This is a genomic window from Niallia oryzisoli, from assembly GCF_043641075.1.
In the GTDB taxonomy this organism is placed as follows: domain Bacteria; phylum Bacillota; class Bacilli; order Bacillales; family Cytobacillaceae; genus Bacillus_BD; species Bacillus_BD oryzisoli_A.
The window spans coordinates 1-57,671 of the sequence record NZ_JBHZRC010000016.1; the positions used below are offsets into that span (position 1 = coordinate 1).

Annotated in this window: 47 protein-coding genes, 1 tRNA gene, 2 riboswitches and 1 other annotated feature; of the genes, 2 read left to right on the forward strand and 46 right to left on the reverse strand. The window is 39.2% G+C overall.

What is annotated here, in order from left to right; genetic code table 11:
* Positions 1–280: 280 nt before the first annotated feature.
* From ptsG to prdC, 12 genes are all read right to left on the reverse strand, one after another.
* Complete coding sequence (gene ptsG / locus ACHUFV_RS24510) at positions 281–2,338, reverse strand: glucose-specific PTS transporter subunit IIBC (protein ID WP_394238816.1); 2,058 nt, start codon at positions 2,336–2,338, stop codon at positions 281–283.
* A gap of 198 nt (positions 2,339–2,536) precedes the next feature.
* Positions 2,537–3,379 carry a glucose PTS transporter transcription antiterminator GlcT gene (gene glcT, locus ACHUFV_RS24515; RefSeq protein WP_394238818.1) on the reverse strand — a complete coding sequence of 281 codons (843 nt, stop codon included), beginning with the start codon at positions 3,377–3,379 and terminating at the stop codon, positions 2,537–2,539.
* A gap of 165 nt (positions 3,380–3,544) precedes the next feature.
* A complete protein-coding gene (locus ACHUFV_RS24520; protein WP_394238820.1) occupies positions 3,545–4,870 on the reverse strand; it encodes an NCS2 family permease in 1,326 nt (441 codons plus the stop codon).
* A gap of 174 nt (positions 4,871–5,044) precedes the next feature.
* A riboswitch (purine riboswitch) is annotated at positions 5,045–5,146 on the reverse strand.
* 132 nt (positions 5,147–5,278) lie between these two features.
* A complete protein-coding gene (gene selB / locus ACHUFV_RS24525; protein ID WP_394238822.1) occupies positions 5,279–7,156 on the reverse strand; it encodes a selenocysteine-specific translation elongation factor in 1,878 nt (625 codons plus the stop codon).
* 275 nt (positions 7,157–7,431) lie between these two features.
* Positions 7,432–8,337 (reverse strand): sulfite exporter TauE/SafE family protein, encoded by a 906-nt coding sequence (locus ACHUFV_RS24530; RefSeq protein ID WP_394238824.1) that lies wholly within the window; start codon positions 8,335–8,337, stop codon positions 7,432–7,434.
* Between the two features lie 57 nt (positions 8,338–8,394).
* Positions 8,395–9,486, reverse strand: a complete 1,092-nt coding sequence (locus ACHUFV_RS24535; RefSeq protein ID WP_394238826.1) for a proline racemase family protein — start codon at positions 9,484–9,486, stop codon at positions 8,395–8,397.
* Between the two features lie 42 nt (positions 9,487–9,528).
* Positions 9,529–10,002 carry a glycine/sarcosine/betaine reductase component B subunit gene (locus ACHUFV_RS24540; protein WP_394238828.1) on the reverse strand — a complete coding sequence of 158 codons (474 nt, stop codon included), beginning with the start codon at positions 10,000–10,002 and terminating at the stop codon, positions 9,529–9,531.
* Positions 10,003–10,060: 58 nt separating this feature from the next.
* Complete coding sequence (prdD, locus tag ACHUFV_RS24545) at positions 10,061–10,813, reverse strand: proline reductase cluster protein PrdD (RefSeq protein ID WP_394238830.1); 753 nt, start codon at positions 10,811–10,813, stop codon at positions 10,061–10,063.
* Positions 10,814–10,900: 87 nt separating this feature from the next.
* Positions 10,901–11,623, reverse strand: a complete 723-nt coding sequence (gene prdB / locus ACHUFV_RS24550) for a D-proline reductase (dithiol) protein PrdB (RefSeq protein ID WP_394238944.1) — start codon at positions 11,621–11,623, stop codon at positions 10,901–10,903.
* A gap of 16 nt (positions 11,624–11,639) precedes the next feature.
* A complete protein-coding gene (locus tag ACHUFV_RS24555; RefSeq protein ID WP_394238832.1) occupies positions 11,640–11,933 on the reverse strand; it encodes a CBO2463/CBO2479 domain-containing protein in 294 nt (97 codons plus the stop codon).
* A gap of 10 nt (positions 11,934–11,943) precedes the next feature.
* Positions 11,944–13,845 (reverse strand): D-proline reductase (dithiol) proprotein PrdA, encoded by a 1,902-nt coding sequence (gene prdA, locus ACHUFV_RS24560; RefSeq protein WP_394238833.1) that lies wholly within the window; start codon positions 13,843–13,845, stop codon positions 11,944–11,946.
* A 61-nt stretch (positions 13,846–13,906) separates the two neighbouring features.
* Positions 13,907–15,196 carry a proline reductase-associated electron transfer protein PrdC gene (gene prdC, locus ACHUFV_RS24565; RefSeq protein WP_394238835.1) on the reverse strand — a complete coding sequence of 430 codons (1,290 nt, stop codon included), beginning with the start codon at positions 15,194–15,196 and terminating at the stop codon, positions 13,907–13,909.
* A 376-nt stretch (positions 15,197–15,572) separates the two neighbouring features.
* On the opposite strand from prdC, the gene ACHUFV_RS24570 reads away from it, so the two are divergent.
* Positions 15,573–15,669: transfer RNA gene (locus ACHUFV_RS24570), tRNA-Sec, on the forward strand.
* Positions 15,670–15,880: 211 nt separating this feature from the next.
* Here ACHUFV_RS24570 and ACHUFV_RS24575 read toward each other — a convergent pair.
* From ACHUFV_RS24575 to ACHUFV_RS24740, 34 genes are all read right to left on the reverse strand, one after another.
* Positions 15,881–16,801, reverse strand: a complete 921-nt coding sequence (locus ACHUFV_RS24575) for a sulfite exporter TauE/SafE family protein (RefSeq protein WP_394238837.1) — start codon at positions 16,799–16,801, stop codon at positions 15,881–15,883.
* A 579-nt stretch (positions 16,802–17,380) separates the two neighbouring features.
* Positions 17,381–18,820: a proline--tRNA ligase gene (proS, locus tag ACHUFV_RS24580; protein ID WP_394238839.1), complete on the reverse strand. Its 1,440-nt coding sequence runs from the start codon at positions 18,818–18,820 to the stop codon at positions 17,381–17,383.
* Between the two features lie 50 nt (positions 18,821–18,870).
* Positions 18,871–19,075: a binding site (T-box leader), on the reverse strand.
* 231 nt (positions 19,076–19,306) lie between these two features.
* Positions 19,307–20,764 (reverse strand): CoA-acylating methylmalonate-semialdehyde dehydrogenase, encoded by a 1,458-nt coding sequence (locus ACHUFV_RS24585; protein WP_394238841.1) that lies wholly within the window; start codon positions 20,762–20,764, stop codon positions 19,307–19,309.
* Positions 20,765–20,828: 64 nt separating this feature from the next.
* Positions 20,829–22,019 (reverse strand): iron-containing alcohol dehydrogenase, encoded by a 1,191-nt coding sequence (locus ACHUFV_RS24590; RefSeq protein ID WP_394238843.1) that lies wholly within the window; start codon positions 22,017–22,019, stop codon positions 20,829–20,831.
* Between the two features lie 165 nt (positions 22,020–22,184).
* Positions 22,185–23,471: a histidinol dehydrogenase gene (gene hisD, locus ACHUFV_RS24595; RefSeq protein ID WP_394238845.1), complete on the reverse strand. Its 1,287-nt coding sequence runs from the start codon at positions 23,469–23,471 to the stop codon at positions 22,185–22,187.
* A gap of 230 nt (positions 23,472–23,701) precedes the next feature.
* A complete protein-coding gene (locus ACHUFV_RS24600) occupies positions 23,702–24,703 on the reverse strand; it encodes a LacI family DNA-binding transcriptional regulator (RefSeq protein WP_394238847.1) in 1,002 nt (333 codons plus the stop codon).
* A gap of 32 nt (positions 24,704–24,735) precedes the next feature.
* Positions 24,736–25,695: a 3-hydroxyacyl-CoA dehydrogenase family protein gene (locus tag ACHUFV_RS24605; protein WP_394238848.1), complete on the reverse strand. Its 960-nt coding sequence runs from the start codon at positions 25,693–25,695 to the stop codon at positions 24,736–24,738.
* Between the two features lie 38 nt (positions 25,696–25,733).
* The gene (locus ACHUFV_RS24610) at positions 25,734–26,495 is read right to left on the reverse strand and encodes an SDR family NAD(P)-dependent oxidoreductase (protein ID WP_394238850.1); all 762 of its coding nucleotides are present in this window, start codon (positions 26,493–26,495) and stop codon (positions 25,734–25,736) included.
* A 194-nt stretch (positions 26,496–26,689) separates the two neighbouring features.
* A complete protein-coding gene (locus tag ACHUFV_RS24615; RefSeq protein WP_394238852.1) occupies positions 26,690–28,129 on the reverse strand; it encodes a GntP family permease in 1,440 nt (479 codons plus the stop codon).
* 264 nt (positions 28,130–28,393) lie between these two features.
* The gene (gene hisD, locus ACHUFV_RS24620; protein WP_394238853.1) at positions 28,394–29,680 is read right to left on the reverse strand and encodes a histidinol dehydrogenase; all 1,287 of its coding nucleotides are present in this window, start codon (positions 29,678–29,680) and stop codon (positions 28,394–28,396) included.
* Positions 29,681–30,196: 516 nt separating this feature from the next.
* On the reverse strand, positions 30,197–31,777 hold the full coding sequence (gene guaA / locus ACHUFV_RS24625; RefSeq protein ID WP_394238855.1) for a glutamine-hydrolyzing GMP synthase: 1,581 nt from the start codon (positions 31,775–31,777) through the stop codon (positions 30,197–30,199).
* A 119-nt stretch (positions 31,778–31,896) separates the two neighbouring features.
* A riboswitch (purine riboswitch) is annotated at positions 31,897–31,998 on the reverse strand.
* 32 nt (positions 31,999–32,030) lie between these two features.
* On the reverse strand, positions 32,031–34,211 hold the full coding sequence (locus ACHUFV_RS24630) for a transglutaminase TgpA family protein (protein WP_394238857.1): 2,181 nt from the start codon (positions 34,209–34,211) through the stop codon (positions 32,031–32,033).
* Positions 34,208–35,422, reverse strand: a complete 1,215-nt coding sequence (locus ACHUFV_RS24635) for a DUF58 domain-containing protein (protein WP_394238859.1) — start codon at positions 35,420–35,422, stop codon at positions 34,208–34,210. The genes ACHUFV_RS24630 and ACHUFV_RS24635 overlap by 4 nt, the downstream gene beginning before the upstream one ends.
* Position 35,423: 1 nt before the next feature.
* A complete protein-coding gene (locus ACHUFV_RS24640) occupies positions 35,424–36,362 on the reverse strand; it encodes an AAA family ATPase (RefSeq protein ID WP_394238946.1) in 939 nt (312 codons plus the stop codon).
* 786 nt (positions 36,363–37,148) lie between these two features.
* Positions 37,149–38,297 carry a 3D domain-containing protein gene (locus ACHUFV_RS24645; protein WP_394238861.1) on the reverse strand — a complete coding sequence of 383 codons (1,149 nt, stop codon included), beginning with the start codon at positions 38,295–38,297 and terminating at the stop codon, positions 37,149–37,151.
* 150 nt (positions 38,298–38,447) lie between these two features.
* On the reverse strand, positions 38,448–39,119 hold the full coding sequence (locus ACHUFV_RS24650) for a TadE/TadG family type IV pilus assembly protein (RefSeq protein WP_394238863.1): 672 nt from the start codon (positions 39,117–39,119) through the stop codon (positions 38,448–38,450).
* On the reverse strand, positions 39,116–39,520 hold the full coding sequence (locus ACHUFV_RS24655; RefSeq protein WP_394238865.1) for a pilus assembly protein: 405 nt from the start codon (positions 39,518–39,520) through the stop codon (positions 39,116–39,118). Before ACHUFV_RS24655 ends, ACHUFV_RS24650 begins: the two co-directional genes overlap by 4 nt.
* On the reverse strand, positions 39,483–39,950 hold the full coding sequence (locus ACHUFV_RS24660) for a hypothetical protein (RefSeq protein ID WP_394238867.1): 468 nt from the start codon (positions 39,948–39,950) through the stop codon (positions 39,483–39,485). Before ACHUFV_RS24660 ends, ACHUFV_RS24655 begins: the two co-directional genes overlap by 38 nt.
* Positions 39,940–40,599 carry a hypothetical protein gene (locus tag ACHUFV_RS24665; RefSeq protein ID WP_394238869.1) on the reverse strand — a complete coding sequence of 220 codons (660 nt, stop codon included), beginning with the start codon at positions 40,597–40,599 and terminating at the stop codon, positions 39,940–39,942. Before ACHUFV_RS24665 ends, ACHUFV_RS24660 begins: the two co-directional genes overlap by 11 nt.
* Positions 40,592–40,969, reverse strand: a complete 378-nt coding sequence (locus ACHUFV_RS24670; RefSeq protein ID WP_394238871.1) for a hypothetical protein — start codon at positions 40,967–40,969, stop codon at positions 40,592–40,594. Before ACHUFV_RS24670 ends, ACHUFV_RS24665 begins: the two co-directional genes overlap by 8 nt.
* An 18-nt stretch (positions 40,970–40,987) precedes the next feature.
* Positions 40,988–41,581: a hypothetical protein gene (locus ACHUFV_RS24675; protein WP_394238873.1), complete on the reverse strand. Its 594-nt coding sequence runs from the start codon at positions 41,579–41,581 to the stop codon at positions 40,988–40,990.
* On the reverse strand, positions 41,565–43,106 hold the full coding sequence (locus tag ACHUFV_RS24680; protein ID WP_394238875.1) for an ICP22 family protein: 1,542 nt from the start codon (positions 43,104–43,106) through the stop codon (positions 41,565–41,567). The genes ACHUFV_RS24675 and ACHUFV_RS24680 overlap by 17 nt, the downstream gene beginning before the upstream one ends.
* 18 nt (positions 43,107–43,124) lie before the next feature.
* Positions 43,125–44,501: a vWA domain-containing protein gene (locus ACHUFV_RS24685; RefSeq protein WP_394238876.1), complete on the reverse strand. Its 1,377-nt coding sequence runs from the start codon at positions 44,499–44,501 to the stop codon at positions 43,125–43,127.
* A 41-nt stretch (positions 44,502–44,542) separates the two neighbouring features.
* Entirely contained in the window at positions 44,543–44,749 is a 207-nt protein-coding gene (locus ACHUFV_RS24690) for a hypothetical protein (protein WP_394238878.1), read from the reverse strand.
* Positions 44,750–44,771: 22 nt separating this feature from the next.
* On the reverse strand, positions 44,772–45,704 hold the full coding sequence (locus ACHUFV_RS24695; protein WP_394238879.1) for a type II secretion system F family protein: 933 nt from the start codon (positions 45,702–45,704) through the stop codon (positions 44,772–44,774).
* A 4-nt stretch (positions 45,705–45,708) separates the two neighbouring features.
* A complete protein-coding gene (locus ACHUFV_RS24700) occupies positions 45,709–46,635 on the reverse strand; it encodes a type II secretion system F family protein (protein WP_394238881.1) in 927 nt (308 codons plus the stop codon).
* Entirely contained in the window at positions 46,632–47,981 is a 1,350-nt protein-coding gene (locus tag ACHUFV_RS24705) for a CpaF family protein (protein WP_394238883.1), read from the reverse strand. The genes ACHUFV_RS24700 and ACHUFV_RS24705 overlap by 4 nt, the downstream gene beginning before the upstream one ends.
* Positions 47,982–47,993: 12 nt before the next feature.
* Positions 47,994–49,145, reverse strand: a complete 1,152-nt coding sequence (locus ACHUFV_RS24710; protein ID WP_394238884.1) for an AAA family ATPase — start codon at positions 49,143–49,145, stop codon at positions 47,994–47,996.
* A gap of 36 nt (positions 49,146–49,181) precedes the next feature.
* Positions 49,182–49,934, reverse strand: coding sequence for a Flp pilus assembly protein CpaB (gene cpaB, locus ACHUFV_RS24715; RefSeq protein ID WP_394238886.1), 753 nt, complete (start codon positions 49,932–49,934; stop codon positions 49,182–49,184).
* Positions 49,935–50,406: 472 nt separating this feature from the next.
* Complete coding sequence (locus tag ACHUFV_RS24720; RefSeq protein WP_394238888.1) at positions 50,407–51,036, reverse strand: class D sortase; 630 nt, start codon at positions 51,034–51,036, stop codon at positions 50,407–50,409.
* Positions 51,037–51,110: 74 nt separating this feature from the next.
* The gene (locus ACHUFV_RS24725) at positions 51,111–52,403 is read right to left on the reverse strand and encodes an LPXTG cell wall anchor domain-containing protein (protein WP_394238890.1); all 1,293 of its coding nucleotides are present in this window, start codon (positions 52,401–52,403) and stop codon (positions 51,111–51,113) included.
* A 32-nt stretch (positions 52,404–52,435) separates the two neighbouring features.
* The gene (locus tag ACHUFV_RS24730; RefSeq protein ID WP_394238892.1) at positions 52,436–53,572 is read right to left on the reverse strand and encodes a hypothetical protein; all 1,137 of its coding nucleotides are present in this window, start codon (positions 53,570–53,572) and stop codon (positions 52,436–52,438) included.
* A gap of 370 nt (positions 53,573–53,942) precedes the next feature.
* Positions 53,943–55,196, reverse strand: coding sequence for a DUF5068 domain-containing protein (locus tag ACHUFV_RS24735; RefSeq protein ID WP_394238894.1), 1,254 nt, complete (start codon positions 55,194–55,196; stop codon positions 53,943–53,945).
* A 619-nt stretch (positions 55,197–55,815) separates the two neighbouring features.
* Entirely contained in the window at positions 55,816–56,568 is a 753-nt protein-coding gene (locus tag ACHUFV_RS24740) for a sulfite exporter TauE/SafE family protein (RefSeq protein WP_394238896.1), read from the reverse strand.
* A 345-nt stretch (positions 56,569–56,913) separates the two neighbouring features.
* On the opposite strand from ACHUFV_RS24740, the gene deoD reads away from it, so the two are divergent.
* The gene (deoD, locus tag ACHUFV_RS24745; protein WP_394238898.1) at positions 56,914–57,612 is read left to right on the forward strand and encodes a purine-nucleoside phosphorylase; all 699 of its coding nucleotides are present in this window, start codon (positions 56,914–56,916) and stop codon (positions 57,610–57,612) included.
* Positions 57,613–57,671 lie beyond the last annotated feature (59 nt).

Consider the following 57,671-nt stretch of genomic DNA (forward strand, 5'->3'; position numbering starts at 1 on the left):
TTTAATGTCTTTTTTTCAAAAAAGACTAAAAATTAAAACGTTGACGTTTTTGTTTGTTTAGTTTTCAAAGAGCAATTAATATGTCGCTCAAGCGACTTTTAATAATATATCACATTCACAGAAGATAAGTCAATAACTTTTTTTAAAAAGAAAACTATTACCTCACGACTGCTTAAGTATAATAACACTTAGCCTTCAGGGAGTCAATAGTGAATTCTAAAATAACAACAAGAGCCGTCCTCTTTATTAGAGAACGGCCCTTTTCCTTCATTAATATAGCTTATTTTGAGATATCAATGATATTTTCTTCTTTAATATCTACATTCCCTTGCTTCTTAATAACCACTGTTTCATCCTGAGCAAGATTCGTAAATACAATTGGAGTTATAATAGAAGGAACTTGATCTTTAATAGCATCAAAATCAACCTTTAGTAGAGGCTGTCCAGCTTCAACCTGATCATTTTCAGCAACCAATGCTTCAAAGCCTTTACCTTTTAAATTAACTGTGTCGATACCAACATGAATTAAGATTTCACGTCCGCCATCAGATAGAATTCCAATTGCATGTTTTGTTGGGAACAAATTAACGATTTTCCCTTTTACAGGAGAAACAATCGTACCTTCTGAAGGAAGAATCGCAAAGCCATCTCCCATCATCTTACCGGAAAATACTGCGTCAGGTACTTCTGTTATTGACTTAATTTCCCCTTTAATTGGTGATACAAATTTTTCATCGACAATTTTGTTTTGTAAAACATTCGGAGTCACTTCTTCTATCTGTTGTTCAACACCTTTTTCAGGCGCTTTCTCTACAGCAACAGGTCTTTTACCACTCATGATATCTTTCATTTGTCCTTTGATTGTTTCTGAACGAGGACCAAAGATTGCTTGAATATTGTTTCCTACTTCAAGTACTCCAGCAGCACCTAAACGTTTTAACTCATTTTTATCTACATTCTTAATATCATTTACTGAAACACGTAAACGAGTGATACAAGCGTCTAAGTGAGCAATATTACTTTGACCACCCATTGCCTCAAGAATTTGATAAGGTAAATCGCCGCCTTTAGATTGGCCAGCTTCCGCTTCAGTCACCTCATCTTCACGTCCTGGTGTTTTAAGATTGAATTTACGGATAGCGAATCGGAAACCAAAGTAGTAAATAACCGCAAAACCTAAACCAACCGGAATGACAAGCCAAGCATTTGTCTGCGGATTGATTAATCCGAAAAGAATATAGTCAATTAAACCACCTGAGAAAGTCATACCGATTTTAACATTCAATAGATGCATGGTCATGAATGATAAACCAGCGAATATTGCATGAATACCAAACAATACCGGCGCAACAAACAAGAAAGAAAACTCAAGAGGTTCTGTGATACCTGTTAAGAATGATGTTAGTGCCGCAGAAACCATAAGTCCGCCAACAAATTTCTTTTTCTCTGGTCGAGCTTCCTGATAAATCGCTAAAGCTGCAGCAGGTAAGCCAAACATCATAAACGGGAATTTACCTGTCATAAATGTACCCGCTGTTAAGTTCTGTACATTGTCTGAAATTTGTGCCATAAAGATACGCTGATCACCACGAACAACATCTCCAGCCGCTGTCACATATTGACCGAACTCGTACCAAAATGGCGAGTAGAAAATATGATGTAATCCAAAAGGAATTAACGAACGTTCGATTACCCCAAAGATAAACGCGGATAACGTTAAGTTTGCATGAACCATGTTTTGTGAGAATGCATTTAAACCATCTTGAATTGGAGGCCAAATTACAAGCATCAATAATCCTAGAACGATTGCAGATGCAGCCGTAACGATTGGAACAAATCGTTTTCCAGCAAAGAAGCCTAAGTAAGATGGAAGTTCAATTTCAAAGAATTTATTATACATAGCCGCAGCCATAATACCAACGATAATTCCCCCGAAAACTCCTGTTTGTAGGGTAGGAACTCCAAGTACATTCGCATAGTTTAAACCGTTTACATCTTCTGCAGTAATACCTAACACTGTACCCATTGTTACATTCATAATTAAGTAGCCAATAATCGCTGCAAGTCCGGCAGTTCCTTCTCCTCCAGCAAGTCCAACAGCAACACCAACAGCAAACAGCAACGGTAAGTTACCAAAAACAATGTCTCCCGCTTTCTGCATGACAGCGGCAACCATTTGAATGGTACTATTATCTAGAAATGGCGCAATATCTAATAAAGTAGGGTTAAGTAGTGCAGCACCCAACGCAAGTAAAATACCCGCAGCCGGCAATAACGCAACTGGAAGCATTAAGGCTTTACCAACTTTTTGTAGAACACCAAAGGCTTTTTTCAACATATAGAAACCTCCAATTTTATTTTTTATAAGCTCATAAAAACGCTATCAGAAGAGTGAAAATAAAAAAGGCATGAGTAAAAGAAAAAATCGAAAGATGATTTGGAATTAGGTATACCTTTCCCCAAAATCATCAATTCAATTATCTTCTTTTACTCATGCCTGATCGAGTCAGTAACACGTATAAGAATGATAGCGTTATTAAATTTTCTTTTTTTGCAATCTTTGCAGATGCATTGTCAGATAAACTGCTTCTGCATCATAAACAGGTTGTTGAAGATACTTCTGCATAACCTTTATGAGCTTCCATGAAAGATTATAGCATATAGGATATTCCGCTTTCAAGAAGGAATTTATATTTCCTTGTTCTTCCACTGTTTCACCAGCATTAATTCTTTCAATCGCAAACCTTAAGTGCCGGACAAGTCGTAAGTAATCAATACTTTCCTTGTCTATTTTTATATCTAGTTGGTCCTCTATTAGTTCAACTAAAGATGTAATTAACTGAGAATGGCGATTTACATCAGAAAGCTCTTTATTCATAATAGCACTATGAATATGCAAGGCAATGAAACCGATTTCATCTTCCGGCAGATACACCCCTATTTTTTCCTCAATTAACGTGACTACTTCCCTTGCAGTGCTGTACTCCATTGGGTACAACGCTTTTGTTTCAAGTAAAAACGGGTTTTTCATTTCCAGACCATTAGATAGTCGTTTTATCGCAAACATTAAATGGTCCGTTAATCCAACATGGATATGCTCATTTAATTCTGCCCCGGTACTTTTTTTGATATGGTGTATCGCAGTAATGATCGTATCCAAAAGGTCTGTTTCAATAAAAGGCAATAGCTTAAGATAATTTTCTTGTTCTTTTTCATTTTTCAAAACAAAGGTCTTCTCAGCGTGGGATTGATCAATACTTTCTCCCTTTTTGCGATTGAACCCAATTCCTTTTCCGATTATCACTACTTCGCCATATGATGAATGCTCTCCAATTAATACATTATTATTTAATACCTTCTGTACAATAAGATCAGCCATAGTTTCTCCTCAGTTTATAATGACTTTCACAATTCATATCTTATAGAAATATAAGGTTTTAAGTCAAATGATTTTTATTGGCTTTTTATCGAACTTTTTATTTTTAACAGCATACTTATAAAAAAAACTGACTAAATCAATAGTCAGCTTTTTTAGCACTTACCATTATTTAAAAATAAAGTATAAAATAAATATGATAAAGAATAAATACATAATTGGATTGATTTCTTTTGCACGTCCTGACACGATCATCGTAATTGGATAGAAAATAAATCCAACTGCAATACCAGTAGCAATACTGTAAGAAAGAGGCATGATGATCATTGTTAAAAAGGCAGGTACGGCAACTTCAAATTTTGTCCAATCAATTTTTCCAAGTGACGAAACCATTAACACTCCTACGATAATGAGCGCCGGGGCAGTTACCGCCGAAGTAACAACCTGTAGTAACGGGAAAAAGAAAAGTGATAACAAGAAACACGCTGCTGTTATGAGCGAAGCAAAGCCTGTTCTCGCACCTGCGGCAACCCCTGCAGAAGATTCAACATAAGAAGTAACCGTTGATGTTCCAAGAATAGAACCTGTTACAGATGCAATAGAGTCAGCTAATAAAGCCTGTCCTGCACGTGGCAGCTTGTTATTCTTTACAAATCCCGCCTGGTTCGCAACAGCAACCAATGTACCGGCATTATCAAAGAAATCAACAAATAAAAATGTTAAAACAATTCCAAGCATAGCCGTTGTATAGAAAGACGGATCACTAAATGATGAAAATACCGCACCGAATGTAGGTTCAAGACTAGGTACCTTATCAACCACTTTAGTTGGTGTATCTATTAATCCAAAAACCATACCTACAATAATAGAAATAATCATGCCATAAAAAACGCCGCCTCTTACCCCTCTAACCATAAGGATAACAGTCACTAAAATCCCAAATATAGAAAGCAGTGTATTAGGCTCTGATAGATCTCCAATACCAACAAGTGTTGCATCATTATTGACAATAATTCCTGATGTTTGCAAACCAATAAAAGTAATAAATAAACCAATACCAGCACCAACAGCATGCTTTAGTTCAATCGGTATAGCGTTAATTAGCTTTTCACGAAGTCCTGTTAAGGTTAAAATTAAAAAGAACATACTGGAAATAAAAACCGCTCCGAGTGCATGCTGCCAAGGAGTACCACTTCCAAGTACAACTGTATATGCAAAGAATGCATTTAATCCTAAACCAGGTGCAAGCGCAAGCGGATATCTTCCAAGCAGTCCCATAATGATACTGCCAATCGCTGCTGATAAAGCAGTTGCCACAAAGACAGCTCCATAGTCCATACGCAGCGCATCAGGCAAATCAGGAATATCAGCTAGAGTCAGCGTGATGGGGTTTACTACTAGAATATAAGCCATTGCTAAAAAGGTGGTTAATCCGCCTATAATTTCGCGGCGATAATTTGTTCCAAGCGCATCAAACTGAAAATACTTCTTCATGATATTCCTCCTATATATAGTCCCTACAAAAGCGATCCTGGCAAATAATCATGCTATCACACTATTCATTCTAACCAAACAGATGTCAGTTGACACGAATTTCGCCAAAACCAAATAGCACTTCAATAACAATCGAAGTGCTTGACTACAAATAATGACAATAAAAGGAGAATATACAATTTATTATCAACTCGTAGTCAAGCTATTTACGGTAGCTTGGTAGAAACTTTTGGGCCATATCCCCAAGATTATACGATGTATTTACATAATTGCCTTACCGAAAATATTATATCAGCATAAAATAAACCCGTCAATAAATAAAACGAACATTTTTATATCTACATTTCCCAACGTTCGTGTTTATTCACATTATATATATTCACTAAGCTCAACCGATATTCATCTATGTTAATATAACAACCGGAAATTCTCTACACGCTTGGTAATTTTATTTTTATCGAGACACTCTAAAATGATCATGGAATATTTGCGGCTGGATCCTGTCATATCCCGAAATTCTGCTAGTGTCATCTTACCATTCTGTTTTATAAAGTTGATTACTTTCTGAACAGCCTCTTCATAGTAATCTTTAAACATGACGGTTTCTGAATCAAGACGAACAATCGTTTTACCTGTAAGGGAATCAATTAATTCCTTGCGTTCTTTGTTATCTCCTATGAGTTCCAATTCACTTGGAGGAGTAAAACCAGCTTTTTTCAATTTTTGCTCGATATCTTCTTTATCCTTTAGCTGATATTTGTTATACGTTACCGTAAACTCACTTAAAGAAATGGTCTCATGATTCTTTATCACTTTTTCATCGGCTAACAATTGTAACAGTTTATCAAAGTCTTTGCTCTTTACATTCGAAGCAACCCGAGATCGCAGCTCTTCTTTTGTTATTCCTGTTCTCAGTCTGAATGATTTATGATAACGATCTAGAATAGCTGTTATATCCTTTTTTAACTTTTCATATTTCAACGAAGACATATACAACTGGTGAACTTTGATCAGCTGGTTTTTCTTGACCATTTCACCCATGTACTCTATTACTTCTGTTTGAGGCATACCCAAATAACTGGCCGTTTCTTCCATTGAGGTCAGCAAATCTTCTTTTCTATTCATGAAATCGGCAATTAATTCACTTGTTGAGCCTTTTTCACGGGTCTTTAGCGTTTCGATGGTATGCTCGTTAAAACGACGATGTTTTGTTGGCAGTGTATCTAATATTACCCCGCCGCCGATCACATGCATTGGTGAATAGGAACGCAGGATATATTTATCACCTTTTTTTGCTGCAATCTCTTCTTCAAGACGCAGTTGTAAGAAGGCCTCCTCACCCGGCTCTAGCCTTTCAACACCGATTGGAACAGCACGACAAAGAACCTCTCTCGTTCCTATATAAAGACGCAGCCTATCCCAAAGATTAATAGGGTTCTCGGCATGTGGTAATAACGCTGCTTTCACATCGATCATCCACGTTTTTTGGACTGATCCAGAGCTTGCTAAAGTGTCCCCTCTTGAGAGATCATTCACATGCACGTTTGCTAAATTTAACGCTACCCGCATTCCTGCTGAAGCCTCATTAACATTTTTCTCATGAACCTGAATATTTCTTATTTTGGTCCGAAGCTCCTTTGGAAAGATGATTAATTCGTCATTAACATGTAATGTCCCTTCTATCAGCGTTCCAGTAACAATTGTGCCAAAGCCTTTTACTGAAAAAACACGGTCAATATGCATCCGCGGTGATACAAGTGAGTTGGAGCGTTCAATCTTTTGGCTTTCCTCATCGATTTTTGAGATTAGCTCATTAATTCCCGTACCTGATAGCGAATCTACTTTATAGATTGGCGCCTCTTCAAGGAGTGTTCCTTCTAATTGCTCTTGAATATCTTCAACTACTAATTCTACTAATTCCTCATCAACTGTATTTACTTTGGTCAGCACGATAATATACTTCTTGATACCCAGCATTTGCAAAATATCAATATGTTCCTTCGTTTGCGGCATAACGCCCTCTCCAGCATCAATAACAAGGAGTATTAAATGAATTCCAGAAAGACCCGCCATCATGTTTTTAATAAACTTCTCATGCCCTGGTACATCAACAATTCCGGCCCGTTTGCCACTTGGCAGATCCATATAAGCAAAGCCTAAATTAATAGAAAGCCCACGTGTTTTTTCCTCTACCGTTGTATCCGTTTCGATTCCAGTCATAACCTTAATTAAGGTTGTCTTCCCATGGTCGACGTGTCCTGCTGTTCCAATTACAATATGGTCCATTTTCACTGCTCCTTCCAGTCTTACTTTTTACTCCAGCACCAATTACCTTTTTATGGAATTTTCAGTTTGAACCAAACGATTCCCCATTCATTCATGATTAACTATACGTACATTTGCTTTATATCATAAAATTGCACTGAATAAAGTGAGATATGTCTCACAAAAATGCAATCTATTATCCTCTTATCCTATATCAATACAGAAAGAACAAGGAAGACAGCATGGCCATCTTCCCTCCTCATCTTATGAAAATTTAGTTAAATATAAGTCTGCAATTATGCACCTTTTTGATATTCAACGGAATCAGAAGAAACAGCCGGTTTAAAGCTGGATCTTAGCATTGAAACTGAAGTGTATAATACAACCGCGATAATTAACCATGTTAATATAGTTAAATCTAGGCTTGTAACAAATGTAACGGCAATCGCTACACCTAATATACCCCCGATTGTCAAACCAATAGCGCCTTTTTTGGAATAACGGCTGAATTTAACAAATTCATAGCTTGCTACAGGCATCAAGGCTGAGCAAGAAGTCATCATAATCGGAAAAGCCACAAGAGGATTTAAACCAAGCATATACACTAAGGCCATACATGGTGCATATAGACCAATTCCTGCTGTCATTAGGGCACCCAGGATAAAGTTCCCTACAACCGCAATTATAAGCGGTATACCGCTAAGTCCCATCGCTTCGTTGCCTTGACCTAGCATATCAAGTAAAGATAATTGTTTAGCAGCCATTAGGATTGCCGTAGCAGCAAGCGCAATTCCCATAAGTCTTTGGATTTTTTTCTCAGGGAATTTTGATACCGTTCTTGCACCTACCCACGAACCGACCATAGCTGCTACAACCATGGAAACAAGGGTTAACGCTTCAACCTTAACAACAGTAGTAAATATAATAGCTTCAACAATTACTGGAATTGTATGACCAACATTTAATGTTCCGGGCAGTAATTCATCATTCTTTAAAAATTTTGTTATTTTAAAACCAAGTGTTGTCGTAGCAAATGACCCAATTCCAAGGGTATCAAGGAAATCTGTCACAAGACCAACAATAAATGCCGACAAGGTTTTTTCCGGGCCAAGGTTAGCTTTGTGTTTGATTAAATCTTTCAGTAAAAAGAAGGAAAACCAAACTCCCAAACCAACGAGCAGTGTTATAATCGCTGCAACCACTTAAACCAATCCTCTCTTTTTTCGAGTACCTAATAAAAAACTTAAGAGCTACTGTGCTTATTTCAAAGTAAATCCATATTTAAGCGGGTCTTCAGGGTCAATTAAGAAAGTATTATATCCAGTAATATAGGCAGAGCCGGTTACTTCTGGGACAATAGCAGCTTGTCCGCCAATTGTTGTTTCTTCCACTACGCGTCCCTTAAATAAAGTGCCAAGGATGCTTTCATATACAAATGGTTCATCAATAGCCAACTCTCCCTTAGCATAAAGAGTCGCCAGCTTAGCACTTGTGCCTGTTCCGCAAGGGGATCTGTCCACTTGCCCTTGTCCAAACACAACAACATTCTTATAGGTCGCTTCAGGATGTGTTGGATCATCGAAAATTTCGATTAAATCGGCTGTTTTAATGTGGGCTAACGTTGGATGTTGAATTTCAATACTGTCATTTACTCTTTGTAAAATCTTCATACCAAGATCAGATAGCTTTGAAGCATTTTCTGGCATTACCTTTAGTCCTAACTCTTTTGCAGAAATAATGACGAAGAAGCTGCCGCCAAAGGAGATATCAAAGGTTACCTCTCTATCTAATTCAGGAATCCATAGTTTTTGGTCCCTCTTATATAAGAATGAAGGAACATTTTTAAAGGAAACCTCTTTTACTTTATTACCGCCTTTTATGTAAGCGGTTGCACGAACAAGTCCCGCCGCAGTGTCAAGAACTACTTGTGCTGTTCTTTGATCAGCATACGTCTCTACCATACCTGTTTCAATTGCCGCTGTAACTGCTGCAATCGTATTATGTCCACACATATTTAAATAACCGCCGCCATCCATGAAAATGATACCGAAATCCGCTTCTGGATGAACCGGTGGAGTTAAGAATGCACCAAACATGTCATTGTGACCGCGTGGTTCATGCATGATTGCTGTACGTAAATGATCTTGATAATCAATCAAATATTGTCTTTTATCAGCCATTGTTGCACCTGGGATATTAGGAAGTCCTCCTGTAACAATACGAGCAGCTTCACCTGCTGTATGCGAATCAATTGCTGTAACCATTCTTGTCATGGTGGTTCTTTTTTCTTGGGATTCTGTACTTAATTGCTCATTTTTATCAATAACTGGAATTAATTCTGAAATTGTCATGGTCTATACCTCCGATTTTCGAAAGCTCTACACAGTCGGGTCTTATAATTGTTTGTCCCGTCTGATCTTTAACTTTAACAATGCAAGTGCTTTTCGTGCATCCATTTCATCGACGTTGTTTTCACCGACAACCTCTGTCTCTATGCCTTCCTCTGATTTATTAAAATCTACCACTAAATCAGTGAATTCATTTGTAACAACAAATTTCGCCTGGGTGCCAATAAACTTTAATCCGACAATACTAATGCCGCGTTTACCTATTTCTTCCATTGTATTAGCGAAATCCACATCACTATTTCCCCAACCATCTGCTGAGATAATAGCACCATCTACACGCATTGCTTCTAACCATGCAGCTGTTCGCTTTCCAACCAGATGTTTGTTATAATTGTCCTGTGGTGTTCCGACAATAACGATACCCGCCAGGTCAACGTCTTGATCGGAACTCACTATCCGAGTCAATGGATCTCGAAAATGATGTAATGTCGTTTCTTTTGTAGAAGGTCCAATTCCCATTAAACATCACCAGCCTTTAGCGATTGTTCACTTCATCACATTTTACATGAAAAATTTTTTATGTCAGGGATCGCAGTGCACCATCGCGATATTCGTTAGGGGTAAGGACGACAGGCATATTTCCTATGTCAATGATTGAAACTCCGCCTTCTATCCCGCTTGGTTCTTTCATGTACAAAAGATTATCATACATCGCACCTTGTCCAGCCACTTGCTTAACGATCGCAATTCTTGTTTTATCTTTTTTCACCTGATCATGATACACATGTTTCTCATCTGCATCTTTTCCATTTTTCATTTTTAAAATATCTCGAATTGGATGGATGATAGAATCACAAATCTGAAACATCGAAAATGCCAGACTTCTTGTAAAAGAGAGACCTGGTTTTAGAGTAATATCGATATGAATAATATAGTCATCTTCATTTGGTGTTCCAGCTCTGCCAAGCTTTAGCTTCTCCTTCAAAATGCCTTCAGATGAACCAAACTCGTGCATTTGATTCCCTTCTTCATCTCCACCGGTCAGCATGACATAAACACCTGTTAATGTATGGGTAATTCCTTCACCTAGTTCACCTAGTACTTTAGTGGATATCGGCATGATATCCATAATCGTATTAATTTCAATATCATGTTTTTTTGGTTCAATAATGGATACTGAAAGATTTGACACATTATCAAACTTATCAGCTAGTTCATCATACATACCTGGAATTGTTAACGTTCCATTACTTAAGTTAACCTTTGAACCAAATTCCACATTCATAACATGGAAACATCGAATCGTTAAACTTCTGAGAACCTCTTCCATATCTATCACCCTATATGTTCAAATTCTAGTACTCACAAATAGATATAGCTATTTGTGAGTACTAGTTGTTGTGTAAACATATTGCGATTAAATATGAGCGATATACTCGTAAGGTAACGATACAATTGTTCCCGCTGTTTGGATGATTTCAAGCTGTGCTAGTGTATCTTTTAAAATGCCTGTTTGCATTTCAATGTTATTCGGCTCACCAGCATTAGCTCCCATTGGAATTAACGGTGCTACAGCACGAGGTGTACCATTTTGGCGCACTACCGGCGGTAATGCTGCAATAAGAATAGTTGGAATACCAGCTGCTTCAATAGCTCTCTGCACGATCACGGCAGTTCTGTGACACGTACCTCAGCCAGCTGTAAGAAGAACGGCATCTACTTCTTCTGCTAATAATTTTGCGGCAATTTCAGGACCTGTTTTTTCAGTAAATACTTCCTGATTTCCACCGCCGCCCATAAAGCCATAATGCATTGGGGCAACTTCCTTAAATATCCCTTCTGCTTGTAGCTCACGTAAGCGGTCAATCGGGAACATACAATTGATATCTTTGTTAACATCAGCGTTATCATAACCGCCATGAGATACCATTAATTGATCTGCTGGAGCATCTCCAGGAATTTCTCTAAATGTTGTATCCCCTGCTAGATTAAAACGCTTATCTGATTTTAAATGAACGCCTGCTGCTGTTGCTAAAGCAATGCGCATTTCCTTTAATGGTTTTGTTACTGGTGTAAATACTGGTTTAGGCGTAACTGGAACGTAAATCTCTGATTGTAAACCTTTCACTACGGTAACCATTTTCTCGACCCCTTTCTTATACTGTTTGTCTATTCGCTTCGATTTCTTTTCTGCGTCGTATTGATTCATTTATAGCATAGACGTACTTTTCATCTGGAGTCTCATCAAGAACCTCCGGATAACTCATCATAAAGCCAACCTCTTGACCTAATTGAATATTGTATTGTGAAATAAGCATTCTGCGTGGAATTTTCAATTGTCCAAGACGTCCTTTTAAATCAATCGTTACGCTTGCATCTGTTACTTCTACGATGATTCCTTCATACATTCTCTCAGTAGAGATATATTTTAATTCTGCTAATCTATCCATAAATTCACCCTCAGTTTAGTACTGGCTCCTGATCAGGCTCATAAATTTCCATACGCTTTTTGCTCTTAGGCAGTACTTGCTCGTTGTCGACTAGCTCAATCTTTCTGCCAGTTGCTGTTTCAATGGCCTCAACGTTATTTAATTTAACATTTGGATTCCATTTTCTTTCAGCTGGCTTTACTTTCTCTCCGCCAAGAACGGTTTTTAACATAGCAAGGGCGCGAATCGCATCTTCTTCACAAAGTGTGTTATTTGCGAGAATTTCATTTTCAATACCTTGCATAGATTTATTGTTATCAACCATGTTGTTCATATATTTATTACCAACAACAAGTGCTCCTTGGACAGCAGAATAAGTCATGCCGACCACTTCAATACCGCGTTTACCAATCTCTTCGATATGGGAAGCAAAATCAATATGGTTATTTCCGAAACCTTCAGTGGTTACGATTGCTCCATCAATATCCATTGCTTCAATCATCATGCCAAGACGCTTAGAAACATAGAACTTCTCAGAGTTAGCTTGTGGTGATCCAACAAATACTACACCCACTAAATCAATTTCTTCGTCTGCCATAGCTGCTTCAACTAATGGTTCTCTGAAATAATGGCGTGAACATTCTTTAGATGCAGGTCCAATACATGTTAATGCGTGGATTCCACCATCAAGAACTTCTGTTGGTGCTAACATAACTGGTAGATTTCCTAAATCTACGTTTGGTTTTGCACCTAAGGTACCTACTGGCTCAACTGGCATGATTAAGTTATCATGCATTGCACCTTGTCCCATGATTTCCTTCACAATTAAAACCTTCTTATTACCAGGGCGGCGGTACTGAACGATTTCTTCAGTAAATACGGCTAAGGAATCGTCTGCTTCCTTAAGTGCTTTGCGGATTTCCTCTGTAATCAAATCTGCTGCTTTATGGGCTGCTAGAGGACCACTGCGCTCCATGTTTGTACCTGCTTTAATTGTTACTTGAGCTTTAATGAATATTTCACCTTTATCAGGAGCACCTGGACGTCCCCACATAATGTTCTTATTAAGTTCACCTTCAGATGATCCAAACTCACCAATTTGTACTCCGTTTGCATCTGTACCTGTTAAGACCATAATGGCACCATCAATTACGCGAGTAATTCCATGGCCAAGTTCGCCTTCTTCTTTCGTTGCAATTGGTTGAACATCCATGATCGTTTCGCTGTACATGTCATACATATCAGGTGTAATAATTTCCAATTTCATGTCTTCTACTAGCTCTTCTAATTTAACGGAATCTTGACAGATTTCATCTGCATGGCGCAGTACTAATGTCGTGCCGTCAATTTTAGTAGTTTCTCCAAAAACTACTTTATTAATTGGGAAGTATTTCTTTTGAAGACTGCGGATTCTCTTTGCTTCCTCAGCTTTCTCTTCTATTACTTTCTCTGTAGCACTGCTGACAGAGCTAACAGCTTGTCCAACATGTTCTGTCGGAACAATACTGCTGATACCTTCTACTGTTAAAGGAATTTCAAGACTGATTCCTTTTCCTTCTGCAATCGTTAATTTAATTGTTTTAGCTTGGCTTGTTACCGGTGTTGTTACAACTGGCGCCGCTTCTACTTCTTGTACTGCTGCTTCTGCTTTTACTTCAGCAGTCTCTTCTTGTTCTACTGCTTTCACACCCTCTAATGCATCTGGTGTTAATGGGATAAGAGCATCTAATGTTTTTGTAAGTTTTGCTCCAATTGCTTGCTCAATTGTGATATAATTATCTGGCATCTTTAGTAACCCGCTATCTTCAAGATCTGGAAAAAGGGCTGGATCTTCTAGATTATCGGGTTTAATAATGGTTCCTGCTTCTGTTCTACAGCATAACACTGCAGGGTCTTTGGCATGGTCTTTAGCTGTTTCTACAGTAATTGACATAAATAAGCCTCCTAATAAATTTTTTGCTTCATGTTAATAAAGGGTAGGAAACGAATGCAAATTATTTAACGGTGGCTAATTTTCTGTATAGCTTATGACCTGCCGCACGTAATACGTGATCTGTACTGTGATAAACCGGAACTCCTAACCTAGGAGCTACACCCATGACGGTGTTAGTTCAATCCTGGCACGTTCCTGTAAGTACAACTTCTGCCCCTGCTTTTTTCATGCTTAGGACCTTTTCAGCTTGTCCCGGACATACTCCCGGCAAACTACATCTATACCTTCCGTTAACCTCTACCATTCGTTTACATCTTTCAGCTGCTACTACTTCTGCACCCATTCCGGTTGCAATTTCAGTTAATCTCTCTTCACTGCCACCGCATTCACACATAAGAATCCCTACTTTTCGGGTCTCCTGTGGGAAAGGCATTGCTACGAGAATACCACCTGAAGTTTTTGTAAGCGGTGTATCTTCTTCTCCGTGTCTGCCAGTAAATGGACCTCCTATAACGATTTCTCCATATGGATGAATATATCCGCCACATTGTTCGATATAGTATTTAACCGGCATACCAATTGGCTGGTTCAAAAAGACTGTTGTTCCATTCTGAACTCGACCAGACACTGTTAAATCCTTTTCAATAAATGGTTTACGCAATTCAATTGCTTCAACGGCATGTTTAATTGTTTCAATGTTAGAGACAATCGCATTTGCTGCAATCGGCAATTGTCCTGGCTCTAGCGTGTAACCTAACAATTCCCTTATAATGACACGTTCATCACCAGATGGATACATATCAGGCAAATATTTCAGTTCTACATCCGGCTCATCTTTACATGCTTTACCTAGAGCAATCATTGCCTTTTGATATTTTGTCTTAATCGCGATATAAGCCTTTTTTGCTTTTGTGATTTCCATTAAATATTTTAAACCGCGAACGATAAGCTCTGGCTGTTCTTCCATCAGTTTAACGTTATGGCTTAATAATGGTTCACACTCTGCTGCATTCGCAATGATGTAGCCATTTTCAACCATTGTGTTATATTTCACATGCATAGGGAAACCAGCCCCGCCTGCACCGACAATCCCTGCTTCTTTAATAGCCTCTAAATAATTATCTGTTTCTGGAATTGGAACAAAGTCCTTTGGCTGATCCGGTGCCATCTCAATAACAATTTCACTGTCAGTAATCTCTAGTACTGCTCCAGATACACTTGCATGAATATTTGCACCTAAGCCTTGAGGAACCGCAATCTTTTGTCCTCTTTTTACGATTTCACCTGCATTAACAATTGGCTGACACGGTGCGCCAACATGCTGTCTTAAAAGTATATGAATGATTGTCATTTTTTTCACCTCCTCATTTCTGCTCCATCATATCATCACGAATTGGAAAAAAATATAGTCATTTCTATGATTTTGATAGTTTTCATCAATCATTCAAATATTAGTAATTTTTTTGTCACCATAGAATTGGAAAACGTTTATAAATAAAGAGTTTAAGAGGGTTGTTTATAAAGGATTATATATTCTTTATAACGAATGTGATATTGTGCACAAACTTTCACATTTTAGTCAACCATAGGTAAAACCAATGCGTTTCTCGGTATATTATATAAACCTTTGATAAAAATTGCAGCACCTCAATTCCGCTTACTTGATTTACTTTTCTAAAATAACAATCAAATTGACCCTATCCTTTTTCTTATGCTACTATCTCTTTGGGAGTGGATAGGTTCTGGTGTTCCTTCTAGTCTTCAAAACTAGCATGAGGAGTTAATAGCTTCTTAGGTGGGTTCGATTCCCACACATTCCCGCCATAATCTTTTAAATAAGTTTAGCGAAACTGCTACTTAACGAAATGCCCTTCATTCCTTTAAATGAATGGGCATTTTTTATATGATTTTTTATCATTACTATTTGGAAGAAAGAACATGGAAGACGGCAATGCCGTCTCCGTTCCGTCCTATTCATAAAAGCTTGCCACTAAACTTCTATTGAATTGATAATGGGCTAAATTAATATGTTAGATTATGCACCTTTGTGATACTCCTGTGGTGACGGTGCTTCAGGAGTAGTAGAAGAAGCTGGTTTAGTACTTTGTAAATACATTGATACTGCAGTATAAAGTACGACTGCGATGATCAACCATGTTAAGATGGTTAGATCTAAGCTGGTAACTAATGTTACAGCTGCAATAACTCCAAGTGTGCCTCCAATCGTTAAACCAAGCGCACCCTTTTTGGAATAACGACTGAACTTAACGAATTCAAAGCTTGCTACAGGCATTAGTGCTGCACATGATGTCATCATAATTGGAAATGCAGCAAGCGGATTTAAGCCTAGCATATAAACCAACGCCATGCATGGTGCGTATAAGCCAATACCTGCCGTCATAAGCGCACCAAGGATAAAGTTACCTACGATACCAATGACAAGAGGTATACCTGTAAGTCCCATTGCTTCATTGCCTTGACCAAGCATATCAAGTAATGATAATTGTTTTAATGCCATAATGATTGCTGTAACTGCAAGGGCAATTCCCATAATTCTTTGAATTTTCCGTTCGGAAAGCTTTGATACCCATTTAGCACCTAACCATGAACCTACCATTGCTGAAATAACCATTGATACAAGTGTTAATGCTTCTACATTAACAACCGTAATAAAGATAACTGCTTCGATAATAACTGGGATTGTGTGACCGACGTTTAATGTTCCAGGCAGCAATTCATCATTTTTTAGGAATTTTGTTACTTTAAAGCCTAATGTGGTTGTAGCATATGAACCAATTCCAAGAGTATCAAGAAAATCTGTAATGACACCGACAGGATATGCAATCCATGCCTTCTCTGGTCCCAGGTTCGACTTGTGCTTAATGATGTCTCGGATAAAGAAGAATGAATACCAAAGTCCTAGACCAATGAGCAGTGTTAAAATTGCCGTAACCATTTCCTACCATTCCTTTCATATTTTAGATTGCCTTACTACCTGGTTCATTGATACGTAATTACTACTCTAGTTAAACAAATAATGTACCAAGGATGCTTTTATATACAAATGGTTCGTCAATTCCAAGCTCCCCGCTTCCAAATGACGATAGTCATTTTTCACCTCCTTAATCAGCTACATCATATCACCAGATTTATTAAAAAAATACAGAGTTTTCCAATAGATTTACGGATTTCACCAATGATTCAAAAATTTGCAATTATTTCGTCACCATTAATTTGGAAAAAGCTGATAAATCAGGGGTTTTAGAGGTTATTTATTTATACCACTATTGTTCATTATAAGGAATGTGATATTGTGCACAAACTATCACAATTTAGCCAAGCATAGTTATTATTTTCTATTTCTGTTGGAATTATATTTGTTTTTATATGATTGAGTTAACACTTTATAACGCACAAATGAATGGTGATTTGGGTTGGAGGGTAATGTCTTTTGCTTGAACTGGAAGATTCCTGTTCTTTGCCATTTTCTAAAGAACAGAAATCTCCGCTCAAATCAAGTTTTTCTTACTTGGCCCTAATATGCTCTTGCCCAGTGAACAATCTTTGTTGCTTCTTTTCCACAATGCGGGCAGACCTTTGATTCAACTGGCTCTTTATTGTTTTCAAAAGACATGCATCTTGCCGTTGCCGTTGTATCTTCTTTGACTTTTTCTTCACACGCACCATCTTCACACCATGGTGTAACAGCAAATCCGCCTTGTTTAATCCGCTGATTAAACACTTCTCTATCTTCTGTGTACTCTGTTTTTGCATCTGCACGCTTCTTAGCACTTTCAAATAGGTTGCGTTGAATTTCTTCCAGCAGCTCAGCAATTTTCACATCTAGATTTTCAAGCGATAAGGAAATTTTCTCGCCAGTATCACGGCGAACAGCGATTACTTGATTTTGACTGATATCTCTTGGTCCAACTTCGATTCGAATCGGAATACCCTTCATCTCAGACTCATTAAATTTCCAGCCTGGCTGTTTATCACTGTCATCTAATTTCACCCGGAAGTCCGCCTCTTTCAGCTGATCCTGGAGCTGGTAAGCGAAATCCAGCACACCTGGCTTATTCTGAGCGATTGGTACGATGATTAGTTGAGTAGGTGCTACTCTTGGCGGTAGTACAAGCCCCCTGTCATCGCTATGAACCATGATGAGGCCGCCGATTGTGCGGGTTGTCATCCCCCAGGAAGTTTGGTAGACGTACTGCAGTTCACCATTTCTATCAGTAAACTTAATATCAAATGCTTTTGCAAAATTATTTCCTAAGTTATGTGATGTGGCAATTTGCAATGCTTTTCCGTCATACATTAACGTCTCAAGTGTGTAGGTATTTGCCGCACCTGCAAATCGTTCATTTGCTGTTTTGACACCCCGTACAACAGGAATAGCAAGTAATTCCTCACAAGCCTCAGCGTATATTTCCAGCATGCGCAATGTTTCGGCTTCTGCATCCTCAATCGTTTCATGGCATGTATGCCCTTCCTGCCATAAGAACTCGGTTGTGCGAAGGAACGGGCGGGTTGTTTTTTCCCAACGGACAACATTGACCCATTGATTATACAGCTTTGGCAAATCACGATAGGATTGAATGATATTTTTATAATGTTCAGCAAATAAAACCTCTGATGTTGGACGAATCGCCAGCTTTTCAGCTAATTGATTTTGGCCGCCCTGTGTTACCCAGGCAACTTCCGGTGCAAAGCCTTCGACATGCTCCGCTTCTCTCATGAGTAAACTTTCTGGGATAAGCAGCGGCATACACACGTTCTCATGGCCTGTTTCTTTAAAACGTGTATCTAAAAAGCGTTGAATATTTTCCCACAGTGCATAACCTGTTGGACGGATAATCATACATCCTTTAACGCTTGAGTAATCAGCTAATTCAGCTTTTCTTACAACATCTGTATACCACTGGGCAAAATCAACTTCACGCTTTGTAATATCTTTTACAAAATCCTGACTCACTTTCTTCACCTCAATATTAGAATTTAATATACAAAAAAAGCATTACTTATAACAGGGACCATTACTGGCGGTACCACCCTGTTTTAAAGCAATGCTTTACACTTATCATGATAATGGTTTTTAACCATGCGCTATAACACGCAGAACTCGAAGGCAGGTTCAAGGGATCATTCACGTGAAAATCTTTCAGCAGCCGATTTTCTCTCTATTATGTAAAATGATTGAGCCTTTACTATTCCTCTTCAACGTCCTTATTAATATTTGAAAATAGTATATCAGCCTAATTTCATTACTGTCAACGAGCAAAAATGTGAACAAATTTTTTTATTGATTAAACTATAAATGTGTTTTTATCTATATCATAATATCTATTATTATCCCTATATAAGACAAGGCAGAAAAATAATCATTAATCATAAAAAAGCATCACCATTCCTCCAATCAAGAGAAATCCGTGATGCCTTTTATAATTCTATTTATTTAGATTTACCAACGAGCCGTTAGCATTTTACGTTTTGTATAAAACTCAACTCCGTCAGAGCCGTTTGCGTGTAAATCTCCATAGAAAGAATTTTTCCAGCCTGAGAACGGGAAGAAGGCCATTGGTGCTGGTACCCCAACGTTTACACCAAGCATTCCAGCCTGGATATTTTCTCTAAAGTTACGTACATTACTGCCATCTTGTGTGAATAGGCATGCCCCATTACCAAATTCTGATTGGCTTGCTAATTCAATTGCTTCGTCCAGACTATCAACGCGAACGACGGATAGAACTGGCGCGAAAATTTCTTCTTTCCAAATTCTCATCGATGGTTGGACGTTATCAAAAATGGTTGGTCCGACGAAATATCCATCTTTATCATAAGCTTCATCTTGACGTCCGTCACGAACAAGAGTAGCCCCTTCTTGCTCACCAATTTCAATGTATTGTACAGTTCTTTCTTTATTTTGCTGACGGATAACAGGGCCCAAGAAAACACCTTCATCCATACCATTTCCAATTTTAAGTGAGTCACTTTCCTCTTTCAGCTTCTGAATCAATTTATCCGCTACATCACCTACAGCGACAACAACGGAGCATGCCATACATCTTTCTCCGGCAGAACCATAAGCCGCACCAATGATTTCTTTTACAGTTAAATCTAAATTAGCATCAGGCATCACGATCGTATGGTTTTTTGCTCCAGCCAATGCTTGGACACGCTTACCATTTGCAGCTCCTGTTTTATATACATATTCTGCAACCGGTTGAGAACCGACAAATGAAATGGCAGGAATATCTTTGTGCTCCAATAGTCCATTTACAACATCATGTGCACCATGAACAATATTCAAGACACCATCAGGAAGACCTGCTTCCTTAAATAATTCCGCTAAGCGGTTTGAAAGTAATGGTGTTCTTTCAGATGGTTTTAATACAAATGTATTTCCGCAAGCAATGGCAAGTGGGAACATCCAGCATGGAACCATCATCGGGAAGTTGAAAGGTGTAATTCCACCAACAACACCAACAGGGTAACGATACATTCCAGACTCAATACTTGAAGCGATATCAGGAAGCTGTTTTCCCATCATTAAGGTTGGAGCGCCTGCTGCAAATTCAACACATTCAATTCCGCGCAGAACCTCTCCATATGCTTCTTTATAACTTTTTCCATTTTCAATTGTAACTAGCTTTGCTAATTCTTCCCAATTCTCAATTAATAGTTGTTGATATTTAAATAAAACTCTAGCACGCTTTGGAACTGGTGTTTTACTCCATGTTTTAAAGGCTTCCTTTGCAACGGCAACAGCATCATCAAGATCCTCACGAGTTGAGAACGGTACTTGAGCAATTTCCTCCCCAGTTGCTGGGTTATAAACAATGTCAAACTTTTCCGTTTTGGCCTCGGTCCATTTTCCATTAATAAAGTTTCTTAAGATTTGAGTAGTTGTCGTTGTCATAATGATTGATCTCTCCCTTTTTATCAAATGGTTTAAAATAAGTTATTTAAAAATGAATCTATTATTATCGAATCTCTTGAACTGCTAATTGGTAATCATAGCAAACTTGATAAAGCTCCACTAACTCCGTATGACTTGGAACTCTAGGGTTATTAGCAGGGCTTCCGCTATCGATCGCATCTGCTGCCATCTTTTCTAGAACTTCATTATAGGCCTTTTGATCAATTCCCCATCCCTTTAAGTTCGGGATATTTAACTGAAGGCAAAGCTCTTTAATAGAGGTAACAGCTAGTTCAGCTGCTTCTTCATCAGATACATTGCTTTCCGGTTTAAAGATTCTTCCAATGTCTGCAAGTCGGCTGATACAAGAAGACTTGCTAAACTCAAGCACAGCTGGAAGAAGCATTGCATTAGAGATACCGTGAGGAACATGGAAAAGAGCTCCAATTGGTCTTGACATACCGTGTACAAGACATACAGATGCATTTGAAAATGCTAATCCTGCTTGGAGGGATCCTAGTGACATTGCCTCACGAGCATCCTCATTTCCTCCATCATTGTAAGCAGTTAATAAGTTCTTTATAATCAGCTTCATAGCAGACACTGCCAGCGTATCCGTCATCGGTTGTGCTCTTTTTGAGAGATACGCCTCGATAGCATGACTAAGGGCATCTACACCTGTTGCTGATGTAACTGTTTTCGGAGATGAAATCGTTAATAATGGATCAACAATAGCTACCTCCGGCATAAACGCTGGTTGTTTTACCATCATTTTTACATCATTACTAGTATTAGTGATAACCGTTACATCAGTAGCCTCTGAACCAGTACCAGCGGTTGTTGGTATGGCAATATGCGGAATAGGGGCTTGTTCAGCTATCTTTTTTCCACCCATATAATCACCAATAAATCCACCATTTGTCGCTAAAACGGCAACAGCTTTCGCTGTATCAATGCAGCTTCCCCCGCCAATAGAAATCACAATATCACAGTTTTCTTGCTTAAAGAGTTCTAGTGATTCACTTACGTATTGATCAGTTGGCTCGGAAGCTACTCCCAAATAAGTGATGCTGCTAACAGATTCTTTAGTTAATAGATTTTGGCACTCATTTACGTATCCCAGTGAATCCATAATTTTATCACTAATAATTAGAGCCTTACTTCCCTTTAATGATGCTTCCTTTCCCACTTGTGAGAAGGCGTTTTTACCATAAAAAATATTTTTGGGCGATCTAAAATTAGAAAATGCTCGCATTATGTAATATCCTCCTTATTAACATTGTTTCTTTTGGGCTCTTGTTAAACTCAGTTGTTGATTCTCTTTCCTGGTACTTCGATTATCGCTTATCAACCGCTGAGCCTCTTTGACATTACGTGTCTGTGGAGGCTCGGCGTTTCATCTGTTACTTTGAACTTCCCCTTATTTTGCTTCTACTTTTCCATAACGGCGTACGCGCAATTTTGCCTGCTCCGCATGGGCCGCGAAGTTCTCAAGCTCGCAAAGGCGTGCACAGTATTCGCCAATCATAGCTGTTGCTTCCGGTGATACTTTTTGGTACGTACAAGTTTTGATGAACTTTCCTACCCAAAGCCCTCCGGTATAGCGTGCGGCACCTTTTGTTGGAAGTGTATGGTTCGTACCGATGACTTTATCGCCATATGCTACGTTTGTTTCTTTTCCTAAGAACAATGCACCAAAGTTGGTTAAGTTTTGACGGAAATATTCAGGATCTTCCGTTAAAATTTGAACATGCTCATATGCCAGTTTGTCGCCTTCTACTACAGCTTCCTCTAAGCTATCAACCAATATGATAATGCCATTGTCTTCCCATGCGATACGTGCAATATCTCCGGTTGGTAGAAGCTTTAATTGACGCTCGATTTCTACTAATGTTTCTTGAGCTAATGTTTCTGATGTTGTAATTAACGCACATGGAGAAGTTGGGCCGTGCTCAGCTTGTCCAAGCAAGTCTGTTGCCACCATTTCTGCATCTGCTGTTTCATCTGCAATCACAAGTGTTTCAGTTGGACCTGCTAAAAGGTCAATCCCCACTTTGCCGAATAATTGGCGTTTTGCTTCTGCAACAAAGGCATTTCCTGGTCCAACTAACATATCAACGGGTTCAATTGTCTCCGTTCCAAGGGCCATAGCTGCCATGGCTTGAACTCCGCCTAGAAGATAAATTTCATCCGCACCCGCTAAAGCCATTGCTGTTATAGTGTGGGCTGGAATTTCTCCGTTGATTGGCGGTGTGCAGGCGATAACACGCTTAACACCCGCTACTTTTGCAGTCAACACACTCATATGTGCGGAAGCAAGCATTGGATAACGTCCCCCAGGAATGTAGCAGCCAACGCTGTTTACCGGAATGTTGCGATGTCCTAAAATAACTCCAGGCAATGTTTCCACTTCAAGATCACGCAACGCTGATTTTTGTGCTTCAGCAAAGCGGCGGATGTTTGCCTGAGCAAATTTAATATCTTCAATATCCTGTTCTGGAATACTTTTGACAATTTCGTCAATTTGTTCTTGTGTCAGACGGAAACTTTCCGGTGACCATTTATCAAAATTCGCGGATAGTTCACGTACTGCCTCATCCCCGCGTTTTTCTACATCTATTAAAATATTTTGTACCGTTTCTCTTACTTGTGCATCTGCCTGTGCAAGATCTGCTTTGCTTTTACCCGTTTTTAAAAATCTAGCCATAATGGCGCCTCCTTATATATTATTGGATACGAATGCATTTTTAAGTATTATTATATTAATGGATTTATTATTTCTTATTCTTGCATACGTATTCATAACTTTCATATACCTAGATTAAAACTCTTAGCCTATTTTGTCAAGCGCTTTCAAATAGAATTTTCAAATAAATTTGAAGGTTTGTACTTAAGCAACAGACAGTAAAAAACCAGCCCTCTTTTCAGAGAACTGGTTTAACGTTGTGCGACTGAATTCCTTTCCACTAGATGCCCTTTAATGGATCTGTTTACGGACAAGCTTTCCGATTCACTCTTTTTAATATCACTTAATAGGATCTCAATGGTTGCTTTAATCATCTCATCTACAGGCTGTTTCCATGTCGTTAACGAATAAGCGGACCATGCTCCCATACTTATATCATCAAATCCAACAATGGATACATCCTCCGGTATGCGGACTCCGATTTCTTTTGCAGCATCTATGGCCCCGAGTGCCATAATGTCATTGGCACAAAAAATAGCGTCCGGTGGATTTTTACTGTTAAAAAGACGGAGAGCAGCCTGATATGCCTCTTCATATGTGTACTCGCCACTATCTGTTATCAAATTATACCCATTTTCTACCAGCGCATTCCGAAAGCCTTTTTCCCGATCAAGGCTGGTTGAAGTATTGTGAGTACCGGATATAAAAGCAAAATGTTGATGCCCCTTTTCAATCAAATACTTTCCCACTTGGTAACCGCCATCCACGTTGTCGCAGGCAACCGCACGGAAAAGGGGATCCTCAATGTATCTATTAAACAATACAATCGGGATATGATTATCATTAAAATAGTTGGCAACCGACGAGGTTAAAAGGGCATCTGTGACGACAACCCCTTCCACATTATATTCTAAAAATTGATTCACATCATCGCCGCTAAGTTGATCATTTTCTGCATTCACAAATAGAACTTGATAGCCCCTTCTACCTAACTCTTTCGAAAATTTACTTAGAACTTCAGGATAAAATGGATTTTTTATATCCCCCATTACAATGCCGATCATATTACTTTTTTTGGTGATTAAACTTCTTGCAGCAGCATTTGGGCGATAACCTAATTCTCTAGCCGCTTCAAGCACCTTTTTCTTCGTTTCTTCCGATACACTTGCCCCAGGCGTGAACACGCGGGAAACAGTTGACTGGGACATCCCTAAATACCTAGCCACATCAGAGGCCGTAATACTTCTTTGCACAGCCTTTTTCCTCCATGCATATTTTTCCATTATTATATCACAGGGGATTTCTTATGGTCTAGAAGGTCTTGTTTTAACCATCTAATCAATTCTTTTTCCCGCTGCTTATTCAATTTATTAGAGAACTCCGGTGTCCACTCATAAAAACCTCTTCCATTTTTCTGACCGTATTTCCCCTCATCGACTAACACACGCATCTTCCCAAGGGAGACCTGTGCGCTGGACAAATCTTGAAAAAGATAACTTGAGATATCATCAAATACATCCAGTCCACCCATATCGGCAGTCATAAACGGACCTGTAACCGGGAGGCGCCGGCCTATGCTGTAGCGGACGGCTGTATCAATATCTTCAGCCGTTGCGGCACCCAATTCCAATATATATTGCGCTTCTCTAAAAAGAGCATATTGCAATCGATTCACAATTGAACCGAGAATATCCCTTTTCACCTCAATCGGCTTTTTCTTCATTGCTGTTAACAAAGCCAATGCCCGATTGACCGTTATGTCCGATGTCTTCTCACCACGAACCACCTCAACCAATGGAATCAAATGGCCAGGATTCCAAAAATGCGTCACAACCATTCGTTCCGGATGAACCATCGAAGCCGCAATTTCAGTTGGACTGAGGCCGGACGTATTGCTTGCAAGGATGACATCTATCCCACATTGTTGATCAAGTTCTTTATATAAGTCTTGTTTAAGTTTTAAATTCTCAGGAACAGCTTCAATGATAAAGGTCGCATCATTGATACATTCCTCCATCGAAGTCATAAATTCGATTCTGTATTGAATTTCTTTTATTTCCGATTCACTAATGAAATCTTCTACTGCTAAAACTTCAAGTTTTCCTTGAAGATCCCTTTGTCCACGTTCAATATCCTCTATACTGGTTCCCCAAACCTTGACTTGAAACCCGGCAATAGAGGCGGAAAGTGCAATAGAATGGCCCATTGTCCCTGAACCTAATACCGATAGTTTTTCCATTGCCATGACGAATCCTCCCTTTATTTAAAAAAGATGTTTCCTCTTTAAATCGCTGTCCATCCCCCATCCACACGGATCGTTTCACCGGTAATAAAATTAGCCAAATTGGAAGACAAAAATAACACGGCCCCTGTTACATCTGATGGTTGAGCTAACTCACCAAGCGGAATCCGCGATAGAACATCCTGATAAAAGGCTTGGTCGCTAAACATCTTTTGAGTAAATTCCGTTTCGATAAAGGTAGGAGCAACCGCATTTACTTTAATACCATAAGAGGCCCATTCCACCGCTAGTGCCTTTGTTAACTGCACTGCCCCTCCTTTACTGGAGCAGTATGCGGAACGTTTGATATAACCTACAAATGCCATTTGCGAGACAATGTTGATAATCTTTCCCTTTCTTTGCGGCATCATGTATTTCCCTGCCCGCTGCGAACAAAAGAAAGTCCCTTTCAGGTTAGTATCCAGTACTTGATCCCAATCTTCCTCTGTAACCTCTAATGCAGGCTTCGGAATATTAATCCCCGCATTATTGACAAGAATATCAAGTCCACCGAGTGTTGATACTGCTTGATCAACCATATGATAGACACTTTGAACATCCTGCATATCAGCTGCAAGATACGAGCAATTCGGATTAAAGACTTTTAGTTCCGCTACTGCTGATGACAGAGATCCTTCATCACGTCCGGTAATAATGACATCTGCCCCCAGCTCTGCAAAGGCAATGGCAATATCATTTCCAATACCTTTACTACCTCCGGTCACTAATACCTTTTGGTCCTTTATTTCATTAAAGTACGTCATATGTACCCTCCCTTATATAACTTCCTTCTGACGCCTCGCGAAAACCCTTTAAGGTCAATAAAATATACGAACGGCGAGGAATCCCCCGCCGTTTTGATTACGTAATAAAAACTTTTTACATCATTTCTACTGCCTGACCTATATTTTCGTCACTAGAGTCGGGACATAAATGTTATACTTCTGTTTTTTTATAATTAGACTATTCCAGTTAAGCTGTAAACTAGGATAACGAAGAAACAAGCAAGTGTTTTAAAGATGGTAACAGCAAAAATATCCCCGTAAGATTGTTTATGTGTTAAACCTGTAATAGCAAGTATGGTAATAACAGCGCCGTTATGAGGCAGGGAGTCCATACCGCCTGACGCCATCGCAATAACACGGTGCATGACTTCAGGAGGAATATTATACTGTGTTGCGGCCTGAAGAAATTTATCTCCCATGGCACTAAGGGCAATTCCCATTCCACCTGACGCTGAACCCGTAATCCCCGCCAATACGTTCGTTGTTATAGCTCCATTAAGAAGAGGGTTTGTAAACATACTAGAAATTCCATCACGCACAACACCAAAACCAGGAAGAGAAGAGATAACTCCACCAAAACCGTATTCAGAAGCCGTATTCATTGTTGCAAGCAAAGCTCCTCCAATACTCATATTGAGTCCTGCCTGAAAACCTGTTGCAACGCGTTTCCAATCATATGCCACTGTAGCAAGAATCCCTAATACTAAGGCAATTTCAACTGACCAAATTCCTGTTACCGCTGCAAGATCAACTTTACCAAATGACTCTAATCCGATTTGAGAAAAGTCAAATCCATTTGGATACCATTTAGGAACGGAAGTAGTCAAAAATTTATTAGCTACGCCTACAAGAATAAGCGGGACAAATGCCAAGATTTGGCGCCCTACGCTTGATTCCTTCAAATTATCAGCAGCAGATGGTAAATCAACAGCCTCAGAAGCTGCAGCCGTTTCTCCGCCTGCATCACCAAAGCCAAAATACCCTTCACCTTTCGTCTGCGCTTTTTTGCGGCGGCTTTCCAAATAAAACATCCCTAAAACAAAGACAAATATAGATCCGATAATCCCTAACGTTGGAGCTGCGTAAATATCCGTCTTGAAGAAGGTTGTTGGAATTACATTTTGAATTTGCGGCGTACCTGGTAACGCATCCATTGTAAACGATAATGCCCCTAAAGCAATGGTTCCCGGAATAAGTCGTTTCGGGATATTCGCTTCCTGGAAAAGATTCGCTGCAAATGGATAAACAGCAAACGCAACAACGAATAAACTTACTCCACTGTAGGTTAAAACAGCACACATGATGACAATTGCCAGCATCGCTCTCTTTTTGCCAACTACTTGTACAATTGTTTTCGCAATTGACTCTGCTACACCTGACATTTCAACGATCTTTCCAAAAACTGCTCCCAATAAAAAGACAGGGAAATAATTCTTAATAAACCCAACCATCTTTTCCATAAAGATGTTTGAGAAAAACGGTAACGCATAGCTAGGCTCTGTCAAAATCACTGCGAGCAGTGCACAAAGCGGCGCAAATAAGATAACTGAAAAACCACGGTATGCAATAAGCATAAGAAGCCCTAAAGCCATAATAATAATGACTAAATCCATTATGGTTTCCTCCCCTGTTCAACTAAAATAAACGATGATTAGTTATGAATAAATACATTTTTATTAGAAACTTATGATAGTGAGCGTTTACATTCCTATATACTAAAAATTTGATAATAAATAAGAACTGTTCAAGGGCCTTTATACAATATCATGCCTCTTACTCGTTAATATTAAGAAGAAAGATACATCAGGCCAACCCACTAATTTACTGATAACCATGTGAAACAAGATTTTCGTGAAGTGCCTGACACCAATCAAGCCCTATTTTACTTCTACTTTTCCATAACGGCGTACGCGCAATTTTGCCTGCTCCGCATGGGCCGCAAAGTTCTCAAGCTCGCAAAGGCGTGCACAGTATTCGCCAATCATCGCTGTTGCTTCCGGTGATACTTTTTGGTACGTACAAGTTTTGATGAACTTTCCTACCCAAAGCCCTCCGGTATAGCGTGCGGCACCTTTTGTTGGAAGTGTATGGTTCGTACCAATAACTTTATCGCCATATGCTACGTTTGTTTCTTTTCCTAAGAACAATGCACCAAAGTTGGTTAAGTTTTGGCGGAAGTATTCTGGATCTTCCGTTAAGATTTGAACATGTTCATATGCCAGTTTGTCGCCTTCTACTACAGCCTCCTCCAAGCTATCAACAAAAATGATGATCCCGTTATCTTCCCATGCGATACGTGCGATATCTCCAGTTGGTAGAAGCTTTAATTGACGCTCGATTTCTACTAATGTTTCTTGAGCTAATGTTTCTGATGTTGTAATTAACGCACATGGAGAAGTTGGGCCGTGCTCAGCTTGTCCAAGCAAGTCTGTTGCCACCATTTCTGCATCTGCTGTTTCATCTGCAATCACAAGTGTTTCAGTTGGACCTGCTAAAAGGTCAATCCCCACTTTGCCGAATAATTGGCGTTTTGCTTCTGCAACAAAGGCATTTCCTGGTCCAACTAACATATCAACGGGTTCAATTGTCTCCGTTCCAAGGGCCATAGCTGCCATGGCTTGAACTCCGCCTAGAAGATAAATTTCATCCGCACCCGCTAAAGCCATGGCTGTAATGGTGTGTGCTGGGATTTCTCCATTGATCGGCGGTGTGCAAGCAATCACGCGTTTGACGCCGGCTACCTTTGCAGTCAACACACTCATGTGAGCGGAAGCAAACATTGGATAACGTCCCCCAGGAATGTAGCAGCCAACGCTGTTTACCGGAATGTTGCGGTGTCCTAAAATAACTCCAGGCAATGTTTCCACTTCAAGATCCCGCAATGCGGACTTTTGTGCTTCAGCAAAACGGCGAATGTTTGCTTGGGCAAATTTGATATCTTCAATATCCTGTTCTGGGATACTTTTGATAATTTCGTCAATTTGTACTTGTGTCAGGCGGAAACTTTCCGGAGACCATTTATCAAATGTCGCGGATAGTTCTCGCACTGCCTCATCCCCACGCTTTTCTATATCTTCTAAAATCTTTTGTACCGTTTCTCTTACTTGCGCATCTGCCTGTGCGATATCAGCTTTGCTTTTACCCGTTTTTAAAAATCTAGCCATGATGGTGCCCCCCTTTTTTTGAATGCGTATGCAATATTTTGTAAAAAAATTTTTTACCTAAACACGAAATGATTAATAGATTAATATTTTAGAAAATTGCGAGCGTATTCATTACTATAAAGACCATGATCCTTTTTGTCAAGCACAGATGTTATTTGCTTTTAGTAGGGTTTCAAAGTTTCCAATCAATATTAACAATTGTTTGACAAAGTACGTAAAAATTTGTATCATCTTATTGAAAGCGTATTCACTATATAAAAACTTAAAATAACACATTCAAATTCTTATGTTTGAGTTCTTTTGCATACGCATTCGTATAATAATTAGGTATCCAGCAGTTTCTCTAAGGTTCATATTGATTTAATTTTTAAGGAATTATAGTTATTTTCAGCGTAAAATGCATACGCATTCAATAAATTGTTTTTATGGCAGATATTTATTAAATAAAATAAACAAAAAGCATCATTGATCCCCTTTTTAGGAGGAACAATGATGCCTTTTACAAAATTTTTATACTTATTCCCACTCAATTGTTGCTGGCGGCTTACTTGTTATATCATACACGACTCTATTCACGTGGGCCACTTCGTTGACAATTCGAGTTGAAATAACCTCTAATACGTCCCAAGGAATACGAGCCCAATCCGATGTCATACCGTCAATTGAAGTGACAGCACGAATACCGATTGTATAATCATACGTACGGGCATCTCCCATTACACCAACACTTCGAATGTCCGGAAGAACCGTGAAATATTGCCAAATTTCTCGTTCCAAACCAGCTTTTCTAATCTCTTCACGTAAAATATAGTCTGATTCACGAACAATTTCCAATTTCTCGTCAGAGATGGCTCCTAATACACGAATACCAAGTCCTGGTCCAGGGAATGGCTGTCTCCAGACAATTTCATCAGGAATTCCAAGCTCTGTTCCTAAGGCACGAACTTCGTCCTTAAACAGTGTATTTAACGGCTCAATTAACTGGAACTGCATATCTTCCGGTAAACCGCCCACGTTATGATGCGATTTAATTGTTTGCGCTGTTGCTGTACCGCTCTCAATAATATCTGTATATAAAGTACCTTGCGCCAGATAATCAATCCCCGCAAGCTTTGTTGCTTCATCATCAAATACATAGATAAACTCATTTCCGATGATTTTACGTTTTTTCTCGGGATCGCTGACACCCTCTAATTTAGATAGGAAGCGTTCTTTAGCATCTACTTTAATAACATTCATATTGAAGCCTTCAGCAAAGGTTTCCATAACGCTTTCCGCTTCACCTTTACGTAAAAGACCATGATCAACAAAGATACAAGTTAATTGGTCGCCGATTGCTTTATGAATTAAAACAGCTACAACTGAAGAATCCACACCACCGCTTAACGCACATAAAACCTTTTTATCACCGACTGTCTGACGGATTTTCTCCATTTCGATCTCGATAAAGTTTTCCATAGACCAATCGCCTTTACAGCCACAGACAGAGAACACAAAGTTCTTCAGCATTTCTGAACCATAAACGGAATGCTGTACCTCTGGATGGAATTGAACAGCGTATAGATTTCTTTGCTCATCGCTCATGGAGGAGATTGGGCATGACGGGCTTGTTGCATCAATTCTAAAGCCTTCCGGAGCTTCTACGACAAGATCACCATGACTCATCCAAACAATCTGCTCTTTAGGTAGATCACCAAAAAGCTTTGATTGATTTTGGATGGAAATATTGGCCTTGCCATATTCGCGTTGTTTCGCAGGCTCAACCTTCCCATTAAAATGCTTTGTCATTAATTGCATGCCATAGCAGATACCTAAGATTGGAAGACCCAGTTCAAAAATAGCCTCATCACAGCCGAAAGCATTTGCATCATAAACACTATTTGGGCCGCCGGAGAAAATAATCCCCTTTGGATTCATTTGTTTAATTTCCTCTGCTGTAATCGTATGCGGATGTAGCTCACTGTACACCCCGAACTCCCTGATTCTTCTTGTAATTAACTGATTATATTGACTACCAAAGTCAAGTACGATAACCATTTCTTGATTTTCAAGCAACGCCTTCCCCATCAGCCTATTCACCTCATTAATTATTGTCATACTGTTATTCTTCTCTAATTACTATAAATCTCCACATCAAAAATAAAAATAATTATTTTTTTTATAGCTTAGCCAACATAAAAAGGAATTCCCCCACACAGAAGGCAGAATTCCTAAAAGATCTAGTTCCCTGTCTTCATAGTCAAATCATTTACGGTGATTTGGTAGAAACTCTCGAACCATATTATCGAATTTATATGAAGTATCGAATTATTAGTACGAATGTTATTGTACCAACAGGTTAATTTTTAGGTCAAGCTATTGTCTTTTTTATTAAATTTTCCCATAATTCTTTCATTTCGTTCCAAGTACCTTTTTGCAGTTGATTTCCATAGAGGTATTGTTCATACCTCCTCGTTAACCTAGTCATTTCCGTAGTTGAATATCGTTCATCAATCTCTTTTGCATAATCCCTTAATGTCAGCCCGGTATCTCTTTCCATACCAATCCGTTTCAGCTGCTTTAAAAGTGAAGCATATGCAGAAATAAAGAGTTCATCTTTATCGGAACCCATGTATTTCCTAATATAAAATGCCGGCAGCCACTTTTTGCGAATGCGATAAGCATAATATACCGTGAGTAAGAGCAATATGACAAGCACTATCAGCAAGAACCAGCCAGCAGAAGCTATCTTTTTCAAATTATCCCCAATGCTATTAGAAGAAACAGCCTTATTTTCCGTCTGGCTATTTTCATTCTGGTTTAGTTCATCCAATTTCTCCTTTTCTTGCTCTTCCGGCTGTACATTTGCTTCGGTGTTATCCTTTTCCTCGCCTTCTTCGGTAGTAGCAGCAGCCTCATTGGTAAATCCCGGTGTAGGCTCAAACGGAACCCACCCTACCTCCGAAAAATACACTTCAACCCATGAATGGGCATTATTATTCGTGATCTCATATTTATATAAATCACCTTCCATGCCCGTATAGCTACCTTCTGTATACCCCTTCACCCACCTTGCCGGGATATCAAGTGAACGTAATAACACAACCATTGAGGTAGAGAAGTTATCACAATACCCCTGCAGCGTCTCAAACAAGAATTGATCGACATAATCCTCATCCTCATTTGGAACCGCTACATCAGTCAATGAGTAGGAATAGCTACCGGTTTTAAAGTACTGCTCCACTGCCTTCGTTTGATCGTATCTATTCGTTTTCCCCTTTGTTATCTTTGCTGCCAGTTCTTTTACTCGTGACGGGAGTTGATCAGGCAGTTGTGTGTACCGAGACATAAAGGATACACCAGCAGAATCAGTTACATTGGTTCTTAACATATCAGCAGTATAGTAAGGAATTTCATATGTTACAGAATAGCTCTCAAGTGGTACTGATTCGCCTCCATTAAAGGAGTAGATTTTTTCTATTGATGGGTCTAATTCAAAGGAATATCCTCTATCTGATTGAATCCTTTTTATACCCAAAGGATACAAAAGATGGGGATACGCTTTTATTTGATGTACAGTACTTATTTTAAGGATTGATTGCTCATAATTACTTCCTTCAACAAACGACGTAATAGGTGTCGTACTATTGCCCCAAAATGGAATGTTCCTTTTGTCTTCCTCAGACTGAATCCATCCTTTACCTGTATAGACATCCTTTGTCTCAACCTTCCAGTAATGAGGGGATTCAACGATTGTTTGAAAAACAACTGTAGAGTCTCCGGCTATTGAACCTCCTAACTGGGTATCATCCTCACCATAGCCGACCTTTTTCGTCGATCCAAATCCAGTGAATACCTGAAGAGCCGGTACCGGATCAGGCCAAATTGGTTGGGACTTTGGAAGGATATATCCGAGAGAAGCACTGCATAAAACCATCATCGATAAAACTAACACCCATTTACGAAGCATAATGTTTTCTGTTTTCAGCTTTTCATTATTGAAATGACGCAGAAACGTAAGGATACCGACAATCAAAAATCCAACCAGAACAATACGAACAACAGCCCCGCTGGCATCATAGGGCGTAAACGTATCAAGAAAAGTGACATATACGAGCGTCATAAAGAAAAAGATTAATATCTTCCTTCGTCTAAAAAGCCAATACTCCAGGAGGTACACCATCATCCATAAAATAATAAAAAAGAATAAGCTTCTGTATAGATGTGATACTTCCATTAATTTCCCACTGAATACATATACTGAATTTAATTTAATGTCATTAATAAAGGCAGGGATCCAATCTGCTTGAAAAAAACTCCCTTTAAAATAAAGAAAATGTAGAAAGTAAACAATGACAGACCCCTTTATTAAAATACTCACGTACATGGGAGCTCGTAAAAAGAAAAGCAGTAAACAGACAAGGATAAACAATAGAAATACACTAATTTCTGCTGATTCCGATAGGCTTTTAATCGGCCAAATCCATTCCAGCAATAAGAGAAACCCCAAACTATATAGTAATAAAGAAGTAGCATCCTTCCATCGCTTCATCCTCTGCTCACCCCCATCAGGCCTGCAGAAAATTGTTCTTTATAGATAAAGGTGATTTCTATTCCATAGTTTTTTGCTCTAGATTTTAGTGCTAGTTCAGCTGAAGCAATGGCTTCCCCTAAGTCCTTTATAACAAAAATCGTCACAGGAAACCTTCTTGCCGTAAATTTACTTGCTGACTCAATAAGAGAGGAGGTTAGTTTAGCTGTCACAAGCACATAGCTGATTTGCTGCTGTTGTAGGAAGCTGTCCGTACTAAGCACCCGGTCAAATGGGATAGGCGAATCATCCTTCGCCTTAGCCAAATAATAAAACAGCATCTGTCTTCCATCTGCCCCGCTATGTAACGGAATGGCTGCCCTCTCAACTCCCACAGCTAAAAAGCCGACATGTGCATCTGTCTGAAGGATTGCCTGACCAAGCGATGCTGTAAACGAAACAATCGTTTCAAACCGGTGGTCCTTCGTACAATCCATTATGAGGAGCATGTCATCTGACTGAAGCTGTTCAAATTCCTTTGTAACCATTCCATTGCGCCTTGCAGAAGCTTTCCAGTTAATCCAGGAGAATCTATCACCTGGTTGGTATTCGCGAATCCCTGCTACCATAGACGCCTCTCGTTGGATCCGATTATTCGATGCCCTTATTCCCTGTTCATAATAATTTCCCGACTCAAAAATCAATTTTTCATAGGCAGGGTGAACTAATATGCTCTCCTTTAACTTTAGATGCTTCTCTTTTTCTATTAAACCAAGCAGGTCGCTTGTAAAAAGTCTTACCGCCTGTAATTCATGCTCTCCTCTAGGCAGGCTGGCAATCTGATACTCATACGTTATTACTTTTCGAAAACCAGGAAAAAGAAATACTTTATGCTGATTTTCATGGGCTGCATTTTCCAGCGATTCACCTAGGCAGTCCTCTACTATTAAAAATAAGAGGGGGAACGGTTTATTTCTTTTTAAGGTTACTTTCACTGTCAGCGCTTCATTTGCGTAGTAATCCCATCTTGTCAGACTTCTTTCAACGGTAAAATCCTCTAAAGAATAGAAAGCAAGCAGTAAGGCATAGAGGGAAAAAGGGACAAAGCTGTATAGTAAAAACCAACTGACAAATCCGCCTTGGAACATAGCGTACGAAAACGTAATGATCATTAATAAAAGCAACGTGAAGAGCTTCCAGAAATATTTCACCAACCGGAAGGTGTCACCCATTTTATACCACCCTCTGAACCGGAACAGGTATAGTCTCCATCATTTCCTTTAACAGATCTTCAGTTGAAACTCCTGTAAATCGAGCTTCAGACTTAAGAATGATTCTGTGCGTAAATACAGCGGGTACCAAGAACTGTATATCATCAGGCAGTACATATTCTCTTCCGTACATAAATGCGTAAGCCTGGGCAGCCTTCATTATAGCAATCGACCCCCGCGGACTGACTCCCATATATACCTTTTCATGGTTTCTAGTTAGGTTGGCAATCTCCACAATATAGCGTTTCATTGATTCATTCACATAGACATCCTTGATTTGACTTTGCAGACTGCGTAATTCCTGCAGGCCAATCACCGGCGTAATGTCCTCGATTGGAGACTTCTGCTGCACCCGATTTAAAACTTCTATTTCTTCATCCTGATCGGGGTAGCCCATTCGCATTTTTAATAGAAAACGGTCAAGCTGTGCTTCCGGCAGCGGGTAGGTCCCTTCATAGTCAGTTGGATTCTGCGTTGCCATAACAAAGAACGGTTTTTCTAACCTATGTGTTACCCCGTCAATCGTAATACTCGCTTCCTCCATTGCTTCTAAAAGGGCAGATTGCGTTTTCGGTGAAGTTCGGTTAATCTCATCAGCCAAAATAATATTGGCCATCAACGGACCTGGAATAAATTGAAATTCCATTTCCTTTGGGTTATAGATTGACACGCCTGTAACGTCCGAAGGCAGTAAATCCGGCGTAAATTGGATTCGCTTGAAATTTGCCCCTACGGATTTCGCTAGAGCCCGTACCATCATTGTTTTTCCTACACCCGGGACATCCTCCAGTAAGACATGCCCCTCTGCCAGTAAGGCAACTAAGCTCAATTCTGCTACGTTACGCTTTCCAATCATTACTTTTTCGATATTGTATAATATCCTCTCTACAATTGGATTCATGACTTCATTCACCACGCTCTCTCCTCCCACCCTTGTCTAAGTAATAATGCATATCCATTCCCTAATTCATAAGGTATTCTATATAAATTCACACTTTAATATAATTTCATTCTATTCTGTCAATTTTATCTATCTATAGTTTAATATTTTTGTAAAATAATTGCAAAAAATAAGGTGCTGACTCTTTTTCGCTTTCTGATGAAGGACAGTCTGCTTTTCCATGAACGGAATTTTGTCCTTCAGAACCCTTATGAAGGACAGTCTGCTTTTCCGTGAACGGAATTTTGTCCTTCAGAACCCTTATGAAGGACAGTTTGCTTTTTCATGAACTTGATTTTGTCCTTCAGAACCTTTATGAAGGACAGTTTGCTTTTTCATGAACTGGATTTTGTCCTTCAGAACCTTTATGAAGGACAGTTTGCTTTTTCATGAACTGGATTTTGTCCTTCAGAGCCCCTATGAAGGACAGTCTGCTTTTCCATGAACGGAATTTTGTCCTTCAGAGCCCCTATGAAGGACAGTCTGCTTTTCCATGAACGGAATTTTGTCCTTCAGAACCCTTATGAAGGACAGTTTGCTTTTTCATGAACTGGATTTTGTCCTTCAGAGCCCTTATGAAGGACAGTTTGTTTTTGCCTAAACCGGATTTTGTCCTTCATAGCCCTTATGAAGGACAATATAGTTTTCCATGAACCGAATTTTCTCCTTCATAATCCCCATTCGCCAAATATAAAAAGGCCTGAATCACAATACCAATTCGTACTGCAATTCAAGCCTTCTCTTCTATTAATTTAAGATGACTACCTTAACCGTTTTTCTTCCCCATGATAAGCATGCGGCAGTTGATGGCATCAGTACATCAATTTTATGGCCTTTAATGGCTCCGCCGGTGTCACCTGCAATGGCCTCACCATAGCCTTCTACCCATACCCTTGATCCTAACGGAATAACAGAAGGATCAACAGCAATTAATTTCATATTCGGATTTGCTTTAATATTTATGCCTGTTGCTGTAAGTCCTGTTGCAGACCCCTCATGACTATAAGCAGTTGCTGAAACATAAATCTCTTTCCCGCTGTTTGTGCTGCTTGTTGAATTTGTATTAGATGCTTTAGGAGCTGGAGCTGCTGGAGCTTGTGTTGCTTCAGCCTGCTGTGTAATAGTCGTAGCTCTTGCTGCCGCTTCCTGCTGTTCATTCGCCAATCTTGCCTTAGCCTGATCTATTTGGGCTTGAATCGCCGCATTTTCTTCCTCTGCCAGTGTGATGGTACTAACTACAGAATTATATTGTTCCTGTACCGATGACAAAACCTCTTGTCTTTTTTGCAGGTTTGCCTCTAAAGCAGCTTGATTCGTTGAAAGCGTTTTATATTGTTCCTGCAGCAGATCTTCTTGTTCAACGATTGCAGCCTTCTCATTTTCAATCTTTTTCAAGTCTTCCTTCTGCTGTTCAAGTAAACTTTTATCTGCACTTAAAATTGTCGTTACAGCTGTTGCACGCTGTACAAGCTCTGACAAGGAATCAGAGTTTACTAGAATTTCAATCACTAAGCTTGCTTGATCATTATGCTGCATGGAAACAAGGCGTTCTTCCATAACCCCTTTTCGCGCAAGCACCTTATCCTCTAATACAACAATTTCTTCTTTTTTCTTTTCAATCGTTTGTTTTATTTCAGAAATTTTTTGTTCTATAGCAGTCATTTCTTCTTTATTACTTGAAATATTATTCTCTAATGTTTGTAATTCAGTCTGTAAACTATTAACCTTTGTTAATAGACCTTCTTTTTCAGCTTGTTTTTGCTCAATTAATGCAGCATTCTCCTGTAATTGAGCCTCACTATGTACTTGACTTGTTTCTGCATTTGCCATAATCGTTGTCGATAGTAAGATAACACTTGTTAATGATGCGGCAACGATTTTTTTAAAGAAACGCATAAGACAACCCCTTTCTTATTATTATTTATAACATACGAAAGGGGTTATTTTGATTACAGGAGTATTACATTATCGAGTCAATTGTTTAAAATAACTGAAAAATAGACGGTAAATCGTAATATTTTTACTAAATCCATGTCGTTTTTTAGATTAGTTGTAAACATTTTCTAAATAGGTGAGAGTCGGACCGTACCCGATTTGCGGGATGTCACTTAAAAATGACGTAATGAATTTTTGATCTGAAATGGATTCGTATTGAACAACAGACTTTACCTCAACACGCCAATCTTCTCTAGACAGTTCCACTTCCGTCTTTTCCGTTTTGGCCTGATTTTGATCAATCGTCTCCAGTACGGCTGAAGAAAATAGATATGGTACATCAGAGGTAGATAAACCAAGGCTATTTTTCAATTCTTTTTTTAAAAAAGGATGGCCATTTACCCTTGGAGGCAGGATTTTGTTTGCTGCTTTAATATACGCATCCCCTTCGTCCATCCCTCTGGCTAGGTATTTCTCTTTCTCTTCTTCAATTAAGTCCCCAACACTCTTGCCTGAATCCGTTACCTTCTGAACCTCTCTATCAGCTATATACAACGGGTCTACTGTAGGACGTGTATCAAACTCATTCACGGCCTCTCTTGTTTTGTCTAACAGTACAGCCGTACCTGCCAGTGCCGCCTGCTCAACAGCGAGATTGGCCTGCTCCTTCACCACGTAGACTTTGATTATATTGACGGTAATGACAAAAATAATTGCGACAATTCCCAGCAGCCAAAGCATAAAGATAGCCGCGTTCCCGTTTTCGTTTTTGACAAACCTCATGGCGACAGCAGCACCTTGCCATGGGCCTCCTGCTCAATACTAATCGCAGCCTCCTGCTTCCATTTATCCGGAAGGAAGGTTAAATAGTGATTAGTATGTAGCACTAATGTAAAATCACCATTTGCTGAATATTGCGGGACTAATGCTTTATATTTAATCACCGAGCTGCTTCCTATTGTCTCCTTTGCCGCTTCAATCGAATCATAGATGTCATTTGTTGCAGCAAAGGTTTTAGCCGCATCATTAACAGCAGTTTTTGCTGTAAAAATAGCATATCCGGTGCCGACAACCTGCCATAGCAGGAGAAAAAACATGAAGAAAAAGGGTAAAATCCCTAAGAACTCAAAGCTGATAGCGCCCTTCTCATTGCGAAAATGCTTCCTTTGTATTCTGCCTGTCATTCTTCTTTCCCTCCAATCGATTCAATTTATATTGAAGGTACCAAACATGAAAAAGAACTAAGAGCCATGGGTTAAACGTAACGTCTTCGTATTCCTCCTGTAGGATGTCCCTCATTCTAAAAACGGAATAATACAGTAATCCAAGAAAATAATATGACATAATCATATCAAAAGAAGTAAATACAGCATCCCCATATGGTGTTAACAGAATGGGACCGAGAAAATGATAGATGAAGGAAAGAGCCAGAAGAATCGTAAACAGCCACCAAAGCTTGATTGGAATGACCCTTCCCTTTTCCATCAGTTTCAATGTATTGCGTTCTTTTAAAAACCAATATCCAAGGTAAACACCTAATGTCACAATAGATAAGATAATCACGACTGCTAGATTTACCGTTTTGAATTGCGGTTCCATTGTCTTACTTTCCATACCCTTCACCCAAATCATCTCGATATTTAATGGTTAAATAAAAATAAATCAGCGGTAAACATATTGCATTCAATAAAACACGTACGGTTATATATACCAAACTATTATTTTCAAAATTAGCTAATAGATACAGTGAACCCGACCAGATTAACAGATTTAATGACAAAACAATAAAAATATCTAACAAAATGAAAATATGCTCTTTTTTCATGATGTTCCATATCCCTCTAAAAGCCTCACGGATATTGCCTTTATCAGTAAAAAGCGGAATGAGAAAGATGACTATAATGGATAAGACAGTTGGGATAAAAAGAAAAAAGGAGCCAAGTGCACCAATCATAAAAAAGAGAATGGTAATGAAGGACATATAACCAAAGTTGCGAAAGAACACCTTTACCAAATCAATGAATTGACAGGGATGATCCTGTAAATCCTTTAATGCAAGATGGAAAAAGGGCGGGAATAATGCCGTAAAATTGATGATGATGAGAAAAAGAGCAATCAAATTGTCGATCTCAACAGTATCGATTACATAAAAATATTGAATCGCAGTAAAGATAAAAAAAGTAAAAGGTATGACCAATACTAGACTGATTAATAGGATCGTAACTATATTTCTATTAAAAATATCACTTATATCTCTAATCATGCTCTTTCCCCTGTTTCCATTTCACTATTTTCACCCATAGGAATGTTACAAAAAGAGACAAGAGTGTGTTACGCGCAAGCCCCCTGTTAATATCCATCGGGTCAGCAAATACCATAATATCCAGTACGAGCACGGCAAAGAGTAAATTCAAAACCGTTAAAGTCAGGCTGGCAATATAGCTGGCAATATAGGGGGTTTTCGGGTTCCAAATTGGCGCCAAAAACCCCGTTAGAATATAACAAAAAATATATAAGAGCGTCACCGTTATGGCGATATTATTTATATTGAAAAACCCCAATAAAAAGGAAGCAGCAATAAATGTAAAAATCACTACTCCCAACGTTTTTAACAACCCCATAAACTGAAACATGATTTCCCCCGATTATCTTTATTTAATATCTTCAGGTTTTTTTAGAAGTGCAAACGAAAGAAATGATAAGAATAATCCACCAAGATACATAATAACCGTAAAAAAGAATACCCCTTCTTGATCATCTAACAGCTGCATCAGGATTAATTCCTGGCCATTTCGAAATGAAAAAGCACTGATGATGATGAGAATGATAACAAATAGATACGAGCCAAAGACAATCTTAGATTTTCCAGGCCTATGAAAAGCCTGAAAAATCATTTCCCGTTTAAACAACGCATAGCCAATTACCACTAAATACAGCAATAGAAACGGCCAAAATACAAGCGTGCCAAATGATAGTCGAAGGATGGGTTCAGCCATATATACTCCCATTGTAATCAGCATGATAAAGCTGGTTAAGGAGTTATATCTGATTGTACTTTTAACTGATTGATACCAGTATCTAGACAAGCCAAGCGAAATGATCGTAATAATCAAGTTTAATAATAAAATACCAAAGGACCAATCCGGAATCGCGCTGCCGAAGAAGCCAAATATAACGGAGCTGATTAACACACCTAGTCCATTGCCTTCGAAAAACTTAAACCTTTGCTCACTTTCCAATTCCAATCAGCCCTCCTACCTTTCCCAAGCCCTTGCCAATGTTGCTGTAGACAAATTTGAATCCACTTTTTATCCCGTTCTTTATACCTTTTCCCAGACTTGTTCGATTTATAAACACAGCGGTACCTAAGCCGGCTAATAATCCTGCTGCAGCACCTGCAACCGTTCCTAGACCAGGCACTACAGATCCGGCTACCATTCCAGTTGCCACACTTGATGCGATACTTCCAATGGCTGTTGAGCCTACTCCAATCGCAACCTCTGTTGATAAATCCGTGAAAAAGTCAGAAGAAAAATAGCCCTTTTTACTATTATTCCCTTCTGGGCTGTAATCCCAAAGTGTCCCTGCTGCAGCCATTGCATAATTAAGCGGTCCGTTCATTTTTATCATATTGCTCTTTGAAATGAACGCTTTATTAAACAAACTTCGATCCTTAAAGCTCTTGATTGGTGAGGTGAAGATTTTTTTCGTGAACGGACTCCAGCCGTCTATCACACCGGATTTAATTGAGTTGGCAACAAAGGTTGATAGCTTCATACCTTTTGGTCTTAACTCTTTACTTTGCAGAAATTGGTTAAACGTACTCTCTTTAATGCGCTTTGTATGAGTTCCAAGCGACCTGTCACTGCCATTAACATCATAGCCCTTATACCGTTGGTAAAGACTATCAAATAACTTAGAGTTTTTCTGACCTGTTACCTTATAGCCATCTGTCGTCCCGGCAATCTTTTCAATTTTAAAGCCTGCCATCATAGATAGGGCTGCACCTGCAACATCACGGTTTAGAAATCCAAGACCATAGGTTTTAAAATCATCAAAGATACCTGTTACATGGCTGAACCAGCCTCTTTCCCCGTCTGTTGTTTTGACGAGAGTATTTAGCAGGGAGGGTGTCTTTTCCTCTTCCGCTTCTCCTCCATCTGGAGCATCGCCGGCATCTGTTGCTTTGCCGGACTCTGTCGCCTTTCCTCCGTCTGTACCATCACCGGTATCTGCTGCCTTTCCTCCATTCGGGCCTTCACCAGCATCAGCTGCTTGCCCTCCATTCAGACCTTTACCGGCATCGGCTGCTTGTCCCCCATTCGGACCTTTTCCGGTATCCATTACTTGTCCACCGTTAGGACCTTTGCCGTTTGAAACACCGTTTCCTCCGTTAACAGGAGCTCCCCCCTGCAGAGCATTTCCCTGCTCCATGCCATTCAGCTGCCACAGTATTGAACCTGGCAGCGGTGCAGTGGCGTTTGGAATGATGAACACTCCATTGTTTAATGGCGATTTTGGTAGAATCGGCTGGCCTGAAACAGCTGCCTTTCCCGGATCATAGGCTTCACCAGGCTCGTACACCTCGCCCGGGGCTATGAACTGCCCGCCTTGAATCGCTTGACCAGGTGCAAAGCTTTTTCCAGGAGTAATTGCTTTTCCTGGTTTCATAAACTCACCAGCATACGCAAAGACAGGGAATACATTCCAAACTAGTAAGATAGCAATCATGGATAGTGCTGCTATCTTATTTAATATACGTTGCCACAATTGTTTCGCTCACCTCGCTTATTGAGTATTTTGCTGATATTTTTCTTCTAAAGCTTTTATTGCCTCAGCATAGCTGCTGTTATTAAGGCTCTTTAATTCTGTCTCAAACTTCTCGACTTCTGAATTGATCCAATCATGGTACTCGTCATTTACCTTATCTAAATAACGATAGGACTCAACATCCATCTTTCCATTTTCCTTGAAAATAAACAGGATTAATCCTATTTCACTGCCCTCGAACGTTGCATTTGCCCCTTCATCGGTTATATAGCCGAAAATATCAAGCTGATTTTGGACCATCTTTCGTTCTAGTGCCTGCGTATTCTTTTCCTTCCAGTCCTTCCATGTTTCAGCTAAATCTGAAATTCTATCAAACTCTTTTTTTAATTCACTCTCATCATTTACCTTTTGATAGATGCCGTCTGTAGCATTGGCAATTTCAATTAATTCATTTTGTCCTTCTGCATTAACATCAAAGCCAATCACATTCACAATCGGTGAAATATTGGAATCATACAGCTCCTTGGCGGCTTGAACCGGATTATCGTTACACGTCGATACGCCATCACTGACTAGATAAACAATGTTTGTATTTGCCTGTCCGTCAAATGCCTCTAAATCCTTTTTTGCCTCTCGTAGAGCAAGTCCTGTTGGAGTCCAGCCGGTTGGCTGAACCGAATCAAGTGCTGTTTGAAATGGTGCTCCGTCCATTGGCGAAATGTCATATACGATATCACTTCTGCTGCAGGAAAGCTTCATATCACTATCCGCGTTACTTCCAGTATGACCATAGACACGAAGACCGACCTTCGCACCTTCAGGTAGCTCGCTGACAAAGTTAGTAATGGTTTCTTTAGCGATTTCCATTTTTGTTTTACCGTCGATGGATTGAGCCATACTTCCTGAAGCATCTAAAATGATCTCGACGTTTAAATTTTCCTTGAACTGATAACGTGAATCTTCCATTTCAGGGCTTCCTATAGCCTGGAAACGCATTTCCTTCATCAAATCCTCAGGTCCCTTAAACTCATCCTGGACAAGCTTAAGTAATTCGCGGTAAAAATAATCCAGTTCCTTTTGTGAAGGATTTGATGAAAGAGTAGGCAGATCCTTGAAAGCCTCCAGTGTCTTTTCTGGATTCGAAATGTCCGGGTTAAAATCAACCAGCTTTCCAACAGGAAGCTTCGCCAATTCTTCATATGTAGTCGGAAGAGGATCCACTTCCATAGTTTCTTCTTTCGCTTTTATTTCTTTGACTTTTTCAGTGTCCTTCTGCTCCGTTTGTTCTACAGCCTGGTCCTTTTCATTCTCATTGGCCGGCTGCTCCTCCTTACCGCAGGCAGAAATAAATAAAATAATACTTATGAGAAGGAATAACTTAGAAAACAGCTTCATTTAATCACTCCTTATGGAAAAAGGGCTTAACGCCCCTTAAATTAACCAACCATTCCAGTTATTTTTGTAATAATTTTTTCAATTACATCCCCAATTCCATCCTTTTGCCCTTCTACAGCTGTTGAAATAATCCCTAATACTAAAATCAAAAGGGCCGCTAAACCAAGCCATTCTAATGACTGCGCTCCCTTTTCGTTTTTTACTGGTACTGTTGCTTTCAGCCATGCTTTGATTAATAAAGATTTCATTGTTTTCTCTCCCTTTGTTTTTTTATTTAAATAAATCAAATAACCCACTATTGTCTTTGAACATATTGATAGCCATTAAGCCGCCGATAAGAAGTAGGGCGGATGGCATAACGATAAAGGTCGTTATTAATGTCACCTTTGGCGAGGCTTTTGCTGCCTGCTCTTTGATTTTTTCTTTTTTTATCTTTCTCATTTCTTCAGCCTGATGCTTAAAGGTTCTTGATATCGGAACACCCAAGCGTTCTCCTTGGATGAGTGATTTGATTAGCATTTGGAATTCTTTACTTTCATTCCGTTCCAACAACGACTGATAGGCATTTCCTCTTGGCACACCAACATCAGTTTCCTGAATAAAACGCCCAAATTCATCTTTAATCGGCCCTTCAAAATAAGGAACGATATCCCTTAGAGCCTGATCTAATCCTACTCCCGCCTGTAACGTAACACTCATCGTGTCGAGGAAATCGGGAAGCTGGAACGTTAATTCCTCCTGGCGCTGTTTTGCCTTTCGATTCAGCCAGAGAATGGCCCCCATATAACCGGCAATCGGATAAAGAAGGACGGCTACTTCTGCATATGGCAAACGTAGTACGAATGAAATTCCTCCAATGATGAATCCCACAATCAGAAGAAACATTTTTAAGCCTTGAAATCTTTCTAACGTTAAGTTATATGGAAAGCCTGCCTGCATTAATTTCTTTTTTATTTCATGGTTTTCACTAAAAAAATTAATACGCTGCCCAATAACAGAAAAATCATCTGCATATTCCAATATTCTTGAGATGGTCTTCTCTCTTCTTGTTACCTTTTTTTCAAAAGCATTGTAGACATATGCCTTTTCCTTTACCTCTTCCTTTAATTCCTGCTTTAGAATAAAAAACCTATAATAGCTTCTCAATGAAAGGGCTAGAAACAAAAGACATAAGCATACAACAATGACTACCATTCCATCCATGTTTTCACACCCTAATGTTTGTTACTTTTCGAACAAGAATAAAGGTCAATACGGTTCCAGCCAAGAAAAGGATGAGAAGAATAATGCCCAATCCAGAAAATAATGGATCTAAAAAGCCGTCGATCACATTATTCATCATTAAGACTAGGAAAATAGGAATGACAGGGACGATATAAGCTACATACCTTTGTTCAGCTGTCATAGTTTTGATTTCCTGCTGCAATATTTTTCTTTCTTCCAATGTCTGTCCCATTTCATCCAGCACGGAATATAAATTTCCGCCTGCCTTTTTTTGAATAACCAAGGTGGCAACAAATAATTGAAATTCCTTGCTCGTAATCCTTTTTTCCATTGATTTTAATGCTCTATTGAAGTCAATTCCCAGAGCAATCTCCTGTGCAAGCCGTTTGAATTCGCCTCTTGCCGGTTCGCTTACTTCCTGGGCAACTAGATTGATGCCCTGCGTCAACGTCATCCCTGAACGTGTAGCATTTGCCAACAATCGGCAGATTTCAGGCAGCTGTTCAATCATCCGCTGCTTCATTAGGTTTTTTCGTAAAAGGAAGATTAATCGCTTGCCTCCTTCTAAAACTAAGCCTGCAATGAGCAGATTAATCGGATACTTGATACTGAAGAAGTTTTGTAAAAAAATGATGATTCCCATATACGAAACAAACAGGGCACCGATATACTCAGATGGTGTAAAAGGAATGTTTGCCGTCCGTAATTTTTCGTAAATTGGCGCTGCATATTCTGTGCGGTCAAAGCGATCCCCTAACAGCACAATGACACTTTTACGTTTTTTTCCATCATGATAGAAATCATAAAGGTTTTTTCTCCATTCCCGTTTTTCCTTACGAAAGCCTAAGATATAATAAACGGAAATAATCAGTGAGAAAAAAGCGAGCGTAGAAACAACGAATATGATCATTGGTATACCTCCTCATGCAAGGGGGTAAACTTGTGCTCAGGTATAGATATCCCAAAAACCTTTAATTTCTCCAGACATTTCGGGATATATCCGGTAGGAGTAAAATAACCGGTAATGGTTCCGTCGGCTTTCATGGCCGTTCGTTTAAAATGAAAAATTTCCTTTACATCATGCGAGCCGTCGTCTTTCTTGACCACCTCTGAGATGGAAACAATTTTTCTTGTCCCGTCCGTTAACCGGGTTGCCTGAATAATAATGTCGAGTGCGCCGACAATATATTCCCTGACAATATGACTTGGGAGCTCCATCCCTGCCATGACGACCATTGCCTCGACACGGCGTAAGGCATCATCCGGAGAGTTGGCATGGACGGTGGTTAATGACCCTTCATGTCCTGTATTCATGGCCTGAAGCATATCAAAGGCCTCCCCGCTTCGGACCTCACCGACAATAATACGATCCGGTCTCATACGCAGGGCATTTTTCACAAGCTGTCTGATGGATACTTCCCCGCTGCCTTCGACGTTTGCCGGTCTTGCCTCAAGTCCAGCGACATTTGGACGATTCAGGCGCAGCTCCGCCGAGTCCTCAATTGTAACAACTCTTTCACCAAGAGGGATGGAAGCAGCCAATACATTCAAGATTGTCGTTTTCCCGCTTCCTGTTCCGCCCGAAATGAGGGTATTCATTTTTGCCTTTACAATTCCATCTAAGAACTCACCCATAGCAGAGCTAAGCGAATCAAACTGGATCAAATTCTCCATTTTGAAGGGATCCTTCCTGAACTTTCGAATTGATAGCAGCGTACCATTTAAACTGATTGGTGGGATTACTGCATTTACACGGCTCCCATCTGGTAAGCGTGCATCAACCATCGGTGAACTTTCATCAATTCTACGTCCAATCGGCGCCACAATCCGATCTACGATATGTCTAACATGATCATCATCCCGAAACGTTATATCCGATAGTTCTAGCTTACCTAACCGCTCGACATATACTTCATTGAAACCATTCACTAAAACCTCTGTTATGGACGGATCATTGATTAATGGCTCAAGCGGACCATAGCCGACTGATTCATCCAAAATACGGGTAATTAATATCTCTTTATCATGACGAGAGATAATAACCTTTTCCTCCGCCATAAATTGGCTGACATATTGTTCAATACTCAGTCTCATTTCACCTTGGGAAAGCTTGGTCAATGCCTCTAGGTTTGTGTCCCGTAGCAGCCTTGCTTTGTAATGCTCGACCAAATCATCTACCAGGTGATTTTCATATTGATAGGATTGCAGCTTCGACGTGCTGACTTTTTCTTTTCGTTTATCAAATAAGGATGCCATTTGCTAATCCTCCTAATTCAGTACAGAAAGACCCCATTTTTTCACATCTTTTGCAAATGGAATCAGCCTTCTCTCCTTTGCCATTTTTCGTATGGGTTCCCCTTTATTGATATATGGCTGTAATCCCTTATGGTCCAAACGGACAGTAGCTGCAATTGGAAATCTCAGAACATGCTTCACATCTTTTTCCTGAATTTCGTTTTCTTTACCGATTTTATTTAAGATAACCGACGTTCTAGAAGGGAGTTCAATTCCCAATCTGACTGCAAGCTCTTCAAATTGCTTTAACACCTTAAGTGACGGTGTATCTGGAGTTAGGATATAGAAAATACGATCAGACTCTTCCAACGCAGTTACAACATGGTGATTGATATATGAGGGTAAATCGACAATGACAAAGTCAAAGCTTCTTCTGCATGTTCGGAGTAACTTCGCAATAAATTCCTCTGTAATCGTTTCGGCTGCTTCTGCATCGCAAGGACTAATAAGAACATCTAGCTTTGACGAATCAATTTTTTGGGCTACATTTCGAATATGACTTTCATTTAATTCATTAATGACAGGTGTTAAATCTGCAATGGAACGATTAGATTCAATTGACAAAATGGTTTCAATTCCACCAAACTGTAGATTTAAATCAATTAAAATCACTTCTGCAGTTGTTTCTACCTTAATGGTTTGTGCTAGGGTTGCAGCAAGACTTGATTTCCCGCTGCCTCCGTTCCCGCTGAATAAAGTAAAGATTTGGCCTCTCCCTCTTGTAAACGATTGAAGGGATTGATCCTTTTTCAGCTTATTATTTTCATAGTTTTGAAAAATAGCCGGAACCCGGCTCATAAATAAGGAATGCTCTTCCGGATACACAAAAAACTCCGTAGCTCCCGCTTTTGTAATATTTCTCAGCTGTGTAAAATCGGATCCCTTTGATATATAAATAATCAAGGTAGCTGGACTGATGGATTTAACATTTTGAATACTTTCAACTGCCACATCCTTATCAGGCTGTACAAAGATAACAATATCCTGAATATCCCGATTCACTTCGCGAACAACATCATCCGTTTGAATGAGCTGAACGGAATAGCTGCCTGAAATACTATTTAAAATTTGATTATGAATGACTTCATCGTCACTAACTAATAAGATTTTAAGATTTGACTCCATAGTATCCCTCTTCATTCTGATGTAAGATCTATCCGCTTATTGAACAGGTGCTTCTTGGGTTTGCAAAGAAGTATCTGCAGGATCTACCGGCGGCACTGCTGTTTCAGCCGGCGCAGCAGGCTGTTCGACTGCAGCTGGCTGCTGTTGTTCCGTTGCAGGGTCTACTGCCTCTTCTTTTCCTACATTTGCTTTTAGGATCCGAACTTTATCAGCATAGTTTTGTACATGAATTAATTTGGCTGCATCCTCAATACTCACCTCAAGAGCTGCGCCAGCAAAATCTTCTGGCTTATCCCCGTCAGCCCATGCTACCGGTACATCTCTCATAAAGATTTCTGTAGTTGGCTGTCCATCGGTTTCGGTAGAAACAATAATATCCACCCGATCTAAAGGAGATACAACCTGATCAAATTGAATTTTTTCGGAAGGATATAAAGCTACTAATCGATTATTTTCATTTTGTAGATTCGTAGCCGGCTTTAGCATATTCTTTGTTATGACATCTTCCTTTGCTAAAGGTACAACCGAAACAGAATTCAACAAATCCTCCTTTTTGGTGATATGCTGTTTCTTATTCACAAATTTATTAGGAATCTCCATCGTCGTAATCTGGTTCTCCTGGATTAGGGTTCTTACAGGAATATCTCCCTTTGCAACATAAATTTTAGTCATTCCGCCTAATTCAGAATTCAGATCCCTAACCTTTTGAAACACTAAGAATCCGGCAACAACTGCTAACAAAAAGGCAAGAATTAAAAATATGGCCGCTCTTCTTTTTGACTCTAACATCCTGAATCTTCTCTCCCACGGTAGTTATTTAGTATGTAACATGACTGTCTGCATATTGTAATTTGATTTTTATGCCCCTAATTTTTAAAGACAATATACCAATATATGTTTTCGCTATACTGGTAGTATTAACATACTTATATCTACCACCTGCTGTAAGGTTTCGTCAAATCACCTAAAATGATAGCGCTATACGGACCACTACTTTTTTCACACAAAACCTTTAAATCGAGATATTTATCTAGGTAAAAAGATCTGTAACAATATAGGGATATTCTATTTTATATAAAATTTATTTTTCCATCCGAATAAAATTGTTTGTAATTTTGAAAAAACATAGTAAAATATCACTGTTTTTGAAATAGTAGTGGTTTAGGAGGAGATGAAATTACATATATTGGAATAATTTTCAAAGTTATTCTATAATACTTGGGCGAATTATAATAAAAAATACCACCATTCTGGTGATATTTTACTCATTTAGCTTTTCCGCTATCTCATGACCATCAAATGTCCTTTCAGAAACGAATTCACCATAAACAATCAGCCTTTGCTTATCTGAATTTTTCGGATGACAGGTGATAAGAGTAACAAGCGATTTATCTTTCATTGGTTTAATCACGTCTACATCAGTAGGCTCAACTATTTTTTTGTCCTTTATTTTATAGGTGTATTCCTTATTTCCTATACTGATTAAAATTTCATTATCGATTTGTAATTCATCTAAACGGTTAAAATATTTACCATATATATAAGAACGATGGCCTGCTATGACAAAGTTATGATTTACCTTTCCTAGATCATTCGTTTTCCCGCTTGCCGGAAGATGACCAACAGCAAATTTTATATCCTCTATATCTGCTCCTTCAACAATTGGCGTTTCTAAATCAATCTTTGGAATTTGTAAAATTCCTATTGTATCACCTTTTTTAGCAGATTGGAGCTTTTCAATACTCTCGTCAGCAGAATTACCCGTAAACGTAAGTGATGTGTATTCATCAATTAACTTTTTTTGTTCCATATAGGTTTGCACTTTTGCATAAATGACAAATATCAATAACACCATGCCGAAGAGTATTAATAGATTGCCTAGCTTTTTCATATTCCTACACTTCCTCTTATTAGAAAAAAGGAGGGAAAGATGCCCTCCTTCTAAATGGCTAGATTACTATTTTCCTAAGCGCGATTCCATTTCCTTACTAGCAAACCAACTGCCATTACCATAAAGGAAACAAGTACTAGAATAGTAGAATCCATGGCAGAACCTGTCTTAGGTAATGTATTACTTACTGCGGTATCCACTTTTGTGTTACCGTTTCCATTGTTGTTTCCATTGTTGTTTTTAACATTAGAGACTGGTGTTGTTGTGTTGTTTTTACCATCGTTATTCGTTTTATCATCATTTTTACCAGGATTGTTGTTATCAGTATTTGGCTTGTCGGTGCCTGGGTTGTCAGTGCCTGGATTGTCGGTGCCCGGCTTGTCAGTGCCTGGATTGTCAGTGCCTGGATTGTCGGTGCCTGGATTGTCGGTGCCTGGATTGTCAGTGCCTGGATTGTCAGTGCCTGGATTGTCAGTGCCTGGATTATTAGCTACATACTTTTCATTTTCTAAAACACCTGCATGAAGATCACCAACAATTGGCGTGTTGTTTGTATCAACAATCACAAGACCATCATGTGTCCATGTGTACTTATCTGTCTTCACAGATTCGCTTTCGATTACACCTGCATGCGCATCTCCGACGATTGACTCTTTAACAGTTACATTTACTACACCGTTGTAATTATATTCATAGTCCTTTGTAGTAACTTGTTTTTCTTCAAGAACACCCGCATGTGTATTTCCAAGAAGCTTAGAATCAGTTAAATCCGCTTGAACTAAACCTTTAGATGAAAGCTTGCCCTCTTTTGTTTCAACATTTGTGCTGCCAAGAACATCGACATTTACATCTCCAGTGATTGGACGTAAAAGATCACTTTGTAAGCTAAGATTCACAACAGAAGATTTTTCTTCGCTAATAATCTTTGGATCTTTTGCTTCAGGATTTCCTGTTACGACAGGTGGTTCCTCAGGAATAATCGAGCTGGCTGCTGAGACCTCTGTAGCTGCTGTACTTGTTAATAATGGTGCAACTGGTGCAATGACGTCTGCAGGAACAACTGACGTAACGATAGATGTAACTGTTCCGATTGGCTCAATCGAAGAAGCTGCTGCAACTACGTCACCAACTGGAAGTACTCCTCCAACAGTCGAAACTACTTCACCAACTGGTGCTAATGATGTAACGGTGCCCAAAACAGATGTTACTGAATCAACTGATGCTGCCCCTCCAACTAAAGAGGTTACGCTTGATAATGGAGCATTTTCCTCAGCACCCGCTGCACCTGCTCCGATCATAATACCGGCTGCTACAACCCCGGTAAATAATACTGATTTTAACGATTTAACAATGACATTTTTCTTCATTTTAAGTTCTCCTTCTTCTTATCATTTTTTATTTATGCGTATAAGAAGAAGGATGCTTGGGGTGGATCGATTGGTGGAGGTTTTCTCCATTGATCAGATAACTCTATTTGTTGCTTTGACATCTGATTGCTTAATTCAATTTCACACAGACAATCAGAGCTTAATAAAGCAGCTATTCCAAGACCCGCATTTGCATTAGATGAACCAGCAGACCCACTGCCGGCGGATCCTGCGGTACTCATGGATCCTGATGGAGATAGAGCCTGTAGACTTTCATCATCTTTTAAATGACTAAGGACAGTCTTCAATTCCTCTAGCTCTTCAGGAGAGAACGGACTTTGCATTGGCACAGCAGTGCTGAAGCTTTCTGCTGTATTGTCATCAGTTAGGAAATCAGCTTTAGAAAGGGTACCAGATTCTTTTCCATCATGACCTAAATCAATTTGATCTAAGATATCCACAGTGGTTTCAAGAGTTTGATCGTCACCCTTTGCCTGTTGTAACGAACCCTCGCTAGATTCTGTCTTCTCTTTATTCTCACTTTGATTGACTGGACTTGATGGCAACGTTGGCTGAGATGGTGCATTGAGCTGGGATGGCTTATTAACAGGTTGAGTTACTTCACTTTCCAGATTAGTCTCTTCAACAGGCTCTGCAACAATTGGATTCTCTTCTTTTGTACTGTTACCGACACCAAGATGGAGATCCACTATTGGAGTTGCCGCATCAACAGATACTAAGCCTCCAGTCACACTTTCACCATTGCTTCGATTTAATACTTCTACCTTTACATCCCCAAGGACGTTTGAGTCTGATATTTCTAAATCAAGCAATCCATTTGATTGTGCTGCAGGCTGATTTGAGCTGGAATCATTTCCTCCTCCTGCATTGAGACCAAGATTTACCTTGCCAACAACCGGCAAATCTAACTCAACCCCCAGCAATTGATTGCTTTTTTGAACCTGAGAGGCCTTTACTACATTTCCGACTCCTGCAGCTTCATTAGACCCGCTCTTATTTGAACCTGCTTTCACAGCACCTGCTAATTCACCAATCGTATCGGTTAATCCTAGTGAATCTAATGGCTTCTCAATTTCTGAAGCAAGAGAAATAGAAGGTATCATAGTAATGACTATTAATAGTAATAAAGAGGTGAGTCCCTTTTTCATTTATTACACCCCCTTTCCATATTTGTCATACATTACCATTATATAGTGACAAAATTCGCCAAATAAATCAATGGATTCCGAATATTTAACAATATTGTAATATTTTTAATTAGCTGAAAAGTACTAATTTATACAAGTACCAAATATGACATTCCTACTATTGTAGTTAAAATACCCTACTATTTTTATAGATTTTTTGTTTGAAGGCTTTTTTGTGAGTCTTTCTCTTATGATTCACTGGTTTCAGGCACTATCAATAACTCTTTCTATAAAACCACGCAAAAAAGGCCTCTCAAGCTGTTCAGTGAACACTTGAGAGGCCTTTTCTAAATCGCCCGTACTTTCCGTCAGACGAAATAAATCTGTGAATCTATTCTCTTGGTAATTGGAATGTAACAGTGTAGCCTTTTCCAAGGTCTTGGTTTTCCATGCTGCGAAGCGGACCGAATTCAAGGTCAAACTTCTTAAAAATCCCAAACTCATCCTTACGAAGTAAAAATACAATCATTTTTTCGCCTTTTTCACCAGGCTTAATCTCATCTACACCCTCAGGCTCTAATTGACCTGTAGATAGATACGTTGCTCGTGTATCATCGACAATTAATTTTCCTGATGTCCAGTATGCACTGACAGGCTCTTGTGATGTATTATCGATAATAAAATTCATTGTAATCGCGACAATTCCGCTGTCACCAAAATCAACAAACGCTTCTTTGTATGCTTCTGTAGGAATTACTTCTGTATATTGAATTCCATCAAGGGTAATATTTACATCACCAAGCACCTGTGTTTGACCAATATCTTTTTTCTCAAAAATCATCTTTTTCTCAGCCATATCCTTCAGCAATAACTCATCTTGATAGAAGTCAGGCTTACTTGCTAATTGTTCCTTCTGATCATCACTGTAAATGAAATCATAGGTAGCATCACCTTTAAATGATCCCTTGAATGAATCATTATCAGCTGCCCCGCCCTCAATCACAAATTTCGGGTTTACGGTAGCTAATGATTGGTATTCTTCATTTGTAAGAGCGAAAGTTACAAGTCCGGTTACTTTCTCACCAGCTGTAAATTTACTAATATCTTCTTTATCTTTAGAGAAAAGAGTATCCTCATCTTTTACAAAAAGTCTTGATTGAGATGGGAAAACTTGAAAGTCATTCGCTACTTGAATATTCATAGTTGGAGTATAATACATTGTCTTATCTGTAGTGTTTTCAAGTGTAACCTTAGCAGTTACAATATAGCCCTCCGGCTGATCATCAAATACATATGTGTAGTCTTTATGAATATCTTTTAAACTAACAATCTGATATTCATCAACAGATACTTTGTAGCCGTTCATGTCATGCACGAAATTTGGCTCTTTATTTGTATATACTACTTCAACATTTCCCTGTGATTCTTCGGCGATAAATGGATTTAATACACCGCCGCTATCCTTTGAAGCTTCCTTTTTATCAGATTGTTCCTTTTTCTCTTCTTTTTCAGCTTTTTCAGTTGTGTCCGTTTTAGCCGCTTCTTTCTCTGTTGTTGAAGCCTTTTCATCATTTCCACCGCATGCAGTTACTAGCAGCAATACAGATAGCATGATGGTCCAAAACATATTCTTTCTCTTCAACACACTTTACGCCTCCCCTTATAAATGTTTGTCCTAATTTTCTTACTGGATAAATGAGGAATATGAACCAATTCCTCCTGAAAAACCCCCACTACATAATGACAAACTTCATCAAATAAATCAATGGATTCATAATTGCAGCACTTGGGCGCAAATTCTAAAAATGGTTAATTGGTCCTTCGTTCGACAAAAACAGCCAAAACCCGACTCTGTCTGACGATAGTCCCATTTACTTAGATTTATCCAGTTATTGCTTGAGTGGATTATACGCGTCATCCCCCAATTTTCCTTCCCACTCTTCACGCCAAGCATAGACTTTATCATTAATCTCTTTATGTACAGCCCACATTTCTTTCTCTTTTTCCTATTTAATGGTTTTGAAATGACTAGCCCTTATTTCCTCATTTTTGTCTGTTAAAGAGAGGATATACTCTTCTGTTTCATCTGTTATCAACTCTTCATCCTGAAGGAAAAAAGAAGGAAAGCTCTGCGAGAAAATTATTTTCTACAGAACTTTCCTTCTATCTTATTATCGAGTACCTTTTATTCACGTCTTTTTCTCTTTATCTTTCTACACTTATAACTGGGCCGAGGGACCCGTCCCCGTGACCTTTTTAATAGATCATTGAATTAACAATATAGCACCGGCCATAATCGGGGTGAGAACCATTGCACTTTTTAGAATTGGTAACGGAACATTGTTGGTAAATTTAGCCCCAATATAAGATCCAATCATCGTACCAGCTAGTACCTGGACCAGGAGTAGGACGTTGAAATAGCCCTCAAAATAGTAGCCTGACCCGCCAGCGAAGGCGATAGGAAGAATAACTAACATCGTTGTACCGACTGATGCTTGTACAGAAAGCCCCATCACAACCATCAATCCAAGCTGGATGAAGGGAGCCGACCCAATTCCAAATGTTCCAGATAACAAACCAGTCACAATACCAACAGATGCTGCTTTCAGTATAAAGCCGACAGCGGATCCCGTTTTCCTACTCTTTGTCTCTTTCATCCTATTTACTATAAAAAGTCGGATCATCAGCATAACAGCGGAAAGGAACAGCATTCCTGCCGTGAACCAATGGAGTGAATGAACCGGAATCCATACCGCAATCTTAGAACCAACAAAGGACATAATTGCCCCAAAGGCACCTACAGTTATTCCTGTTTTCACATCAATATTTCCCTGCCGGTAATGACTGTAAGCTCCGGACATAGTCGTAAACACCATGGCAGCCAAAGATGTCCCTAATGCTGTGTGGATTGGCACGCCAAAAACAACGGTTAACAGCGCAATAATAAAACCGGACCCTCCTGCCCCAATAAATCCCAGTAATATTCCCATTAGGAACATCGTAAGTGTGATAATCAAAGATGTCGCCCCCAAACCCACTTTCACTTCATTAATGATAGTTATCCAAGTATATTATAATACTAAAAAATGACAAGACGTATTTTGTAATTAAAAAAAGTGATTTTTGATCGTAAGTGGCCAGGGCTTCATTCTTTTACAAACATTCACATAAATGGTATATTTCCTTTGTAAAATAACGCAGGGAAGAAAGAGAATTGAATCAAAAAAAACAGCATACATATATCAACATTAAAAATATGTAATAATTTTTCACTGTTTCCTTAAACTAATAGGTGAGCATCAAACGAACCCTCTCTCGTTTCTTCTTTAACTTCAAACACAAAACATAAGGAAGTGGTATTTATGAGTACACATATTGGAGCAAAATCCGGCGATATCGCTGAAACGATTTTATTGCCAGGGGACCCTTTACGGGCAAAGTATATTGCTGAAACTTTTTTAGAGAATGTCGTTTGCTATAACGAGATCCGCAATATGCTTGGATTTACAGGTACATATAAAGGTAAAAAGGTTTCTGTTCAAGGAACAGGTATGGGAATCCCATCCATCTCTATTTATGCAACAGAATTAATGAAGGATTATAATGTTCAAAATTTAATTCGCGTGGGAACCTGCGGAGCTTTTGAAAAAAGCGTCAAGATCCGTGATGTCATTATCGCAATGAGCGCTTCAACCGACTCACAGATGAACCGAAAAATCTTTGGAGCAATGGATTATGCTCCAACAGCTAATTTTGAATTATTAAAGAAGGCTTATGATATCGGTACTGAAAAAGGACTTAGTTTAAAGGTTGGAAATGTATTTAGCGCAGACATTTTCTACGATGATTATGCTGAACACGAAAAATGGGCACAATATGGAATTTTAGCCGTTGAAATGGAGACAGCTGCTCTCTATACATTAGCAGCCAAATATGGAAGAAAGGCATTGTCCATCCTAACTGTAAGTGACCATATTCTAACAGGTGAAGCTACTTCAGCTGATGAAAGACAAACAACCTTTAACCAAATGATCGAGGTTGCATTAGATTCTATCGTATAATAATAATGGCGGCAAGTTGATTCTTCACACCAACTTGCCGCCATTTATGTTTTCTTCAT

What these genes read in the sequence shown, in the direction of transcription:
- ptsG (WP_394238816.1), bottom strand. Translation starts at nt 2,338, where the DNA reads ATGTTGAAAAAAGCCTTTGGTGTTCTACAAAAAGTTGGTAAAGCCTTA.
- glcT (WP_394238818.1), bottom strand. Translation starts at nt 3,379, where the DNA reads ATGGCTGATCTTATTGTACAGAAGGTATTAAATAATAATGTATTAATT.
- ACHUFV_RS24520 (WP_394238820.1), bottom strand. Translation starts at nt 4,870, where the DNA reads ATGAAGAAGTATTTTCAGTTTGATGCGCTTGGAACAAATTATCGCCGC.
- selB (WP_394238822.1), bottom strand. Translation starts at nt 7,156, where the DNA reads ATGGACCATATTGTAATTGGAACAGCAGGACACGTCGACCATGGGAAG.
- ACHUFV_RS24535 (WP_394238826.1), bottom strand. Translation starts at nt 9,486, where the DNA reads ATGACAATTTCAGAATTAATTCCAGTTATTGATAAAAATGAGCAATTA.
- ACHUFV_RS24540 (WP_394238828.1), bottom strand. Translation starts at nt 10,002, where the DNA reads ATGGGAATTGGACCTTCTACAAAAGAAACGACATTACATCATTTTCGA.
- prdD (WP_394238830.1), bottom strand. Translation starts at nt 10,813, where the DNA reads ATGGAAGAGGTTCTCAGAAGTTTAACGATTCGATGTTTCCATGTTATG.
- ACHUFV_RS24555 (WP_394238832.1), bottom strand. Translation starts at nt 11,933, where the DNA reads ATGGATAGATTAGCAGAATTAAAATATATCTCTACTGAGAGAATGTAT.
- prdA (WP_394238833.1), bottom strand. Translation starts at nt 13,845, where the DNA reads ATGTCAATTACTGTAGAAACAGCTAAAGACCATGCCAAAGACCCTGCA.
- ACHUFV_RS24575 (WP_394238837.1), bottom strand. Translation starts at nt 16,801, where the DNA reads ATGGTTACGGCAATTTTAACACTGCTCATTGGTCTAGGACTTTGGTAT.
- ACHUFV_RS24585 (WP_394238841.1), bottom strand. Translation starts at nt 20,764, where the DNA reads ATGACAACGACAACTACTCAAATCTTAAGAAACTTTATTAATGGAAAA.
- ACHUFV_RS24590 (WP_394238843.1), bottom strand. Translation starts at nt 22,019, where the DNA reads ATGCGAGCATTTTCTAATTTTAGATCGCCCAAAAATATTTTTTATGGT.
- hisD (WP_394238845.1), bottom strand. Translation starts at nt 23,471, where the DNA reads ATGGCTAGATTTTTAAAAACGGGTAAAAGCAAAGCAGATCTTGCACAG.
- ACHUFV_RS24605 (WP_394238848.1), bottom strand. Translation starts at nt 25,695, where the DNA reads ATGGCAATGGAAAAACTATCGGTATTAGGTTCAGGGACAATGGGCCAT.
- ACHUFV_RS24610 (WP_394238850.1), bottom strand. Translation starts at nt 26,495, where the DNA reads ATGACGTACTTTAATGAAATAAAGGACCAAAAGGTATTAGTGACCGGA.
- ACHUFV_RS24615 (WP_394238852.1), bottom strand. Translation starts at nt 28,129, where the DNA reads ATGGATTTAGTCATTATTATTATGGCTTTAGGGCTTCTTATGCTTATT.
- hisD (WP_394238853.1), bottom strand. Translation starts at nt 29,680, where the DNA reads ATGGCTAGATTTTTAAAAACGGGTAAAAGCAAAGCTGATATCGCACAG.
- guaA (WP_394238855.1), bottom strand. Translation starts at nt 31,777, where the DNA reads ATGACAATAATTAATGAGGTGAATAGGCTGATGGGGAAGGCGTTGCTT.
- ACHUFV_RS24630 (WP_394238857.1), bottom strand. Translation starts at nt 34,211, where the DNA reads ATGAAGCGATGGAAGGATGCTACTTCTTTATTACTATATAGTTTGGGG.
- ACHUFV_RS24635 (WP_394238859.1), bottom strand. Translation starts at nt 35,422, where the DNA reads ATGGGTGACACCTTCCGGTTGGTGAAATATTTCTGGAAGCTCTTCACG.
- ACHUFV_RS24640 (WP_394238946.1), bottom strand. Translation starts at nt 36,362, where the DNA reads ATGAATCCAATTGTAGAGAGGATATTATACAATATCGAAAAAGTAATG.
- ACHUFV_RS24645 (WP_394238861.1), bottom strand. Translation starts at nt 38,297, where the DNA reads ATGCGTTTCTTTAAAAAAATCGTTGCCGCATCATTAACAAGTGTTATC.
- ACHUFV_RS24650 (WP_394238863.1), bottom strand. Translation starts at nt 39,119, where the DNA reads ATGAGGTTTGTCAAAAACGAAAACGGGAACGCGGCTATCTTTATGCTT.
- ACHUFV_RS24655 (WP_394238865.1), bottom strand. Translation starts at nt 39,520, where the DNA reads ATGACAGGCAGAATACAAAGGAAGCATTTTCGCAATGAGAAGGGCGCT.
- ACHUFV_RS24660 (WP_394238867.1), bottom strand. Translation starts at nt 39,950, where the DNA reads ATGGAAAGTAAGACAATGGAACCGCAATTCAAAACGGTAAATCTAGCA.
- ACHUFV_RS24665 (WP_394238869.1), bottom strand. Translation starts at nt 40,599, where the DNA reads ATGATTAGAGATATAAGTGATATTTTTAATAGAAATATAGTTACGATC.
- ACHUFV_RS24670 (WP_394238871.1), bottom strand. Translation starts at nt 40,969, where the DNA reads ATGTTTCAGTTTATGGGGTTGTTAAAAACGTTGGGAGTAGTGATTTTT.
- ACHUFV_RS24685 (WP_394238876.1), bottom strand. Translation starts at nt 44,501, where the DNA reads ATGAAGCTGTTTTCTAAGTTATTCCTTCTCATAAGTATTATTTTATTT.
- ACHUFV_RS24690 (WP_394238878.1), bottom strand. Translation starts at nt 44,749, where the DNA reads ATGAAATCTTTATTAATCAAAGCATGGCTGAAAGCAACAGTACCAGTA.
- ACHUFV_RS24695 (WP_394238879.1), bottom strand. Translation starts at nt 45,704, where the DNA reads ATGGATGGAATGGTAGTCATTGTTGTATGCTTATGTCTTTTGTTTCTA.
- ACHUFV_RS24700 (WP_394238881.1), bottom strand. Translation starts at nt 46,635, where the DNA reads ATGATCATATTCGTTGTTTCTACGCTCGCTTTTTTCTCACTGATTATT.
- ACHUFV_RS24705 (WP_394238883.1), bottom strand. Translation starts at nt 47,981, where the DNA reads ATGGCATCCTTATTTGATAAACGAAAAGAAAAAGTCAGCACGTCGAAG.
- ACHUFV_RS24710 (WP_394238884.1), bottom strand. Translation starts at nt 49,145, where the DNA reads ATGGAGTCAAATCTTAAAATCTTATTAGTTAGTGACGATGAAGTCATT.
- cpaB (WP_394238886.1), bottom strand. Translation starts at nt 49,934, where the DNA reads ATGTTAGAGTCAAAAAGAAGAGCGGCCATATTTTTAATTCTTGCCTTT.
- ACHUFV_RS24720 (WP_394238888.1), bottom strand. Translation starts at nt 51,036, where the DNA reads ATGAAAAAGCTAGGCAATCTATTAATACTCTTCGGCATGGTGTTATTG.
- ACHUFV_RS24725 (WP_394238890.1), bottom strand. Translation starts at nt 52,403, where the DNA reads ATGAAGAAAAATGTCATTGTTAAATCGTTAAAATCAGTATTATTTACC.
- ACHUFV_RS24730 (WP_394238892.1), bottom strand. Translation starts at nt 53,572, where the DNA reads ATGAAAAAGGGACTCACCTCTTTATTACTATTAATAGTCATTACTATG.
- deoD (WP_394238898.1), top strand. Translation starts at nt 56,914, where the DNA reads ATGAGTACACATATTGGAGCAAAATCCGGCGATATCGCTGAAACGATT.